The organism is Paenibacillus sp. GXUN7292, assembly GCF_050864975.1.
GTDB lineage: Bacteria > Bacillota > Bacilli > Paenibacillales > Paenibacillaceae > Pristimantibacillus.
The window spans coordinates 1-52074 of sequence record NZ_JBOZWO010000044.1 but is presented as its reverse complement, the minus strand read 5'-3'; the positions used below and the strand labels follow the sequence as shown (position 1 = coordinate 52074).

The following is a 52074-nucleotide window of genomic DNA, read 5'->3' as shown; positions in this document are numbered from 1 at the left end:
AAGTGATTTGCCCGACATAAGCGACATTGCTCCAACATCACCGGTCGTCCCCACTCTTTGGCCCTTATAATAGCCTCCCATTGCATGAGAGACATCCTCTATCACTTTAATATTATGTTTTTGGGCAATGGCCATAATCGCATCCATATCAGCCGGATGACCCAAGTAATGTACAACAACGATTGCTTTGGTGCGCTCTGTAATACGATGCTCGAGATCATTCGGGTCAAGGCATAGCGTGGTTGGATCAATTTCGGCGAATACAACCGTCGCCCCTAAGGCATAGGCTGGCAATGCCGAAGCCCAGTAGGTGACGCTCGGACAAATAATTTCATCGCCCACTCCCACTTTACAGCCATACATGGCAGCCAATAAGGAGCTTGTGCCGTTATTAAAACCAAGAGCATACTGCATACCGAGCCACTGGGCAAATTCCTTCTCGAATTGCTTCGTAATGTCGGTTCCAGACATCGCTCCGCTGCGAATGACCGCCAAAGCTGCAATCTCATCCTCCTCTGTTATAATGGGCCACTTGAACATTTCCACATGTTCTTCTTTAATCGTTTTTGTACCACCTAGCAAAGCCAGCATTTTCTCCGCCTCCATTTATACATTTAGATAGCATTTTGCCCTTCGCCATACTATTTCAAGGGAACAAGTTTCAATGAATTACCTGCATATATCATGAAACTGGCTGGCCGCTCTGTGCTCTAAGCAGCATAACAACTGCTTCTGCTCTGGTAGCCATTTCATGTGCTGCAAACCGGTTCCCTTCCCGTCCCTGGATGAGATGAGCCTGAACCAAAGCCGCGATATAGCCTCTAGCCCAATTCGGAAATGCAGCATCGTCGGCAAATCCAGTTGTCGGACTGCCGGCCGCTGGGACTTTAATGGCACGGGCGATCATCGCTGCCATTTCAGCCCTTGTGATGGCGTTGGACGGTCGAAAACTGCCATCCTCATAACCAACAACAATTCCCAACCGACTTGCTGTGGAGACCGCCGAAACCGACCATGCGGGAATCTTTTGTTTATCTGTAAAGCTCAGCCTGACGGCTTCATTGGGCCAAGCCGATGCCCTCGATAATAAAACTACAAACTGTGCTCTATTTATTGCCTGATCTGGCCGCATCAGCCCGTCTTCATATCCTTTGAGCCAGTTCAACTCAAGTGCTTTGCTCAGCGCTTCCTCGGCCCAATGTCCTCGAATATCCAGAAATCGGCTTTGTTCATATCCCGTCTGACTCCCATCTCGCACTTCCTTCTCTTCCTGCACATCTGCGGGCTCCGTCGGATCAGATGAAGTTTCAGACTGAGGCGGCTGTGCAGGCTCCACCGGAACCCCTGGTTCCTCAGTTGGCTGACCCAACGCCTCCGCCCAGTCGTATAACGCTACAGCGGTCAGCCGATCCTTCTTGGCCGGCGCCGATTCCCCTGGTTGAAGCACTTGCATCAGCACTGGCAATCTCGCTTGCTTTGTATCGCTCAGATGGAGCGACAATTTCTGCGAAGGTGTGTGTGAACTCTGATCAGGTGTAATCGGATTCGTTATTTGATCCGATGGGTTTGGCGAACCTGGAAACGGTTTGGCATCCTGCACAACGAACTCGGCGCCGTTTACCGCTTCGGCCAGCCCTACCCACAGCCGTTTACCATTTTTCTGTAAGATGGCAGATTGTTTGTCTGACGCTATCTCAGCCGTCACTTCTCCATTCAGATGCATAAACCACCAGATCTCTCCCGGCTCATCCAGCATGATTTCGTCTTGCACAAGCACTTGTTTTCGATCGTTCAGGAGTGCAATTCCTCGCTTCACATCAACCGCATCATGCAAACTGTAGGCCGTGCTCAAATCCATGATGCCGTATGCCAGATCCGATCTAGATTCAAATTCAGTCAGGGCTGTCGATGCCAAGGGATTCTGGTCGGGGACAGACTGCCATGGGTCATTTGTCGTTTTAGGATTGATAACTAGTGTGTTATGACCCTCGGCACGATTAATATAATATTGCCAACGATATCCGTTCGGACCGTTGTTATAATAATAAGTCCAATCATCGCGACCCATTCCCATATCCTCTGCCCAGCGCTCCCCCGCCGCCTCAACAATGAAAGAACCTAGATCCAAGTCGGCATGAGATCCATTATTGTCGCCCGCCTTGAATGCTACGAATATAGCTTCAGGATCCTCCCAACTGCTTCGCATTGAAGCAACTTGGGAATCTGAAAATAATCGATCGAGCGGCACCTGGCCTAAGATCGATGGTGTCATGTGTTCAGGCTGATACCAAAGCGATGAAAGTGGATATACACCCCAGGTATTAGCTGCTATATCTGTGTATAACGCTTGATACTGCGTGAATTCCGGCTTGTCATAATGCCGCGCCAACCAGAACATCTGATAAAAGTCTGACGTCCCGCTGTAGCTGTCCGAAAAATTATACATTCGTTGTGTCGGGCCTGTCATATAAATTGGGAAGTTGCCTGTATCGGCCATACCTGCGATCTCAGTCAGGTTATGATAACCCTCGCCCAGCGCCGTATCTAGAGCTGCCAATGCCCGAACCAGCATATTCCACATGTAGCTCCAGTACGAAATACCTTCATACCAACCACCATCCGGCGTTGTTTTAGCCAGTGCGACAGGAAGCGAGTTTAACGCATAGGCAAGCACTTCATCCGCTAGTGCCGGAGCGTGTTCGCCCACGGCAAGAGCCGCCATGATCACACCACTGTTGCCTACGACGTTCCAGTTATCGACTCTACCTGGCCATTCAGCTTGGAGATAAGGCGATGCTGTTTCATAACGATAGATGGTTCGAGCTGGCAGTAAACCCTTCGTAATGATCGCATCTCGAATCACCATTCGCTGCTCCTCCGTCCAGGCCTGATAAAACCAGTCATACCCGACTGCTGCACTGATTAGATAGGCTGCATGGTTCAGGAAGTAATCGGGTGACCATCCAGCTTTCGCAGCCAGACTGGCAAGCTCTTCATATCCCCGCTCTGCATAGACCTGATCTTCTGTTACTTGATACATAAATGCCAGTAGTTCAATCCGCTTAATATTCAAAGGATCATATACTTCGTCTTCCAGGATATTCTGAGCTTGCCCTTCCACATCTTCATACCATAACTGCAGATGCGCATCCGTCAACAGATTGGTGTTGAATTCAGTCAATAGTTCATCGGTAACCATCAAGCGTGGATGCTGGCTCGATAGACGATTCAGCCAATCTGGATTGCCTGCGTCTACGCTCACTTCAAGCGTATACTGGGCTGATAAAGAGCCATAATGGGCTGAGATCACTGTTTCACCAGCACTTTTCGCCGTAATCATTCCCGTATAAGGTTCGATCTCCGCTACTGCATTATCACTACTTTGAAAGGTCACCCCGCCGGCTGCATAGGCCATAGTTTTGTCGCCGTACAGAAAAGCAGCACCCTGTTTGATACGATCTCCCACTGCAATGGCGCCAAGATGATCAAGCTCTAATTGAACGGGCAACTTGGTCAATCCCTCCACTTCTTCAGAACTTAGCACCCTGCGATAAATCTGCAGTTCATCAAGGCTAATATTTAACTGATCCATGTAATTCACCATTGTGCCTGCACCTGACGCACCAACCTTGAACGAATATTGTGAATCCACACTGCCGTGCCGTTCGGACAGATCCACAGATTTATTCTCTAGTTTGGCACCATCGAAATAAAAATGAGCGAAGCCATCCCGATCATGCGTAACCGCAGCATGATGCCAGAACCCATCATTTACCTGCCCCATATACACATCCGTAAACTTTTCGTTTCCCTCTGTCGTCAATTGCCACCTCAATTGACCATTTACATCTAGGAAAAGCTGAAGTCCCGTATCATCCATCGCCAGTTTATTGGATATGACCGCCGGCCACCTATCCAACTCGCCAGCCTTGATCCAGAAGACGATTGTAAAATCAACGTCCTCGCCAAATCCCAGCTCCGAACCAAGATCGATATAGGCCGTGCGCACATCACCATCCAGAAATCGATTGGCGAATGCAACCGCTTGACCAGATACACCCTCTGTCTCGTATGTTAAATTTCCTCCTGCGAGAACAGGCGTCAGCCCGCTGCTGCCTGAATTCGTTAGATCGCCTTCAAATGACATTCGGATAACAGGTTCAGTCGATTCTTCCTCTCCTGCCCATGCAATTCCTGACGGGAGATAAAAACTAATTGCCAGAAGCAAAGACATCCAAATCGAGATCATTCGTTTTCCTGAATTCATCGTGATATAGCGCCCCTTCCGTCCTAATGAATGGATTATTTCAATTTGCAACGTTGCAAAATCCGACGAAAATTATCTCCAAATAGCTGACGCTTATCTTCCAGTGATAGGTTGGCATAGGCCAACCATCCCAGTTGCGGTCGTGGATCACGCATAGGCGAATCCGTGCCGAACAGGATTTTGCGAGCGCCTACCTGTTCGGTCAAATATTCGATTACGCCCAGTGGGACTGATGTATAGGTTAATTGCAAGGTTACATTGTCATGACGCAGAGCTACCTCGGCGTACAAATCTGCAATCTCAAAACTCCGTCCCGCATGATCCATGAAAATCTGGACTTGCGGGTAACAAGTAGCCAACTCATCAATCCATTCGACATACTGCTGGTCGGCGATCAACGCAGGGTCTACCAGCGCGTATAAGTGCCGTTCATTAGCAAGTTCCCACCAAGGCTTGTATACGGGGTCCGTATACGCTGTATGCGACAAATAATAATAAGGCTTCATACCTGTAAACTGCTTTTCCAAGTGCCACTTGCGTGCTTCTGCGGCTACATCCCGCGTATAATTCGGATCTATCACCGCGTAGCAGTTGACCTCTTGCGGAAAGCGGCTGCGGGCTTGTTCGGCTATCATATTGCCAGCTGCAGCATCACCACCGTTGATGCCTGCCCAAGGAGCGATCGACATAGAGCGGATCCCCAGCCTTCGATACATCGCCATCATCGCATCGATATCCCCGCCAAGCATCGGCAGCCCGCTCCCCGTACGCCCGCCATCTTCAATCAGATGTGTATGTGAATCAAGTACATTCACTGCATCGATCGCAATCCCCTTGGCCGCTTGGAATGTGATGGCATCGGCCTGGAAGACCGCTGTCGGCGGCTTGATTCCTAGCAACTTGCTCAAGTTCTCGCCAGCGATCAGTTGCTTGGCACGGTAGGGGATATCGGCATAGTCAATCATCGCTCGAGCTGCACCCGGACTTTTATACGGCATGCCGCTTCCATAAAATATACGTTCAGCGCCATAACGCTGATAGAGAGTTTCTATGATTCGATTGCTCTGCAGACCGGACAGATCAATCCCTAACCGCGGATAAGCATCCATCAGCGGAAATAGCCGGCGTTCTTGTCCCCAATAGCATCCTAGCAGAAGCACCGACAGATGGGGATGCCGGTCTAAGATCCCGTCAAGTTGAGCAAACGAAATCTCATCGGATTGAATAAACAAAGGAATCTGTGCACGTTCCAGCTCTGTCAGTAAAGCGCCGACCGTCCGGTTGTCCAGTTCAAACTGATGCGTGCGCGGAAACATCGTGACCGCACGGATATCATGTTCCCGCAGCGCTTCCATTAACTCGGCTGGCGATGCAAAATCCGTCGCATGATCCGGCAAGACCGCCCAGCAGCCGAATAGCCGCGGGCTTTTGCCGAGTTCCGCAGCCAATCGCCTGTTTCCATAGTCAGGCGCATGCGTTCGAGAAAGTCCATGATGGACAATCGCGCCGGCGATGCCGCAGCGTTCCATCTCGCTGACAACATCCTCTGTTCGCCATACTTGACGATGATGCTTATAGCCGTATTGACCAACACAAGCATTGCAATCGAAATAGGTTAAGAGGTCCGTTTCAAGTAAATGGTTGCTCATTCTTTAATCGCTCCTATCATAACGCCTTTGACAAAATAACGCTGCAGAAATGGATACAGAAGCAGGATCGGTCCCGTTGCCACAATAATCGTGGCATACTTGATGGTTTCCCCTACCATCGCTCGATTGTTGGCGGAGATGCCGCTCATCATCTGTTCTGTATTGTTGTTAATTAATATTTCTCTCAGTACAAGCTGCAAGGGGTATAACTCTCGGCTACGCAAGAAAATCGCGGCGCTAAACCAGGAATTCCAATGGGCTACGCCGTAGAACAAAATCATCACAGCGACAACTGGCATCGACAACGGCAAGACGATGCGGAGCAGGATGGTCCAATCATGGGCTCCGTCCAAGCGAGCCGACTCTTCCAAGCTGACAGGTATGGCCTGGAACGAAGTTCGCATAATGATAAAGTTAAACGTACTCATTGCATTCGGAATGATTAATGCCCATAGGCTATCGATCATCCCCAGTTCCGATACAACAATATAAAATGGAATCAAGCCTCCGCTGAAAAACATAGTAAACACGATATAAAACGTGATCGCGTTCTTCAGCATCAGATTCGGTCTTGACAAGGCATAGGCAGCCAGTGAAGTCAGTACCAAATTAAGCGCGGTGCCCGCCAGCACTATAACTAACGTGTTGACATATCCGCTTTTGATGACCGGATTCTTAAACACGGATTTGTAAGCTTCCAGATGGAAGCCTTCTGGCCACCAAATCAGCCCCCGCTGAGCGGTCACCCAAAGAGGGTCGCTTAGCGATGAAACCAATACATACCAAAAGGGATACAGTGTGACTAACATCAGTAACGTTAGTGCTAGATAATTAAATAGATCGAACGTTTTTCCACTCCATGAAACTTGACGCATCCGCTCCTCCCCCTTACCACAGTTTAGTTCCTGACAATCGCTTGCTGGCAGAATTAGCGGCTATCAGCAGGGCGAAATTGATTACAGAATTGAACATGCCGATAGCGGCGCTATAACTAAAGCTGGCTTGCAGCAAGCCCTTACGGTACACATATGTCCCAATCACATCAGCTGTCTCATAAGTTGATGTGTTGTACAACAACAGTATCTTCTCCGTATTGGTTGCCATCAGATTGCCGATCTGCAAGATCAACAAAATAATAATGGTCGGCATAATACCTGGAAGCGTGATATGCCAGACTTGTTTCCAGCGATTGGCTCCATCTACTTTGGCCGCCTCATACAAAGATGGATCGATTGCAGACATCGCTGCCAGATAAATAATCGAGCCCCAGCCGACTGTCTGCCAAATCCCCGAACTTATAAATATGGTACGAAAGGAACTAGCCTCCAATAGATAGGCGCGACTCTCCATACCGAACAGATTGCCTAGGACATTATTAATCAGACCATCTCGTGCCAGAAAATCTACAATCAGTCCGGCAACCACAACCAATGACACAAAGTACGGCAAGTAAGTAATCGTCTGAACGATCCGCTTAAACGCTATGCTTCGCAATTCATTCAATAATAACGCCAGGATAATCGGTGCGGTAAAGCCAAAAACCAGATCGTATGAGCTAAGCAACAGGGTGTTCTTCAAGAGTCGCCAAAAATAAAAGCTCGAGAAAAAATCGTAGAAGTGAGCAAGCCCTATCCACTCACTTTTAGCTATGCCGGTCATCGGTGAATAATTTTTGAATGCAATCTGGAGGCCAAGCATCGGAGCATAATGAAAGATCGCATAATAGAGCACTACCGGCACAAGCATCATATAAACATAGCGATGCAAGCGGATATCCCGAACTAGTCGAGCTCGGTACGTATCCCGCCTCGTTGTCATCCATTTATGGGTTTGTTCTACCGAACCCTTCAAGGAAATACCCCCTTTTAATCCATTATATGGGTTTACATTGTTAGAACGAGTCTCTATAGAGCTGAACTGCAAGCGTCAGCTCTATAGTTTTCGTGAATCGCAGATGATTACTTCAGATATCGGTTATACGCTTCTTGCTGAATTTGAATCGCTTCTTTGATGTCCATACTCTCCAAGGTCTTGATATAATCCTCAAACTTGTCGAGCGCTTCGACGCCCATAATGAATTTGTTCGTCATTTCTTGACGATAAGTTTCCAGGTCAGCCATAATAGCACTAAATCGGGTTTGCTCCTCAATCGTCATATACAGAGTTGGCATTAATTTGCTAAAATCTGCCTTGGACCACTGCGCCTGAGCTTCTTTCTGTTCCGCTAACGTCATGTATTGCTCATATCCATCGGCATTGAACTCGAATGGACCTTGGGTGCCCATTACTGTATACTCCGCCAATGCCTCAGAAATGCTCAGCCCTCTCGGGTTGTTCATGATCAGATCTGTAAAGGCCGGTTTTCCATCTACGATCGTGTAGCTTTCTCCTTCAATCCCAAAATTGTACAAGAGATGTCCTTCTTCTCCATACGCATAGTCCAGCCACTTCACAATTTTCTCGGGATCTTTGGCAGTCGCCGAGATCGCTGCACCTTGCCCGTAGAAAATAGGATCATGATTAGCAAGTGAGGTCCCTCCTTGGCTCAGCGAAGGGAATGGCGTCCCTGATAGTTTAAAACTTGTACCTTTATCCGCCATCAGATTCGTATACCGTCCCAAGTTGCCTCCCAACCAGCCGACAAATGCTCCCACCTGATCGCCCGTTACTTTTGCGTCCATCAGTTGGCCATCGACCGTCACATAATCCTGATCAATCAGACCATTCTTATACCAGCGATTCATGACCGTTAAGAAGTCCTTATAAGCCGACTCAAAAGGACCGTACTTGATCGTATCTTGATCTTTAAAAAAACCAGAAGTAATGCCGAATGCTCCCATAAATGCATAGCTGTACTCCGTATTCACGATATTGTACAATAGCGGGATCTCATCGGCCTTGCCATTTTCATTGGGATCTTCATCGCGAAAAGCTGTTAAGACATGTTCCCATTCATCAATCGTAGTTGGAACATCCAGTTTTAACTTATCCAACCAATCCTGTCGAATGATCGGACCATTAAAGACTGTTAATCGCGGATCGTCGCCAATCAGTGGAAACACATACATATTGCCTTCAGCGCTCATCACAGCTTTCTTAATATACGGACGCTCTTCGTATAATTTCGATAAATTCGGCGCATGCTCTTCAATCAACTCATTCAAACGCAAAATTTTGTTCTCCGTGATCGCTTTATCCGGATAATGATTGATCCAGTCATAAAAAATAACATCTGGCATTTTACCGGATACCATCATCAGATTAAATTGATCTAGTTCCTGGCCTGTTGGCGGATGCTCGAATTTCACCTTTGTGCCTGTGATTCGTTCCATCTCTTTATACATCGCCATCTCACTATTGTTCATTAATGTAGTGGAACCTTTCGTCACCCAATAGGTAAACGCTTCCGGGTATCCAATCGTCGACGCATTCTGTTCGCCTGTCGACGTAGGATCAACTGATGGTGCTGCCGAGTTGCCAGGCGAAGAATCTGTTTGGCTGCAAGCAGCCAGGGCCGCGACTACCACTGTCGCCAACAGCGTCACGGTAATCTTTCTCTTTTTTTGCATAACTAGTACCTCCCTTGTATAATTTGTAATTTGATTTTGCAGCCTGAATATACAAAGTAGCCAGGCAACGGTTCAACTATACTTCCGCTAGCCTGGCAAAGACAGAATCTTTATTATGGATGCACAGTCCGATCTATATAATTCGGACTATACAATTTAAATCTCACCTATACAATCTATGGATTTGGCTCGTTTTCAGCCATATCGCGATACTTGCCGGGCGTTACGCCCTCCATTTTTTTAAACAACCTAATAAATCCGACTTCATTCGCATAACCAATCTTCTGAGCAATCTCAGAGACGGTCAACGTGGTCGTCAGCAATAATGTTTTCGCCTTACGCACTCGAAGCCGGCTAATAAAATCTGTTACATTTTGGCCGCTGTATTTTTTGAAGAAGGTAGATAAATATTGCGGCGTTAACTGAAAATGCTCCGACATGGAAGTAAGACTTAAATTGCTATCCTGAACATGTTGTTCGATATACACTGTCATACTGTTATATAACTGATGTCGTCGATCGGTTTTTGCTTCCAGCACAACCTTGCATACCTTCTGATACATCTGCTTCGTGTGAACAAGCATGTCCTCTGCAGTAGAGCACTCCGCTAATTGCCGCAATGAATCCGCGGTTAACTCAGCTCGCTCGGATTCGCTTAGCGTCAGTCCCTTGACGATCTTCATCAAAGTCCCCATTAAATCATAGAACAACAATTTCCCCATATCTGGAGATAAAGCTCCTGCGGCCATATTCACTTGATATATATCGTCAAGCAGTTGGTCTGCAGCAGCATCATCTCCACTCCGAGCCAGATTAATCATCTGCGCTTCCTGCTCGGGAGGATAATGATAATATAGGGTCTGAAGCTGGGCAACGTCCCGATAGTAGATGATTACATCTTGTCCATAGATCAGATGATAGTCTAAAGCCTCCAGCGCTTCCTGATAGCATGCAGGAAGAGCATCCAGTCCCTGATGAATATCGCTCACACCGATCGTAATCTGCATCCGAAAGCGTTCATTGGCAGCTTGCTTCAACTCACGAATGAATGAATCCAATCGCTGCACGACATCTTCTAAAGGCTCTTCGCAGTTAATTAGCAGCGCTAAGCGATTCCGCCCCAGCTCTATCGTATATCCATCATCCGAAAGCAGATGACTGCTTAGATTAGATAGTACGAATCTAACCAGTGTCCATTCCTTCTCCGTATCTTCTGTTACAAACTGTCGGCAATCATCGATATGTACAATTATTACCGCATAGCAGTCATGTTCGAATCGAACATCCATAAATGACAAGGATTCATCGTCTATCGTATTCAGGGTGACTTGACCCGCCAATAACCGGGATAGAAAGTTAGACTTAAATGCAGGGATATGTTGGGATAAGGTGCGGCTCAACCTGCTGTTTTCCTCAAACGAACGAACAATCGATTTGCGAATAATATCAAGTTCATTGACTCCCTCTTGCTTGATCTGATCGTCTGAATGCCTAATCGAGCGAACCATCTCTCGCAAGGGACTGTAATAGCGATAGGCCAATACATATGAGCCGAAAGCGCCAGCTACTAGACATAACAGCAGAAGCAACATAGCGCGTTCTTTAATAATATGGACATCAGCCAGTAATGACTCCTTGTCCACCACCGAGATATAGGCCCATCCCTTCTGATCCGTCGTATAGGAAAGCATCCTCGCTTCCCCGCTAATGATTTCTTCTCTTGATCCGCTTCCGTTAGGCAAGTCGATCATGAAGTCCATTTCCCATTGATCACTTGGGGCCGTGGAGAAGAGTACCTGCTGATGTTCATTAACAATATAGATGTCCCCATCGTCGATCTGCTGAGCTTGTTTGGACAAGCTGCGCAACTCCTGATCGTGTATGAAGGCCACAAAGTAGCCCTTGGGCTGAGTCCCTTCACCCGGTGGAAGCGATTGCACATACGCTAACACTCGCTTCGTGCCATCCCGATTCGCAACCGATACATTGGGATAATACTGCCGAAAGCGCGTTCCTGAGAATAAATCAGCACGAATTGTTTCGGCATTCTTACCGTCATAGATCATCAACTCATTAAAAAATGTATCCGCATCCACTTTTCCGGTTGTCGTTAACACACTATCCGTATTTTTCAGATAAACAAATACATCCCAGACAAATAGGTTCAGATTCTGAACCGTACCCAATTCCTGAATTACACTTAAAAAATCCATCTGTCTGCTACCGTAATAATCATTTATACCTTCACCTAGCACCCATTGCACTCTAGGATTCATAGCAACTTGCAGCATGAGCTTATCCAGCTGGTTAAATTGGCTTTCCGCAGCAATCTTCACCTGCTCAAGCATGGCTAGATGCACCCGATTGGAATCACGAATCATATTTCCTTGGATTTGCTGAAACATAAATACACCGATGAGCATGGGCAACATGAAAATCGAAATATATGAACATAGCAAAGTAAGGAATAAACCGCTTCTAGGCATCGAATTGCGGAACAACTTCATGACATTAACCTCCGGCCGTAAAGTAGTTTCATCATATCTCAATTCCAATCAGTTGGACAAGCCACCTCGGGATCTATAGTCGGTAGATGTACAAACCGCCGTGGGCCTAGGCAAGACAAGAAATGTAAATAATTCATATTGTAAAGCATCCTCTTATTTATTACGATAAAAGCATGAGCCAATTCTAGAGACTCACTGCTGTTAAACAATAACCAAGGGGGTGAGGCTCGATGCCGTTTCACTTTCAGGCTGATCAATATCCGACAAGCGCTGGCTGCTACTTAATGAGAAATAAGGAAGGCGAGCTGCTTTATATAGGCAAAGCAAAAAACATTAGAAACCGGCTTCGTTCTTATTTCACCCGTCAGCACACAGAGCGCAAGTTAATACAACTGGTTGAGCAGGTTGCTTCTATAGATGTAATGCTCGTCAATAATGAAGCCGAAAGCTTGCTCCTCGAAAATAATCTCATTAAACAGCACAAGCCTCCCTTTAATCGCGCCTTGATACGAGAGGAAACCGGATATGCTTATTTGCAGCTGACAGAGGAGGAATTTCCACGTCTAGCTGTTTATTATAGAAATCGTGATGATTCATCTTCCAGACCGGCAGCCGCCAAAAAGTTCGGCCCATTCAAAAGCTCCCGTTACCGTGACGAGCTGGCCAGCTACATAACGGAACAATTCGGCCTGCGCTCCTGCGAAGCCATGCCAAAAAAAGTATGCTTGCTTTATCATATCCACCGCTGCAGCGGCATTTGTGAAGGGCTGGTCGGCAAGGAGCAATACCAGCAGCAGGCTGAAGAGGCTGCGCTGCTGCTTTCAAGGCCCACGGATGAAATTATTGCTTCCTTATATGAGCAAATACAAAAATGCTCCGATACGCTGCATTTCGAAAAAGCGCAAAAGCTGCTGCTGACGGCGCAAAGCCTGGAAGCAGCGGCGAAGGAGAAACAAATCGTCGAACGCCAAACGGATACTAGACAAGCTGTGCTCTATTTTGGCGAAAATGAAGTATGTATCCTTGCTATTCAGCATGGCTTGATAACCGGCATTCATATCGAACAGCTGCAAAAAGGGCCTAAAGACGGCACGGAGCTATCTGATGCTTTTATTGCTCAGTATGATGCCGAGCATTGTCCGGATGAAATCATCGTCAACCGGATTGGCAACCGTCAGCTGCTGCTTGATAAAATAAGACTGCTGCGCAAGCGGGAAGCGATCAAGCGCCAGCCTGCGCTTACCGTTCCCAAGCGGGGTGTTAAATTCGAACTGCTGCAGCTTGCAGAACGCAATTATTTTCATTATATAGAACAGCATCCTAGTAAGCTCACAGTCCTGGGCGATTCCTATAACAGCAACTCAGCTTACGAAAGTTGATAGTTAGTACCAAAGCGTACTGCAAAGAATGGAATATATGGAGCGGAGATAAGTGTTATCGTTGCAGGTTGCTGCGAAGTCGGACATGGAGGTCCGAATACCTGCAGGGCAGATCGTTCGATTCAATTTGACAGCATGACATGAAAGCTAAATGGGAAAACGAGATCTCTTGTTTTGTCTACCACAGCGAATGCCGAGAGACTACTAGGTTTTAAGGAGGAGTTTTAATGAATCGTGATAAGTTGAGTATATTATTAAGCATTATTGCTATCACTATCCCATTATTAACTGTTGTTTATATTGTACTAGAAATGAGTAAACCTCAAACTGGTGTGCCTAGAAATAATGGACTTGAAGCACCTCAATTTTTTCTTCTATTCATTGTGATAACATCAGGAATAATCAGTCTTATTTATTCCATAAAAAGGTATAAAGCAAATAAACAAAAGCTTTTTGTTTTTTTGGCCAGACAGGCAATTCACCTGTACGATAAGAGCTTAGACTCGCCCACGGAATGAACTGGGCGACTCCCCCGTCCAGCGCTTGAACTGCCTGCTGAAATGGGCAATATTGCGATAGCCCAGCTGCAGCGATATTTCCTCGATTGTCAGCTCTGGATCAAGCAGCAGCAGCTTGGCCTTCTTTAGCATTAAAGAGGACATATACTGCCTCGGCGACATGCCATACGATTTTGTAAACATGCGATTGATGGACGATGGGCTATAGCCTATTTCGGCGGCAATCGATTCGATTGTCTCCTTTGAGCCTTCCTCTCCGCCTTCTCCTGGGCCTTGCTCGACAGCCTGCTCCAGCATCGACGCGATCTGGGCAGCTGCTGAAGAGATCGAAGCAGATGACTTCCCTTTATTGATGCGCGGCAGCGAGCCGCTAAGTCCGGAAAATAATTCAAATAAAGCCGATAAAATGCTCATTCTTGTCTCGACCTGTACGACTGCCTCTTGCGAGGTTAAGGATATGAGCTTATCAAGAGCTGGACGAATGGTGCCTGTAAGCTTGCTGCTTGACGGATAAAAGCAGTCTGGATTGCGGTTAAGCAGCTCTCGAAAAGACCGCTCATCAACATCAAAGTGCAGACAATAATAGGTCATTTCCGCTTCGCCCACCGCTCGGCTCTCATGCTTGTCGCCAGGACGCAGCAGCAGTAAATCTCCCGGATTTTGTAAATATACTTTTCCATTCACCGTCATTTGCTGCTGCCCTGACAATACAAGATTAACTTCAAACAGAGGATGGCGATGCAGAGGATAGCTCCATTCCTGGCCAACCGTTCTCCAATGCGCGGCAAATACACGAAACGTCGAATCGATGTCCGGCAGCATGGATTCTGCGAATATGCGTTTTGGGCCTTGCTCCAGCACACTTTCTCCCCCTCCTGCTTGATTTGGGTAAATAACGACATGCTATGGATATAGGATCTGTCATGAGCCATTGTTACAATATAATTATCATACCACACAACCATTTCTTGTATGTGCACAAGATGGGTAATCAGCAGAAATGAAATTTTATGTTTTATAAAATTACCCACATTTTCTCATACTACTATTTTCAAAGAAAAGGAGCTTCGATATGGCTACAATTCAAAATCCGATTTTGACAGGCTTTAATCCTGATCCGAGCATTTGCCGTGTAGGGGAAGATTATTACATTGCAGTATCGACCTTTGAATGGTTTCCTGGCGTAGGTATTTACCATTCCAAGGATTTAAAAAACTGGCGACTCGTATCTAGGCCGCTTAACCGCTTGAGTCAGCTCAACATGACAGGCAATCCTGATTCTGGCGGCATTTGGGCGCCTCAGCTTTCCTATTCAGAGGGCATGTTCTGGCTTATTTATACGGATGTAAAAGTTGTTGAAGGACGCTGGAAGGACTGCCATAATTACCTCGCAACCTGTGCGACAATTGACGGTGAGTGGTCTGAGCCTACTTATTTGAACGGCTCCGGCTTTGATCCTTCCTTATTCCATGATGACGATGGGAAAAAGTATTTGGTCAATATGGTATGGGATCAGCGTGAAGGCAACCACAGCTTCTATGGCATCGTATTGCAGGAGTTTGACGCCGCTGCTGGCAAGCTTGTTGGCAAGCAGGACATTATTTTCAAAGGCACAGATATTATGCTGACGGAAGCTCCGCATCTATACAAGCTTAACGGCTATTATTATTTGCTGACGGCTGAAGGCGGCACGAAATATGATCATTGCGCTACATTTGCCCGCTCCAAGGATTTGCGCGGACCATATGAAGTACATCCCGACAATCCGCTTATTTCATCGTTTGCGCATCCGCGCAACCCGCTGCAAAAGGCAGGACATGCGTCCATCGTTCATACGCATACCGATGAGTGGTTCCTCGTGCATCTGACGGGCAGACCTTTATCGATTGAGGGTCAGCCTTTGCTTGATCCACGCGGTTATTGCCCGCTCGGACGGGAAACTGCTATTCAGCGCCTGGAGTGGAAAAACGATTGGCCTTACGTAGTCGGCGGCAATCAGCCTTCGCTGACAATAGAAGGACCTGCTATACCTGAAACGGTATGGGAACCCGACTATCCGGAGAAGGATGACTTCGATAGCGAGCAGTTGAACCTGCATTTTCAAAACCTGCGCATTCCGCTTGGCGAGCATATTGTATCGCTCAAGGATCGCCCTGGCCATTTGCGCCTGTACGGCAAGGAATCGCTAACGTCGAAATTTACACAAGCATTCGTAGCAAGACGCTGGCAGCATTTCAACTTTACAGCAGAAACGAAGGTCGCGTTCCAGCCGACAACGTTCCAGCAATCCGCTGGGCTTGTGAACTACTACAACACACAGAACTGGACCGCCTGCCATATTTCGTGGAATGAAGAGAAAGGCAGAATATTAGAGCTTGTCGCAGCAGATAACTTCTCTTTCGCGCAGCCGCTGCAGGGCAAAGAAATTGAATTGCCGAACAGTGCAGAATATGTATACTTGCGCGTCGATGTCGATTACGATGTATATCATTATTCTTACTCATTGGACGGCAGCAGCTGGACTCGCATCGAAATTCCATTCCCGTCCTATAAGCTGTCCGATGATTATATTAAAGGCGGCGGCTTCTTTACAGGCGCTTTCGTCGGCATGCAGTGCCAGGATACGTCAGGCCAAAGCGCGCCAGCAGACTTTGATTATTTTATCTATAAAGAGAAATAGGCTTTACTTTTCTATATTCAAAAAGCCTCCTTTTCACGGAGGCTTTTACTTATACGATCGTGCAGAATAATGCTACTGTTCGGAAATTTTAACGAAGCAGGAGGGTGTCGATTAATTATAGGTAACTAATGGAAAAAAGAAAGGGGAACGAAGAGCAAGATTGGGAATGGAGAAGCGGCAGCGTCCGCCTTTGTAGGCCAACTTTATCCTATACAGGGGTTCGTTAGATTTTTTCAACTGTCTGATATATTGCATTTAGTTAAGACAATGACCCCCTCTTCTGACGAGTACGATCAAAGTTGCATACATTCACTTTTTCTTGCCCATAAAGTAAAACATCCACATAAATAAATAATATAAAACTACAGCAAAATATGACACATTAGAGTTTGTAAATCGATCCATGTACCATAAAAAAAGAAATAAAATAACTGCTCCTAGATGGCCCATAATCAGTTTGTTTTTTATCCTTTTTCTCACAAATAGGGCTAGTAGGATCGCTAACAAGGCGACTGCAACTGTAATAAGATATGTTTCTAAAGATGTACTTAATAATGGAATGCCTGCTAATGCAATTACAACAATGATAGCGACGATGATCCCCTTTTGATTCTTCATCAGTTGGTTCACCTCCATTTACTTCCATCCTTGATGGTAACATACCTCTCACTATAGTAATAGACCTCTATAGCTAATATCACCAATTTGACGAAGCTTAATGGTTAGAATACGCTTAATAAAACTTGTATTTAAGGAAACTCTGCAATAAATACGAAAAACCCTCGCTTGTCCTTCAAAAGGAAACAAACGAGGGTAAAGTTGCACGTTCTGACTAAGGAGGTACCACTTCTCGGTCAATATAACAGACCTAAAGCAGTAAGCGGGAAGTCGTCGATTCGTTGTAGTAGTTAAATAACCGAGCAAAAGTCGTCATGCCATCTCTTTAGAATTCAAACGGAACTGAGAGGCTCTATTTAGCAATAAAAAGGTGTTTTAAAACTGTAACGGAACTGTGGAGCGCTTTAGGTGATCTTTCCCTCGTTTAGGTAGTGATTTTGGGTAAATACGGTTTCTCAGTTCCTTTAGATTTTAGAATAAGCTGATTTCCATACAATAGCGTGTCTCAGTTCCGTTAGCATTTTTCAATGGCCTGGATTTTGCAGGATTGACCTTACCCCTTCACCGAGCCCGCCGCTATTCCTTCTACGATACGGTCGCTCAGGAACAGGAAAGCAACTAGAATAGGAAAAATACTAATCATAAGCGTAGCGCCGATCGCACCCCAGTCCGTAGAATACTGGCCGATAAAGTTTTGCACGCCTACTGTCAATGTCTTATACACATCTGAGCTAATAAAGGTATTGACGAAAATAAATTCATTCCAGTTATAAATGATATTAATAATAGCGGTCGTAGCCAGAACGGAGCTGGTCATCGGAAATACGATTTGAGCAAACATGCGATTGACCGAGCAGCCGTCAATTACAGCAGCTTCTTCTACTTCGCGAGGAAGAGCGATGTAAAAGCCCAGCAATATCATAATGGTAATCGGCATATTAAACGCGACATATGAGATGATGAGCGTCAAAGGATGGTCAGTCAGACCTGCCTTATTAAACATGTTGAACAATGGAATGAGGGTGGAGTGGACAGGGATCATCATCGCAACCATGAACAATCCTAGCACAAACGAGCTGCCCTTCCACTTCATACGCGTTACCGCGTAAGTAACGAGACTTGCCAATACAACTGTAATTACAGTAGCTGCTACCGTTATCCACACACTATTTAAAAAGTAAATATTAATGTTGCCGACATCCCATACTTTGGCATAGTTTTCCCAGCGCGGGTTCATCGGCAAGGAAAGCGGCGGCATGTTGAAAACTTCCTGATTGTTTTTAAGCGAGAAAAACAAAAGCCATACTAAAGGAAATAATTGCAGGACCGCGACAACCAGAAGTACGGCGTACAGCAGTAGCATACCTATTTTGCCAAGAGCACTTTTACCGCTCTTTTCATTGACCTGCAGCCGGCCAGCGGTTCCAGTTACCATGAAGCGTCCCTCCTTATGAGTATTGAATCGTATCCTTGGATGCTGTAAATTTGCGTATGAGCCATGTAGCTACGAGACAGATCACAAGCAGGAAGAAGCCGATCGCGCTGCCGTAGCCGAAATCATAAGAACGGAATGCCGTATGGTACATATAGGACGCCATTACTTCACTAGCCCCGTTAGGACCGCCGTCCGTCATGACATAAATCAAGTCAAAATATTTCAATGAACCGACTACTGCCAAAACGATCGTAACCTTGGCTACTTCCATAACAAGCGGAAGCTTGATCTTCCAAGCAATTTGCCATGCACTCGCGCCGTCAATTTTGGCTGCTTCTTCTAAGGATGCCGGAATGTTCTTAAGTGCTGCATAATAAATCAAAATATAGAAGCCCGCATATTGCCACAGAATAGGCACAAACAGCGCAAACATGACAAGCTTTGGCTCTGCCAGCCATGCGGGAGGATTTGCGAAACCAATAGATTCAAGAATATTGTTAACGATTCCGTTGGTCGGATGATAAATTTTAAGCCATAATTGTGCAATGGCTACCGACGAGAGGAGCATTGGGATCAAATAAATTTTGCGAAACAGATTGGCGCCTTTTATTTTCGAAGCAAGCACCATTGCAATAGCTAAGTAAATAACAAGACTTAATGTTGAAAATAATGCGAGCAAAAAGGAATGCCAAGCGCTGCTCCAAAATTTGGCGTCCACGATCAGTTCTTTATAATTATCGAGCCCTAGAAAATTCATCGCTCCAATGCCGTTCCAGCTATGCAAGCCGTAGTAGCCGGTTAAGACGATTGGAATATAGACAACAGCCAATATGAGAAGCAAAGCCGGCAGTACATACAACGCTATTACTTTTTTATTGGACATTACTTTATCCACTTGCGAGCACTCCTTTCCGTACCTCATAAGAAGAAAACTTAAGCATCTTTTTTAAAAGCGGAGCCTTACCTATAAGCGTATAGATAAGGCTCCATCATGCACCGTTTGATTCGGGCGCGCTAAAGTTTAGTTTCCTTTTTTAATCGCTGTATCATGATTTGTCGAGAATGCTTCCGGTGCAACTTCTTTGCCGAACAGCGCTTGAATGTTGTTCAAATGGGTTTCTGCTGCATTAGCTTTCATTTGAACGTCGGCAAACAAGGTAATGCTGCTGGCTTGATTCATCTCATTGAACAAATCAATATATAGCTGAGGCAGCTCTAGAGTAGAAGTGTCCACTTTCGTTGCAGGAATGACACCTGCACCTGTAACAGCCTGCTCTCCCCATTTTTTAACGAAGTATTCTACAAACGTTTTTGCTTCATCTTTTACTTTGGAGTTTTCACCTACGAACAAGCCAACTCCCGGTCCGCCCACCCAGCTATTGATATCGCCTTTTCCGCCTTCAACCGTAGGGAATTTAAAAAATCCAACGCTATCGCGGAATTCTTTTGGAATATCTTCATTGGTTGTAAAGTTAGGAAGCTCCCAAGTTCCCATCATAAACATGGCGGCTTTGCCGTTTAGAAACTCGGACTTCGCTTCTTCATTGGACAAGCCATTAAAGCCTTTCACGAATGCCTTGCTGTCAACAAGTGTTTGAATATCTCCAGCTGCCTTGACAAGACCTTCATCCATAAAGGAGCCCGCGCCGCTAATCGCATCTGCCAATGCTTTTTGGCCTGCAATACGGTCAGCCATATACATATACCACAACGATCCTGTCCAGCGGTCTTTGTTGCCTAGCGTGATAGGTGCAACGCCATTATCGGACAGCGTTTTCACAATCGCTTGAAACTGCTCATAGGTTTGAGGAACTTCAAGATTGTATTTAGCAAAAATTTCTTTGTTATAGTAAATAGGCGCGATATTGAACTCAAGCGGTAATGCATAAGTTTTACCGTCGATCGCGTAAGCTTCGGTTGTGCCTGCAACGAATTTGCCGTTAAGCTCTCCGCTTAGCAAGTCGTCAACCGGCGAGAACAAATTGCCCTCTACATATGGCTGCAAAAATCCAGCTGCCCAAGTTACCCCTACATCCGGAAGCTCGTTGGATGAAGAAAGCACTTTTAATTTATTTTTGTACTGCTCGTTATCAAGCACTTCCTGTTTGATCTTAATGTTCGTATGTTCAGCTTCAAAATCTTTTATAATTTGATTTACAATTTTGTTTTGTCCTGCGGATACACCCTCAGGCCATAAGTGCATAAACTTAACCGTCACCGTGTTGTTATCTGCTTTTCCGCCATTTTCACTGGATTTGCTGCCGCATGCGGATACTACAAGAGCCAGGCATAAAGCAAGCGCTAACGTCACCATTGTCTTTTTTTTGAACACGTTTACAACCCCATTTCATTTGAAGTTAAGAAGCATTGCACTGCATATTTACAGTTTATCAATATGCCCGGCATGCCATAAGGTAATAGGGATTGGGTATAATTCCACTAATTTTGGTTTCGCTTTCATTTACAGCTTATTCGATGCTGGCGGAGGAATCCTTATTGCTTTGGCGATATTGTGAAGGACTCAAATTCTCATGCGAGCGGAATACCTTGACGAAATACTTCGCTGTCTGATAGCCGACCTGTCCGGCAATATCCGCAATGGATAACTGTGTATTGGTCAGCAGCTCCTTCGCTCTTTGAATGCGTCGCCTGGTTAAATAATCACTGAAGGTCAATCCTGTCTGCTCTTTAAATAAAACACTGAAGTAACTTGCGTTTGTATGAATATGCTCGGCTACCTCCCGCATTGTGATGGCTTCGCCAAGATGGCTGTCCACAAATTGCAGCGCTTCGCGCACCTGCGCGCTGTACGTCTTTTCCTCCTGAACAGTCTCCATTAGTTTGACATCTACTAGCTTCTCCATACGCACAATCCGGTTCATTTCCTGCTCGCGCTGCAATCCCTTCTCTACGGCTTCTACTAGCTTGACCTTGTCGAGCGGCTTTAATAAATATTCGACAACGCCAAATTGCAGCGCCCTCTGTGCATAATCAAATTCTGGATGGCCGGATATAATAATAACGACTGGAGGATGAGCAAGGCTGCCAAGCTTCTCCACCAATTCCAGTCCGCCGATTTCAGGCATTCTTATATCTGTTATGAGCAAATTGGCTTGATTGGAGTCCAGCCATTCCAGCGCCTCTACCCCGCTTTCCGCAAGCACGATATTATATTTGCCCGCTGACCAGGCCTCTAATGTTTTGCGAACCCCTTCTCTTGTACGCGGCTCGTCATCTACAACTAAAATGGTTTTCATTGCTCCCGTTCCCCCAAACGATTTATTGGAATTTCAAATGATACGGTCGTGCCTTCACCCGACTTGCTTGCTATAACTAAACCTGCAGTTTCTGCTGGAAAGCTTAGCTGCAGCCGTTTCTGCACATTGGCTATGCCGATTCCGTTTTCTCCCCTTGTTTTGCTAGCACCCTTCACGATTTCATCCAGCTGCTTAAGCTGCTCGTCCGACATGCCCGGACCGTCATCCTTGACTGCAATATAAATAAACCCTCCCCTAGCCGATCGTCGGACCGTAAGTCTTACTATGCCCTGACCACGTCTTTTCTCAACGCCATGCAATATCGCATTTTCAACGAGCGGCTGAATAAGCAGCTTCGGAATCGCTGTTTGCCGACATGCTGCATCCACATCAATATGCCACGTTAAGCGGTCGAGCATTCTCATTTTCATAATTTTCAAATAGCGCTCTGCATGATCCAGCTCATCCCCGATCGTAACCCATTCTTCCTCATCTGTCCGATTAATGACGTAGCGGAATATACCGGACATCGCGACTACAATTTCAGCCAGCTCCTCCTCGCCCTTCTCATCCAGCGACCAATAAAACGCTTCTAGCGTATTGAATAAAAAGTGAGGATTAATTTGCGCCTGCAGCGCTTTGAGCTCGGTTCGGCTTTGTGTAATTTCCTTCTCGTACACCACTTCAATCAGCTCGTTCAAATGAACAACTAATTGATTATACGTATTATTAAGCTCGTTAATTTCCATCGTCTGCGTAGTAACGGTGCTTGGCTGCAGCGTCCCCATTTTAGAGCTTCTCATCGCCCTGATCAAATTCAATATTGGCCTTGTAATCATCGTTGATAAAATAAAGGTCATAATTAAAAACAGCAAGCCTCCAATCAAGCCCGCAACGATGATGGCCGTTCGCAGTACAGAAATGCCTTCCACTGCATAATCCGAAGGTGTCAAAATAACGAGTGTCCAGCCCGTTGTAGCCGCTTCCTGGCGTATAGGTATATACGTTTTGCCTTCGACTTGAATCGTTTGCTGCTCCTGATCGAACATTTCAGCTGCATCAACCTTAGCTACAAAATCTGAAGCAATCATATGCCCGCCGCTGTCGAACAACGCCATCAGCTCTCTCGTTCCGCTCTCACCGGCTTTCGCATCAATAAACTCAAAATAGCTTTTGTCTATGCGCACCGTTAAATACCCGCCATGAGAAAAAGAACGATCCATCAGCCTTATGCTTCTGGCTGCTATAACCACATCCGAATTGTAAGGATCGATTCCGAACCATACAAGCCGACCTTTTTCCCGTTCAACTTGTTCCATCCATTCTTGCGGCATCCGGCTCGTCAAAGGAATTGTATCGAGCGGAAGCAGGCCCTGATAATCCCGTGTATATAAATCAATGGAGCGAATGCCTGTTGCAAACGCCTCGAATTTGCGAACCTCCTGCTGCAGAGCTTGGCGCTGCTGAAAGGTGGTTTGCATACCGTCCATGGACTGAGAAAGCAGCCACTGGGTGGAAGCATTCGTCGCGATTTGAGCCATTAAAGTGTCCATTTGCTTCAGCAGCGCATCGAGCTTGCCGGTAGCCTGGACAGCCGTTTGCTGAATATGCTTTTCCGCATTGCTGCGCAGCACGGCAGATACCTGATCAAAAATGACAACGCCAACCGTAGCAAGGACGATAAACATAACCGTTAAAAATCCTAAAAAAATCTGATTGCGCAATGTGTTCAGTTTTCCCAGCTTGAGCATATGATCCCCCCTTTTGCTGTGCAGAGTCACATTTATAGGTTATTGGATAGCTTTGTTCAATTAGCTATACTATACACAATTCATTTAAAAAAAAGAAAGCACCGCTATCCGCGATGCGAATATCGATGCTTCCAAACTAAGAATCTGCGACCTTAGTAAGCTCGAAGAAAAATGAAATCTGAATGCATTGAAAAACGCTAACGGAACTGAGGAGACTGTCGATTCATTGCGGGCAACTATTGATAAGCAATGAGAAAGGGGAAACGGAGAGCAAGAATGGGAATGGAGAAGCGGCAGCGTCCGCCTTTGTAGGCTGATTTTTTCCTTTACAGGGGTTATTTATTCATAAAAATCAGACTACAACAGCGGTCGGAATCCCAATCTTGATCGCAGTGATACCCCTTTCTATTGCTTGTTGCAACTATCCACAATGAATCGACAGTCTCCTAAGACACGCTATTGTACGGAAATCAGCTTATTCTAAAATCTAAAGGAACTGAGAAACCTTATTTACTCAAATTCACTACTTGAACGGGGAAAAGATTACCTATAGCGCTCCACAGTTCCGTTACAGTTTTAAAACACCTTTTTATTGCTAAATAGAGCCTCTCAGTTCCGTTACAATTCTAAACAGAAGGCATTACAACTTATGCTCGGTTATTTATCTACATTTAACTACTACAACGAATCGACGGCTTACCGCTTTAGGTCGCAAAAATAAAAAGATCGTCTCGCTTAACAATAAGTAAAAATCGGAGACCTTGATCAACAAGGAGCTCCGATATAAGTATAAAATATATTATTATTTCAATAAAGGACGTTCAATTTCAATACGGTCAAGCTTCAAGTTAACGGCGTTGGCAATCGTATCGCCTACCGGGCATTTGCTTTCCAGGAAGGCTACAAACTCTTCTACCTTATCCTGCGGCGAATCCGTCTTGATACGGAACACATAACGGATATCGGAGTAGCCAGGGCGAACCTCGCTGCGATTGAAGAAGCCGTCCAAATCAAGATCACCTTCAACATCTACTTGGAAATCTTCAAGATTAACGCCGAACTTTGGCGCATATACGCGGGCAACGATAGATTGGCAGGCGCCTAGAGAAGCAAGCAGCACCTCTACAGGATTCATTCCTGTATCCGTTCCTCCCAATGATTTTGGCTCATCAATAATTAATTCAAATTGACGTGCCTTTGTAACAACACGAACTCCCTCTTGCAAATGCGCTGTCGCTTTAAACGTTTGAACTGCTGCCATTTAAACCACTCCTATCCGTTTTTCAATCATATATTATTGTCTATATACCTAAATGAGAATGACCATAATTCGCACTATATTATAATTCAAAGCTTTCCACTTGAATTAGTTAGTATTATATCATCGCCTATTTTAACTGTCAAACAATTTTATTTCCTAAGCACTACCATTTTGAATTACAATTATTGGGGATGCACGAATAATAGGAGGGATCGAATGGAACATAAATGGCTGGAGTGGAGCAAGCAATTGCAGGCAATTGCTCAAAGCGGATTAACCTACTGCAAAGATCCGTATGACAAAGAGAGATATGAACAGCTGCGCGATATTAGCGTTGACATACTTGCCAGCTATACAGGAATAAGCCACGAAAAAATTAAACTTACTTTCGCAAGTGATACAGGATACGCTACTCCAAAGGTTGATGTAAGAGCTGTTATTTTTCATAAGGATCAAATCCTGCTCGTACGCGAAAAATCCGACAATGCATGGGCATTGCCGGGCGGCTGGGCTGATATCGGCTACTCTCCTGCCGAGGTGGCGATGAAGGAGGTTCAGGAAGAAGCCGGCTTACTGGTCGAGCCAATAAAGCTGCTTGCTGTTCTGGATAAAAAATGCCATCAACACCCGCCTGATCCGTTCCATGTCTATAAAATATTTATTCACTGCGCCATAATAGGCGGCGAGCTGACTGGCGGGCTGGAAACAAGCGAGGTCGCATTTTTCTCCGAGCATAGCTTGCCCGAGCTTTCTCAATCGCGCAACACAAAGTCGCAGATTATTTCAATGTTTGAATATCTAAAGGACCCCAATAAAGCAGTTTTATTTGATTGATCAAGGAGGTAAAAAGCAGCTACTCCGTATGGCGCTCGCTGCTTTCCTGCTGCTCGTCATTTTCCACATAATGGCGCAGCATATTCATCTTGTTCTCCCAGAATCGTTCGTAGTAGGAGAGCCAGCGCTTCAGCTCAAGCAGCGGCTCATGGCTTGTCTTATACCTTGTTTCCCGGCCGAACTTTGTTTCCTGAAGCAACCCGGCATCTGTTAATATGCGCAAGTGCTTGGATACAGCTGTCCGAGTCATAGAGAAATGGCCGCTTATCGTATTGACGGCCATCTCTTGCTCAGAGAGCATTTGAATTAATTTACGTCTTGTAGGATCGGCAATCGCTTGAAAAACATCAGGCTTTTTGGAGGGAGCGTTCATTACTGCCCTTCCTCCACCATGCCGCCGAGCTTTTTCATTAGACCTATCCAGCCCTGGCTCATATTGCCGCGAATTTGCGTATGCGATTGGCCAAACTCTGTCACCTTCGCTTCATCCCATCCACCGTGAATAAGGATGCACTCCGTTTCCTGCTCATTGACTGCCCGCAGCTCAAATGTAAGTGTCCAATCCTTGCCCCAATGGAATGAAAGACGATGCGGCGGCTCGACTTCAGTTACCGTACATGGCGAATGGCCGAACGGACCTGCATCAAGATGAAAGCTGTGGCCGACAATCGGCTTGAAGTCATTTGGCATAAACCATGCCGCAAGGCCTTCTGCAGTTGCTACAGCTGACCAAACCTTTTGAATTGGCGCGCGAAATACATTTATTTGACGAATTTCATGAAAATTGCTTTGATCGTTGCTCATAATTGCCCTCCGATGTTAGTTAGATTGTTAGTTCGACTAAAACCTTCCGAAATAATGAAACCAAAAGGTTTCATTTTCCCATTATATTACATCTACTGCCATGGAGTCAATTCTGTAAAGGCAGAATCTGCGCTCCCGTTCCAATCTTGCTCTTCGCCGTACTTTCTTCACCAAAGTGTGCATCTCCCAGCACGGTACCGCGAAGAATCGGCAACATCAACACTGTAACGGTTGTGGGAAGCGCTATTTCGCGAAAAAAGAGGGTTTTGAAATTTTAACGGTTGCGAAAGGCGCTATATATGAACTTTTGCCCTATTTATGACGGGATTTAGGCAAATAAGGCCTCTTATAACCGTCAGAATTAAAAATGAGCAAATTTCCACACTTTAGCGCTACCTGCAACCGTTAGCTTTTGAAAAAATAAATGGTGAAGGATACTCTGATGATGGAGACTCATGGTTACTGCCGAGGTATATCAGAGCAATTTAGCATAAGAAGGCACAACTGTCTGTAGATCGTTTGGTCGCAGAACTGGACCTTCTGAATAAGTATTTACCATTTATTTTAGGTAATATTAAAACTTTTGGTAATGATTAAACGTCATAATAATAAAGTACCTTCTTTTCACATCCCGTTAATCCTATGGAACTCACTAATATAATAATTAAAATCTCATTTCAATTTCTCCCTTTAATTTGCACTTTTCAATAAACAAAATTCGCATTTCCTAATGCTTCCTCTCTGAGTAACAATACACAATATATCTATATAGACGTGTATTGGAAAAAATAGTTATTCCGCATCTGATACCCAGCCCTCTCGTTCACCATGGCTAAATTTTGCTTAAGAAAAAATTTGTACACTTCTTTTCAGGTCCGCGCATAATTATCCCATTGCTCATTATTGGAATTGATGTATAATCATCTCTAGTGTTCTAGCAGATACATAATTTGAGTGATGGAGAGAGCAGAAATGAATAAAGCGTGGCTAAGCTATTGTGGACTTATTTTAGTTGCGGTTTCGTGGGGCGTTAATTTTGGAGTATCGCGCCTGGCGATGGAATCCTTCCATCCGATCGTATTCACCTTGCTGCGGTTCGGTCTTGCCGTTCCTTTTTTCTTTATTTTGTTAAAATGGAAGGAAGGGAGCATCGGCATACCTTGGCGGCTTGTGCCAAAAATCGCGCTTGTCGGCTTGCTGGGCGTAACCGCGCTTGAAATTATCGTTATGTATGCAATCAAGTTTACAACGCTTGCCAATGCTTCGCTGCTTAACGTGGCGCCATGGCCCATCTTTGCGGCCTTGTTGTCTCCCCTATTTATAAAAGAAGCAATTACGCCAAAGCTTATTATTGGCGGAGCTATTTGTCTATTCGGAGTCAGCTTTGTCATACTAGGCGGCGAGGAGGGCTTCAGTCTATCTTCTGACCTTATGATCGGGAATGCGATGGCATTATCCATTAGTATAATAGGACCGCTGTTCAACTTAAGCTCCATGTCGCTTATGCGACAATTTTCTGCTCTAAGAGTAAGCACTTGGACGATCTTCTTCGGCGCGATCTTTATTGTTCCATTTACAATAGGCAGATGGGGTGAAACGGAATGGGGCCGGCTGCAATTTGAACAGTACGGCATCATTTTCTACAATGTGCTGATTTGTACCGTTCTGGCCTTCATTGTCTGGAATGCTTCGATGTACAGAGTAGGCGCGACGCGCTCTAACTTTTTCCGCTATGCCGTTCCTGCCAGCGCCGTTATTACAGGGTATTTTATGTTCGATGAAAGCATCGCCATGATGCAAATTGCTGGCGCAGCGCTTATGGCTGTAGGATTGATATGGATAACGATTGACCGTAAAAAGGAACGCGTTACACCGACCTTGTCCAAAAACGTATAGTTTCTCGATAAATGCAAGGACGCTGCCCAAGATCCGCTGAAAAAAACATTGTTGCGAATTATAAAAGCCTGCATATAAGCCGATGTATCGGTTTAAAATGCAGGCTTTTTCAATTAAACTTATACAACTTGTCCGCTGCGCAATGCACGCATAAAGCTTACATATTGCGGGAAGACAATCTCAGGCTCAGCCAGGTCTGGCAGCCATTTTTTCTCCCATTCCAGCGCGTAATAGCCATCATAACCGTTTTGTGTGAGCAGCCGATAGATTTGTTCAAGAGGAACATCCCCTTCTCCCGTCAAGCAATAACGGAAGCCTAACGTTGTATCCGGCGCTGGCAAGGAGTCCTTCACATGTGCATATTCAATCCACTTGCCAAGCACTTCCCATGTGCGCTGAGGATCCTCTTGCACCATACGGTATGGGTGATGCACATCCCATAGAATACCGACCTGCTGCGGATTGACCTGCTCCATAATTTTGACGAGCTCATCGCATGAAATCCAGGCGTCATGCGTTTCAATAAGCAGCTTTACGCCATGAGGGCTTGCAATATCAGCCATTTGCTGAAGCTGACGGACTGCAATTTGCACCGCTTGCTCACGATCCATTTCGAATCGGCCGCCAAATACACGAATATACTTCGCTCCAAAATACTCACATAGCTTTGCATATTCTTCAACTTCCTTGCAATTTTTATCAAAATTTTGCTCCGATACTAGCTGGACAGAGCTGGAAAAGCATGAGACCGCAAGGCCTGCCGCCGATATTTTCTGCTTCGTCTGCTCTAAATTCGTTGTAAATTCAGGCAGCTTGAACACATCTAGCTCGTCGCCAAGTCCGCGAAAATCAATCGCATCGAACCCATACTGTGCTGCACGTTCAATAATTTCGTCTATCGTCCATTTCGGACAGCCTAGCGTTGTAAAGGATAGCTTCATCATGTTCACTCCTTTTAAAACAATTATTTCGACATAATGATGGCATTTCCTCCAAAGAAATGAAGGAGTACAATTGTTAAAAACTTATAATTCTTATATATTAAAAAATAATAGATAGATTAGGAGGTCGGCAAGCGTGAAATCCGGGAAGTTAATTAGCAGCTCTGTAAAAAAGCATAAATGGCTGTCCATTCTATTTGTTATCAGTGTTTTCATCGAGATAGGATATGCCTCTTTTTCAACGCTAAGCTTGAAATATATTGTCGACGACGCCTTTACCGATAAAGACTGGCAAGTATTTATATTTATACTGTCCCTGCTTCTAATTGGCGGCTTACTCAGCATTGCCGCTGGCGCCTTCGGTGATTATTCCATCGGAAAAGTAAGCGGCATCGCTATCCGAAATTTGCGAGAACGCTTATTCCAGCATATTCAAAAGCAAACAGCTCCCTTCTTCTCCCGATTTCGAGTAGGCGATCTCGTATCCCGCTTCTCAAGCGATATGGATGCAATAGATCGCGTTATAAGTACGACCAGCCCTTTTCTCATAAAAGAAGCATTAGCACTAGTCCTTGGGCTTGGCCTCTTGCTTTCGCTTGAATGGCGGCTGACGCTTGTCATGCTGCTTGGGTCATCGCTCATGTTTATCGGCCCGAAGCTGCTGCAAGGAAAAGCAGAACAGGCCTCCGAGAGCTACAAGCAATCGGAAGAACAGTTTTCCAACACCATTGATGAAATGATCAAAGGCCACTCCACTATTAAAAACTTAAATTTAGGAGCGTCCTTTCAGCAGCAGGCTGAGGGCCAGATCAGCGGCATTTACCGCTCCGGCCTTAGACTTCACCTTATACATACCTGGATGACCAGACTGCCGCTTATTTCGCTGCTGCTGCTTAACGGCATTATGATCGGCTTTGGCGGCTACCTCATCTTTCAAGATGCATTAACGATTGGAAGCTTTATGGCCTTTTTCACTTTATTTATGAGCGTTGGCCAATCTGCAACAAATCTTAGCGTGCTTCTTCCCGAAATGATAGATTCCGCCGTCAGCTTCAAACGTGTCAATGAGCTGTTGGAGCAGGACACGAAGCTGCCTCAATCGGCTCATCCCATTAAGCTTGAGCCTGTGCTGCCGCAAGTTCACCTGCAGCAGGTTTCCTTTGGCTATGAAAGCAATGCTGCGCTGCTGAAGCAAATCGAGCTTACGATTGCGCCTGGCAGCTATATTGCTTTCGTCGGTCCCAGCGGCTCCGGAAAAAGCACCGCCTTGAAGCTGCTTGCCCGCTTCTATGATCCGATACAGGGCTCGATCACTTTCAACGGCGTCGATTTGCGTGAAGCAGAGGATGCCTCCTTGCGCGAGATGATGACGATGGTTACGCAGGACACCTTCCTGTTCAACACGACAATAGCAGAAAACCTGCAAATCGCTGCTGCTGACAATAGTCAAGAAGCGCTGGTGGACGCTGCGTCACAAGCACAAATTCACTCTACGATTGCGAACTGGCCTATGGGTTATAATACCGTCATCCAGCATGATGGCGCATCGCTGTCCGGCGGCGAACGCCAGCGTCTAGCGATTGCCAGAGCGCTTCTGCGCAAGCCCAAGCTGCTGCTGCTGGATGAAGTGACCGCTGCGCTTGACCCGATTAATGAAAGTGAAATCAACCAGATGATTGCTTCGCTTAAAGGCAAGCATACGATCGTTTCCGTCACCCATCGCCTGGCCTCTACCAGAGATGCTGATTATATTTATGTATTCCAAGATGGGCATATCGCCGAGCAAGGAAGCTTTGCGGATTTGATTGACGGGCAGGGATTATTTCATTCTCTATGGGAAAAGCAGCATGGCTTCAAGCTTTCCGAGGATGGACAGCTGGCTGCGGTAGAAGCGGAGCGGCTTGCTATGCTGCCATTCTTTGCAGGCATTGAGCTGCCAGCTCTGCAGCAGCTGTCCTCCCTTTTTACAACTGTAACCTGCCAGCCTGATGAAGTAGTGATTCGCGAAGGCGAACAGGGCAATACCTTTTATTTAATTGCGCATGGCCGCTTTGAAATTTTAAAGCAGCAAGCCGATCTATCCAATAAACGAGTTGCAATGCTGCAGGATGGCGATTACTTCGGTGAAATTGCCCTAATCCGCAATATCCCGCGCACAGCCACAGTCAAATCTATAGGCCATGGCATATTATTGGCAATTAGAAGAGAATCCTTCGGGCGATTAGTAGAGCAGCACCCGCAATTGCTGGATTCACTGGAGCATACCCTGCTGCAGAGGATGAAAGAAGCAACTACACAATAAGGCTCTGAATTAGTTTAACAGGGAGGCAGGCAATGTTTATTTCAATTTGTAATGACGATCACAATCTGGCAAAGGCTGCATTGTTTATAATAGAGCATAAGCATATGATTCATCCCGCCTATACGACGACAGATATGGTGGCCCTAATATACGGTTACGTTACAAATGGGCATATCATCACAGTAAAGGACGGAAACGGCGATATTATTGGCGTCACCGCCTTTTTCATCGGCACGGAGGATGAACAATTTTGCAATAAGCAAATTGCCTATGTAGACATCGCAGTATGCAAAAAAGAATATAAGCTGAGCCGAATGTTTATGCGCGGCCTGAGCTTCTTGATCCACATATTGGCTAAAGAGTATCCAACAGTAGAACAGGTGCAATTTGCCGCACTTATTGACAATGAGTATTTATGCAAGCTTTACAGCAAACTTACTACAAGTCATTTCGACCGCCCGGGGACGATTGGAGAAGAGCGCGTTTTTTCAGCACCTATTTCTCATTTTCAATCTTTTCTTGCAAAATTCTCTTTGTTATAATGTTTCTACCAGTAGTAACTGTCAAGGATAAACGGCTTTGGACAGGCGCGTTTACCGATGAAATATGAGACAGTATAAAACTTTTATATTGAAAAGGAGGAAACAAATATGGTACCTCAACCACCATCGTTGAAAGGAACAAAGAGTGGAGTTAAAATTGAAAAAATTGTAATGGCAAACGATGCTTTGCGCGTTGTTAAGCCATAATTATGCCATTCATTATTCATCCTGCCAGATTTGAAAAGAATCATGATGCTTATTTACGCTTCTTATTGCAGCATCATGACAAGCTGGGCCTGCCATATCCTTTCGGCATGAAGCTGAGCCTAATCAGCAGCCCGCTCATCCTTGGCCAAGTATTGCTGGTCTTCGAGGAAGATCCCTATGAGCTGGTTGGCGCCTTCGGCATTGTCCATGGCACGAGCGAACAGGAATATGCTGACCCCCAAATATGCCAGATTGAGGTCTGTTATTTGGCAGCAGCCAGCCGTAAAACCCGGCTATTTTCAAAATGTTTATCCTCGCTTATTGATCTGATTCAAAACAAACACCCAGATACGACCACCCTTTCGTTTTGGATTTCGCAAGAGCAATATGAAAATGATCGTTTAATCGCCAAATGCCGGAATTGGTCCGGTGCGACAGAACGTTTTGGCAACGGCGTCGTGCAAATCAGACTGCCTTTTGATTCTGTCTCAAGCTATATTAGCCGCCTGAACAATTGATCATGAATTGATCATGCTAAGCGGCTAGCGCAGCAATAAAAAGCACGCATTCCCCCTATTAGGCGCTGCGTGCTTTTTATTATTTTACCGGCCGCGAGATGGTCACACATTCCGCTATTTGCCTTAAAGCAGCCATTTTTTCATTTTCGCGGACACACATTCCTCTATTCGGCTCTCAATAGTGCTTTTTCTGCGATTTATGGACCAATAACGGAACGCCTGTCACTTTGCCACCTCAAAACTGCGATTTGGGACGTAATAACGGAACGACTGACCAACTGGGAAATTCCCAGCATCCCGCGTATTAATTCTTACCGGTCACAATGCCTATTTTCCCGTCCTCTACAACCACGTCATACTTTTTCACTCTTGTCTTGTCGCTAAACAAGGATTTGCCGGTACGAAGGTCGAATTCCCAGCCATGCCATGGGCATCGTATAATTTCTCCTGTTCTTCCATAGTCATATTCGTATACGCCCGAGGGCAGGTTCGTACCCGTGACATGCCCGGAGCACATCGGCGCTCCCTGGTGAGGACAGTAATTCAAAATAGCTGCATAGCCATCCTCAAGCCGATACACGCCAATCTGCTTTCCTTCGACTTCAATAACGGCATGCCCGCCCCTTGGAATGTCACCTTCCTTTAGCACATAATGCACCGCCATAGCCATCCTCCTTCTACCTGCGCATTATGACAGTTTATATAGCTGCTTTGCGTTTTCGTAAAAGATCTTTTTGCGAGCCTCCGGACTAAGCTTCCGCAATATTTGAGTAGGCGAGTCAAAATCCCAATGCGGATAATCACTCGAATACAACAGCATATTTTCGGCATCGATCATATTGAACAAATCGACTAAATGCTGCGGATTGTCAGGCTCTTCAATCGGCTGGGTCGATAAATAACAATGCTCTCGAATATACTGGCTCGGCAGTTTTTTCAGCCATGGCACCGTTGCGCGCAGCGCCTTGTAGTTTTTATCAAGCCGCCACATCAGGGCAGGCAGCCAGGCTACTCCCCCTTCTACCAGCACCACTTTAAGATTCGGAAATTTAACGAATACTCCTTCGCATACCATACTGACCAAGTGCACCATAAACATTTGTGACAAACAAGTATGCCATTCTATATAACGCGAGGGATAGCCTGCAGCGGTAGGAGCAGTCGAGCTGCCGCCGCCTTCTGCTCCTGGATGAATCGCTAACGGCAAGCCGTTGCGCTGTGCCGCTTCATAAATCGGATGGTAATGACGCTGCCCCAGCGGCGAGCGCGCCGCGCTTGAAATCATCACCTCAACAATATCGGGATGACCGCCAATCCGGTCAATTTCGCGCGCCGCGAGCAGCGGGTCCTGCGTCGCCACAACCATGGCGCCTTTGAACGCCTTGTGCTTGCCCAGCCACTCCGCTATTAAATAATCGTTGTAGGCTGAGCAGATGGCAGCCGCATAGTCGGGGTCGTGTGTGCTGGATATGTTGTACACGACGCCGGTAAGCACAGCATAGTCCAGGTTATACCCTTCAATTAACTGCTTGATCATAAAATCAGCGTCCGAGCCTGCTTTGCCTCCTCCAGGCGGGATCGAGTCCTTCTTCATGACGCCGATAGGCGAGTAATAGCCGGAACCGGCGTAGCCGATGCCCGAAGACGCTACGCGGGAGCGCCACGGCTCGGGCAAGTAAGGAATCAGCGCGGCGTCATCCTGTTCATTATGGACATCGACATCAATGATTTTGAAATCGTCCATGCTGTTATATCCTCCGCTTTTTTTTATTTATTTTCCGCCGTAAGTTCTCGTGTAAGCTTCGTTGTACATATTCAGCAAATCATCAGAACCGAGCTTTTTCGCCTGGTCGATGAATTGATTATAGTTCTCGTCATTAATTGGTGTTTTGCCTGTAACGAACTCGGTTATTTTTTGCTCCAAAAACTTGTTAAGGTTGTTAAGCTTCGATTTTTCCAGCTCCAGCTCTTCTTCTGTTTTTACAATTTGCTTAGGAGAAGGAATAATATATTGTTCGTAGCTGGCATTAATCTCCTTGCTCTTATCGCTCAGCCCGCGCTCCCACACCTCTCTGGATATCGCATTGTCAAGCGTAACCATATCGTACCAAACGCCCCAATCCTTACGCAGAATCGCAAACGGCGATGTGCCGAATTCAGGATTGTACACTGGCTTGCCATCCTCCAACGTATAGGTCTTGCCTTCAATCCCTAGTGATAAATAGTTCCGCCCTTCCTCGCTCAACAGGTAATCGAGAAACTGAACGGCCCGCTCCTTATCCTTTACCTTGGCGGAAATGGCTCTTCCCGTCGTTCCTACGATCGGTCTGGAGAACTGATAGTTTTTAATGCCGTCAGCCGCGAAGAGCGGCGTAGCATCCAAATCATATTCGCTGATGCCAGCATTGCGGGCCTTGGAGATAAGCATCTCCATATCCGCTTTCCAGAAGTAAGTTACAAGCGACTTGCCCGTCAATATCCGCTCTTCCCACTGCGCCTGCGTCAGCAAGGAGAACTCAGGATCAAGCAGCTTTTCGGCATACAGCTTATTCAAAAACACAAGCATATCTTTATAGCCGGCATGGTAAGGCGCAAATTCATAACGGTCAGATGTTGGATCAATATTATAGAAGCCATGAATGCCTGTAAAAATTCTGCCGAAGGTCGTATACAAGCCGGTATCGCCCACTATAGCGTTAGATATCAACGGATAAGTGCCCGGTTCTTTTTCCTTTAATGCCTTTAAATAGTTATAAAATTCATCTACAGTAGTCGGCGGCTGCAGATTGTACTTATCAATTAAATCCTTTCTGCCATACCATATAAAATTGAAGCCCTTTCCTTCCGCATCGCCCTCGAGCTGAGGCACCGTATACAGCCCGCCATCCGAGCCTGTCGCAAGCGCTTTTGCCTCTGGATATTTATCATAGAAGGCTTTCAGATTTGGCGCTTTGTCCAAATATTTTTCTAAATTTAAAAATACCTTATCAGGCCCATGCTCCCTGCCATCCTGTGTAGGAACATGTATAAAATCTGTCGTGGAATTCGTCGCCATCATAATTTGCCGCTTCTCTTCCAGCCCTTCCTGGCTGACAATCTGGAATTGAATTTTCACGCCTGTTTTCTTCTCGATTTCTTTGAAAATCTCCCAATCATCCCGCACTTTCCCTTCAACCCTGTCATAGACGAGCCACGAGAAAGTGACTGGTTTGTCAGGACTTAACTTGCCATCGCCGCCCTTTGTGCCAGAGCAAGCCGTCAGGACCAAAGAGACAAGCATAATCGCAGCTAAAGCTGTAGTGAACCAGGATCGCTTCATAGCCTAACCTCCCTCTTCATTTGAACTTCATATGAATATTCCCATCACTTATCTACGCTATCGCTCCGATTAAAGTGAGGGTTTCTGATGTATCTTCCTAAGCTATCTCAGGTTGCTTAACATCAGTGGAGTTGACACGTTGATGGTCTGGTTACCATCCAACCCCTCTATCCCATTCGTTCCTTTGGCGGAGACGTTTGGGAATACTTTTCGCATAATATTGGCTGCACCGTTCACATCGGCATGAATCAAGCCTTGCGCGCTCTTATACAGCCCGCGGCACATCCGTTTGCCCGAGAAGCTCCATGTTCCCTCTTCGTCATATCCCGGCAACGGGTCTTGATCCAAAAAGCTGGCTTTTGACGTATAGGCTTCTTCGGTCAGGATGACCGTCAATCCCTGTTCAGCCGCCTTATATTGGATCATGTGGATGAGCATCTGATGGGGAATATGACAGAAGGCTTGATTATTGCGCCGTCCCATCCTAGCTGCTTGTTTCCAGCCATCGTTATGCCCAATGACAATAGTACCTACCTGCTCTTCTACAGCGAATTGGACGATATGATAACTCGCTTTATGAAAGTAGTCCTTGATTCGGCGATAGCGCTTCAGATGCAGCCGTTCCAAGCGTCTGGATGTATGTCTACCTTCTCGCGGCTGCTTACCGTGACGAAGAATACCGGTATAATACGCTTTCATTTTGTTGAAATATTGATTGATCGCTTTCACCCTCTTGCCCTTCACCACCACCGGCTTGGTTCCAGTTGTCGTGACGATGGTTGCAAGATTGTCGACACCAAGATCAATCGCGAGCACATATTCTGATGTGACTTCCTTTTGTTCGACCCGATGCTCAAAGACCATTTCGACTACGTATTGTCCATGGCTTGGGACAACACGCACTTGCTTCAGTTTGCCGCCCGTGCAACCCAGCTTGCCGATGTTCAATTGCTGCTTGGTTCCGGGAAGTTTGAGAAACTTCTGTTTTTTGATGACACAATCCTGATTGGAGAACACCACCTCCTTCATCTTTCTTCGAGCGTATCCTGGAATACGAGGCTTCCCGCTATACTTCTCCGGGCGCTTACGATAGTCCTTGACACTTGCAAAGAAGGCTTTCCAATTGTTGAAGACGACCTTCATCATTCCCTGACTGCTCTGCGCCGGAAGGGATCGATAATCAGCTTGATCCATCACTTTGAACAAAGCATCCAAAAAGTTATAATCAATAAAGGGATTCTCTGACGTTGGCAGCTCGAACGGATAGGAATGATTCTTTTCACTCCGCCGTTCATTCATGACGTCAATATGCGCTGTCAATGTATCCAACACTTGCTGCTGCAACGGTTGCAGGGAATCTTTCCGCCCAAAAGCGGTAAATATCTGTCGGATGTAAAAGTTAGTCGTATTATATAAGTTCTTAGCATTCTGACATGCTTGATCAAAGTAGGGAAACAAACGATGGCCCGGCTTGATCCACACCTGCAAGGTTCTGTACTTGAACGTTAAATCTGGCATGACTTCCCCCCCTTTCGCAATACAATACGAGAACATGCGTTCTCACATAAATTATATCGCTAATGAGTTTGGAAGGGAAGAATTTCTTGTGGGAAGATTCAGGAAGCCACCAATTCACCTCGTCACTTGTAGAAGTGGGATTCCTCTCGGCGAGCAATGATAGATCAAGTTGATTCATAACTATTTAACTAATGTCGATTTATTGTAGAGAAGGATAGAAAGGGTGAGCGGAGAGCGAGATTGGAACTGGAGAAGCGGCAGCGTCCGCCTTTGTAGGCCAATTTTAACCTTTAAGGGTTTATATAATACAAAAAATCGGCGTACAACAGCGGTCGGAAGTCCAAACTTGATCGCAGCGTCTTTCCTTTTCTTTTGCTTCACGAATCGTAGTCCACAACAAATCGACACTTACTACCCCTTGATCCCGCCAATCATCGTTCCCTGCACAAAATATTTTTGAACGAACGGATACATGCATAGAATAGGCAGCGTTCCGATAATAATCATGGCGTATTTCAGTGTCTCCAGATGAGTCATATCCCCTTCACCCTGCACATTCTGTCCGGCTATTAAAATATTGCGCAGCATAATTTGCAGAGGATACATATCGCGATCGCTTAAATAGATAAGAGCGTTAAAAAATGCATTCCATTGATTGACGACTGTAAATAAGCTGATCGTTGCAAATACAGGCAAGGACAGCGGCACAACGATACGCATCAGTATTTGCATCGGGCCGCAGCCGTCTATCGCTGCCGCATCCTCCAGCTCGGCTGGCAGCGCCTCGAAAAACGTTCGCATAATAAACAAATGCCAGGTGCTGATCAGCGTAGGCAGCACAATCGCCCATATTGTATTCAGCATGCCTAGTTTTTGCACGACTAGAAAGGTTGGAATCATCCCGCCGCTGAACAGCAATGTAAAAGCAGCCAGCATCAATATTAGTCTGCGGCCGGGCAGCCAGCGCTTCGCCAGCGGATAAGCCATAGCAGAGGTTGCCGCAAGCGTAAACACCATATGAACGAACGCATAACGAATCGTATTCCAGTAGCTGATCCACAGCTCCGATCTTTTAACAAGCTGCTCATAGGCAATCCATGTAATATCCTTCGGAAAAAGAAGTACAGCACCGCTGGCAACAAGGGCGTTATTGCTGATGGAGGCAGAGAATACGTAAACCAGCGGATACATCATGACGACTACCAGCACCAGCATGAACAAAATATTGCCAACATCAAACAGCCGCGAGGCGAATGTTTCCTGCTTTCTCATCTCACACCTCCATTACCATAGGCTTGTTTCCGAATATTTGCGTACAATCCGATTGGCAGTTACGACCAAAATAAACCCAATTGCCGACTGGAATAGTCCTACCGCTGTCGCAAAGCTGAAATCAGCATCCAAAATACCGCGTCTATACACAAAAGTATTAATAACGTCAGAAGTCTCATAGTTCATCGTGTTGTACAGAAGCAATATTTTTTCAAAGCTCGCCTCCATAAAATTGCCCAGTGTAAGCACGAACAAAATGATCATGACTGGCATCATACCGACAAAGGTAATATGCCGCATCTGCTGAAACCGGTTAGCGCCATCCATCTTCGCCGCTTCATACAGCTGCGGGTCGATGCCGGCTATTGCAGCCAAATAAAGAATCGTTCCCCAACCGACCTTCTGCCATATTTCCGAGCCTACATACAGCGTCCGGAACCATTCGGGCAAACCGAGAAACATAATCGGTTCGATGCCGAACCATTGTACGAGCAAATGATTGATAACGCCTGTTGTGGGGGATAGAAAAGTGACCATAATACCGGCAATAACAACAGTAGAAAGAAAATGGGGCAAGTAGCTGATGTTTTGCACAAAACGCCTAAACCATTTCCCTCTTAGTTCATGGAATAAAATGGCTAGAATAATCGGCGCAGGGAAATGAAAGATCAAATCGTACACGTTTAACATGATGGTATTGCGTATAAGCTTCCACGCATCTGGCGTTACATAGAAAAACTCAATATAATGCTTTAGGCCAATAAACCTGCTGCCCAAAATGCCGCGGCCTACGGAATAATCCTGAAAAGCGATAATGATGCCATACATCGGAACATATTTAAAAATGATGTAATACAAAATACCGGGCAGCATGAGCAAATATAGCGTCCTGTGCTTTTTCAGCACGTAACCCATTCGTCCCAGGCGCGTCATTCCTTTTCACCTCCGCCGTGTAAGCCCTTACAAATTTGTTGTAGCTCAAACTATATATGGATTGCAGACCGCCGTAAAGCATGGTTATTTGTATAAAGGCGCTTCATTTGCCACGCAGGAAAATGGCACTTCAGCGCCATGCAGCAAGAAAATAATGAGACTTTCGGAAAATAAATGCCCTTTAATCAGGCATATGAATCGAGCGATATTTGGCGGGTGTAATGCCTTCGTACTTGCGAAATGCGCGTATTAAAGAATTACGCCCCCAATAGCCTACCTGTTCCGCGATGTCATCCATTTTCAGATCCGTGTCGAGCAGCAGCTGTTTAGCACGGTTCAGCCTTATTTTCGCAATATACTCTACATACTTCTCTCCAACCTCTTCTTTGAACTTGCGGCTGAAATGACCCGTCGACATTTTCATTTGCTCTGCAAAGTGTTCAATGGACAGCTCTTGGTCAATATGCTGCTCGATATACAGCAATATTTCTGCAAACTGCCCGCCTTTACTGCTCTGTGGCTTGCTGAACAACTGCCGGTGAATTTCAGTAAAGCTGCTGCGCAGCTCCTCCCAGGTCATACAGCGATTGATTCTGTCAAACAAATTGTAGTAATAAGGGACGTTCCAGTCATGACGCTCCAATTCTAATGCGCGAATCCAGGTATGCAGCACATCCGTGCATAAATATTTAATTTGTACAGCGGTTGCATCCCGCTTCTCCCCGTCCTCCAGCAATTTCAATACAAATTGCAGCAGCTCATCCAACTGCCCCACTTTATACTGATTCATCATTTGAGCTACTTCCTGGCTCGATAAAAAAGCCTCGGCTTGCTGCGTTTCTTTCGATTCAGAAAAATCATTCGCGCATATTTCAACCGTTTGCTTAAGGCCGCGATAAATGAGTTGGTCTACTGCATTTTCGTAGGAGCGATGAAGGGAATCCAGCTGTTTAACCGGTTTGCCAACCCCGATAGTAGCCTTGCAATAATCTTTGCCATGCTGCAGCAGAAGCGCTTGTATACGCTCTGCCACACGTAATGCCTCACTTTTGAGAGCAGCCGAATCATAATCTGAAAATGAGTGTTCCTGCTCATTTGACGCTGCTAAAGCATCAGACTTGTGATGCAGCACACAGGCAAGAACGTCCGGCTTGGTCAGGCAAAACCATAGATGGCCGGTACCCGCGTCAGCAATTTTATCCTTCAGTTCAGCTAACCAGAACATTTTGGAGGTTTCGGAGATGGACGCATACGGAACAGCATTAAAGTGCAAGGCAATAGCAATCACCGTTCTTGGCGTATGCTTATTGTAAGCAAAACCAATCTCTCTGGCATAATAGTCTATTGACAGCTCATCTCTATATTGGCCAAGCAGCAGCTGCGTAACAAATTGCTCCTGCATAAAAGGCTGCATTCCTGAAACCAATTGGTATAGCTCTTTATTTTTCACCATAATAGACTGTGAATAGCGCTTGATCATATCCAGCTCATTGCCCTCACGATTAGCTCCCGGTGCCGGCATGTGATGCAGCTTCAGCTCATCATTGATTTCACGGATAGGCCGATACAGGCGTTTGCTCAGCTGATTAGAAACAAAACCGCCGATAATAAGAAAAAAAATAAAGAACAGCCAGCTCGCCCCCTGTACGATACGGACAGGCTTCATAAGTGCTTTCAAATCTACCAGGCTGATATAATGCCAGGATTCACTAAAAACAGATTTCATCCAGGATTGCCCCATCTGTCCATCCACAATAAAACGACTGCTTCCATCAATGCTCCCTGCTCTGATCCGCCTGGTCAGCTCCTCCTGCACCTGTGGGGACAAACCTGCATCGGCTATTATTTTGCCTGCAGCATTCATAATCGCCGTCCCCGTAACCCACTTCTCATCGATTGTAATTTGCTTGCGCAGCTTGTCGGAGCGAAGCGCTACAAGCAAATATACATCTGGATCGTTGCTGTTAAACGGATAGCTTACTGCCGTTGTAAGAGCTGCAGTCTCGAGAAAGTCCATCATTTTCTTCCCATAAAGCTCTGCCTCCAGCATTCTTCGGCTTTGCTTGCTAATTTGCAGCCGTTCGTCGTAATAATAGGCTTTGGATGTATAGGTTTCAGCGGCGACAATCAAATCCTTACCGGCAAAATAATAGTAGGCATGATCGACCATTTCATTCGATTCCAGCTGCTGCAGCTGATCGCGCAAGGAATGAAGCAGTTCCATTCGGCGTTCAGAGTGTTCCTCCGATTGGTCTGGGAGGAGCAGCAAGCTTTTCAAATTCGATGTGCTCAGCAAATGGATCATGCTCGTTTGTAATTGGTGCAGAGCCGTGTCCGTCTGCTCGGAGAAACGATTCATAATAACTGTGTTGTAGCGCTCGGCATCATTCTCGATCATTTGCACGACGAACAGATGAATGAGCAAGCTGGCTGCAAGGAGAGGAATAAGAATAAGCATGAAATAGTTGGCGAAAAGCTTCCAATAGAGGGTACGCTGCAACCTTCTTTCCCTCCTTCTACATATTATTTTTACTAGTATATTTCTGTTTCTCCATAAAAGTATGGATCTGGTCGAACTGCTGATTCGTAGGGAATAGGGTAACAAGCAACCGAAAGGATTAGCACTGTGCGCAAGTTTGGCTTCCGACCGCTGTTGCCATATTACAATCATTCACAAGAAATGTATGGTGCTTTATGTCGATTCGTTGAAATTTTATTTCATCAGAGGTGTAATTGGAAGAAATTTTCATTATTTGAGGATAGACGGCTTCCGACGTCCTTTAGACAAGCGCATTAACCGTTGAAATATAGGAACGGGTATAAGGAGAAAATTTGAACTTTCCAACACTTTTCGCAAATTTAGAAAACATTTACCTAGCAATAAGCGTCTAAAAAGCAATATGATCGCTGATTATTGGGAAGGGAACTTTTAGTTAAAGGAGCACTGAAGATGAAATCGCTAGAAAAAGAATTCTTGTTTGATGCAATAATCCTCTCCTTAATTCTAAGCTTAGTGTATAGTTTCTTAGTTACAACCATGGATAACTCCCTGGTTTCTAATTCTTATACTTCAGATCTTGGTTTTGCTGTTTTCTCCTTATTTTTTTTAAGTCTATATATATTTCATACTTTAGTTAGTTCTTTAAAGTACGTTATAGCCAAAATAATAAAAAATTCTTTTTTGGCTAGACTCCTATCCTTTAATTTATTTGGACTTTTATTAATTGGAGCAATTTGTTTCCTCATTAAAGATACAACAAGTATACTTTTAATTATTTCACTAGTTTTTTTCAATATATCCTCATATGTAAACAAAATCACAAACTGATGATGAGCAATATCTATTACAACTAAAAGAAGAAGTGGACGTTGTCCCACTTCTTCCTTTAGTTAATATGTTCGCAAGTATGCAACTAGATCTCCCAGTTAATCAATCTAAAGTGAAGCACAGAAGCGTTTCTTTTTGTAACGAATCCTAGAAGCGCTATATCGTATAAAATGTACCTTTTGAAATTGTAACGCATCGTAAAGGCGCTATCTGTGAACAAATGGTCATTTAAGCTGCGTTTTACAGCTAATAAGCACGTCAGGATTCGTTACATTTTTAAAACGAGCTTTTTCGGTATAATAGCGCTGCTAGGATTCGTTAGAGCTTTCAACAACCTGAACAAAATGCATTCAGCTTCGTTCCTTCATTATACTGACCCTATTCGTCTACCGGAACTCTACTCGTAAGCTTCTCCAAATGACGAACCGTCGGTGTCAGGTTGGCGAAGAAGTAAGCTTCGCGCAATCTGCGTGAAGGATGGCTGCTGAATGTGTAGCCTGCGCTTCCTTGATGCAGCATGCAAGCCTGCACTGCGTTCAAGGTTAAATACACTGTGGCAAGCCTAACCTTAAGAAGGTCTGGCCATAACGCCTGAATATCCGGCGCTGCCGCAAGGCGCAGCGTCTCCGCGCGCAAACGCTCCAGCTCTCTCTCCAATTGCTCCGCCTGTACAGGCAAGTATGAGTTGCAACCGCACTGTTTATCCTTGGCTTGCCGGATGGCATGCAGGGATGCGGCAATAACGCCAAGTCCGAGCGGGATTTGGTACAAAACAAAGGTCGGCCGCACGATTTGTACGTAATCATCAGCCTGGTCAGACAACACCCAGTCGTCAGGTACGAGCACATCACGAAATTGGCAAGCATAAGTGGCGCTGCCGTTAAGTCCGAGAAAGCCTGTTTGCTCGATCATTTTAAGTCCTGCCGAATGGCAAGGCACAACAGTCATAATTCGCTTATTATCATCGGCTGCAGCAATTACCGCAAACCAGTGGTTTTCACCGAGATTCGATACCATCGGCAAATTACCGGATAACAAGTAGCCATTTTCCACTCGCTTAGCTTTAAGATAAAGCTGGTCAATCCCCGCATAAAACTTCATTGGGTTAGACAGACCGGTTCCGCCAAGGAGTTCACCATTTTCGAGCCGATGCAGCAATTGCCCCTTCAGCTTCTCATTCTCACTATGCCTTACATAAGTTAGCAGCGCCTGATGGCACCACAAATTAAAGCCTGTTGTCATACAGGTTGCGGATGTTTCCTCCAACAGCTTTACGGAGTTAACACGAACGTCCGCCTGCTCCTTGCCAGCAGAACTCAAATACCCTTCTCGTCCTAGCGCAGTCAAGTAATCAGCAGGGTAATAAGCGTCTACATCAATCCGTTTTACATACGGCTTTAAATTTTGTTTAACGATTTCTCCCAGCCCGCGAAATGACTCAGCATTCATGGTCGGCATCGCTCTATTCCTTAGGCAAAATTTCTGTAATGGCGTCAATTGGCGCTTTTACCGCTTCACGGGCGCGCTTTACAGCAGCCTCGTCCGGTGCGTTGTAGAAGCATAGACATTTCGTCATATCCTCGCAAACATACGTGCGGGAGAAGGATACTTCAGGAACCTCTGCATAATGTACGGAATTATTTCTTTTTCTCTCCAAATATTGCTCCATCGTCAAATGCTCCGGCAAGTTCCACTCTACCAAATAGTTCAGCCCTTCATCATAAGCGCCAACTTCCTCCTGCTGCTTGCCAATCAAGCGAACTTCCTTTAATAGCAAAATAGAAACTTGCGCGTCTTCAAGACTTGCACGAATATCAGACTCACTGCCCTCGAAAATAAAGAATGCTCGATCAAATCCTTTGGAAACTTGAACCTCCAGCAGCTTTACATCTTTTGCAGCAACCGTCTCACGAAGGCTGGCAACTAGCGCATTAAATTCATTAACCTCGTTTACTTTTCCCTCAAAGCTGGACTCGATTAGAAATAATGACATTGAAATCAATCTCCTTTTTAATGTAGTGGCTTGCGATTGTTAACTTTTAATACTTAGTGTAAAATTTAAACCATATAGGTGGAACAAAAGATTAGACTAAAAAACGAAGAAAAGGGATCGTTCTGGAGAAACGAAAGTGCTCGCCTTTGTAGTCGGATTTCCCCATTACATCATAGAATCAAAAAATCTGAGTACAACAGCGATCGGAAGAATGATTCCTTTCGTAGCGTATATCTAGTCAATATATAAGTTCCACGTACATAGTAGGAGGACCGCAATGAAAACCAGATACGACTTGCCCTGCAATATCGCTCAAACACTTAATCTGATCGGCGACCGATGGACGCTGCTGATCATTCATGAGTTATTGATTGGGCATCATACCTTCAGCGAAATTAAAAGTAATTTAAAGGGACTATCCTCCAAGCTGCTTTCCGAACGGCTGAAATATTTGGAGGATGCTGGAATGCTTACCGTCTCCCTCTACTCCTCTCATCCGCCGCGCTACGACTATAAGCTGACTGAGAGCGGTCAAAGCTTGGAAACTGTCTTTCATGCGCTGCTCCTTTGGGGGCAACAGCATTTGCCAAAATGCTATAAAAAGCTTGTGCATCAAGAATGCGGTCATGAGGTTCGTCTCGTATGCTACTGTGATGAATGCCAAAAAGTAACCGAAAACGTTAAAGCAGTAGAAATTGACCGCTCAGAGGACGCTGTAGCCAAAGTCTAGCTTTGGGCTGACAGCGTCTTTTACAATGTTATTTGGGAATAATGCCCCACTGCTTCTCCATCCATCGCTCGAAGAGGCGGACGCACTGGTCAAGCAGCAGGCCGCATATTCCAATAAACAGTATGCCTGCAAGCACCAAGTCAAGGCGTATCATGTTGCGGCTGTCTACGATTAGAAAGCCTAGTCCGGATTGTGCTCCGACCATTTCGCCAGATACGAGGAAAATCCACGCTGTGCCCACTGCAATATGAAGCCCATTGGCGATGGTAGGAAATGCCGCCGGAAAAATAACTTTAGTCAGCAGCGATGTCCGGCTAAGCTCCAAATTTTGCGCCAGCTTGATGTAGATGGGATTCACCTTTTTAACACCAGAAACTGTCGATAGCAATACAGGAAAAAATGCTGCCAGAAATATAATGACGATAGCAGGCGCATTGCCAATTCCAAACCACAATACAATGAACGGCGACCAGGCAATTGGCGACACCGGACGAAGCGTTTGGACGATAGGGTCTACAATATTCCACAGTACCTTCATTCTTCCAAGCAGAATGCCGAGCACAATACCAACAATAGACGCTGAGACATAGCCGGTTACAAAGCGGAATAGGCTAACTCTGAAATGCTCGAATATCGTTCCGGTGTTTATAAGTTCTACAATTGCATTACCCACATCTGCTGGAGAAGGGAGCAGCGATCGTTCGTACAGCTCCAAAGATACGACTAATTGCCACAAAGAAAGCAAAATCGTCAAAGCGATAAGCACATAACCTGTTTTCTTTAAAGCACGCATGGACTACAGCACCTTTTCAATAAGTGAATTGTCTACAAACTCCTCGAACGTAGGCGGCTGCTCGGAAAGCTCCATCTCAATCATATATTGGCGAAGCACCTCATAGGAGGCTTCATCCAGCTTCAGCTCATCGTACTTGATCCACTGCAAAGACAGTTCCAGTACATTGTCATCCACATTCATATATTTTTTCAAAATTTGCTTGGCCTGCTGATCCTTCTGCTCGGCTACCTTTCCCGCAGCTACATATTTCTCGACCAGCTCCTGCGCAATATTCGGCTCATCCTTAATCAGCGCCCCGCGCAAAACGAATGCGCAGTCTACTGATTCCGGCCATAGCTCCTCGGATTGGAACAGTACCTTGCCTTTATCAATGACAACCGCTTTGGCGCCAAACGGCTCCGCTACGACATATCCTGAAATTCTGCCTTCAGCTAAAGCAACAGGCATCTCAGCAGGAGGCAATTGAACGGCTTCAACATCGGTATACTGCAAGCCTGCTCCCTTCAGCATCTGATAAAGCAGCACGTTATGCGTTGAATATTTGTGCGGAATGGCAAACGGCTTGCCCTTCAAGTCCTGCACACTATTAATATCCGGCGCGGCGACGATGACATTGCCATCCTTATGGCCAAGCGCAACTGCTTTAAGGTCGACGCCTTGCTCCTTGGCTCTCATCGCGAGCTCGATCAGAACAGACGCCCCATCGATTTTCCCCGTATTGAGCGCGTCCATTAAATCTGGCCAGGAACCAAACTTCACTAGCTTTAGTTCAAAATTGTCATAGCCTCCATCTGCAAGCCCAAGCTCTTCCTCAATATAAAGCGGTGCGGCATGCGTGATTGGCAAGTAGCCGATCTGCACTATACGCTTCTTCTCATTACCAGGCTTTGCTTCCTTGCCATTACCGGCCGAGCTGCAAGCAGATAGTACGAGTAAAACTGCTATAATAGCCATTACATGAAAATTCTTAAAATGTACGAATGATTTCAAAGCCGATTCCTCCTGCTATATGGTGAATTCTTCCTCTGACTGAAGCCCCGACAAGCGGAACTGCGTTAATATTTGCTTGCGGTAATATTGAAAATCCGCATGGCCGCGATCGAGCGGCCTGGCAGCTTCAATCCGTATTTCGTCACTGATTCTACCAGGAGAAGGCTGCATGATTAGCACGCGATTCGATAAATAAACAGCTTCGTCAATATCATGAGTAACGAGAACGACTGTAACCTTCTCTTGCTGCTGAATACGCAGCAATTCATCCTGAAGCGCATATCGTGTAAATGTATCCAATGCGGCGAACGGTTCATCCATCAGCAGCAGCTTGGGCTTCATAGCGAGTGCTCTAGCCAGCGCTGTGCGCTGCTTCATCCCGCCGGACAATTGACTGGGAAAAGCGGACGCTTTATCCTCTAGGCCCACCAATCTAATATAAGTAAGCGCACGTTCCTGCACTTCCTTCTTGGGTAGCCTCAGCGCTTCTAGCCCAATCTCTACATTGGCCAATACTGAACGCCAAGGCAGCAGACCATATTCTTGAAACAGCATAACGCAATGGCGGCCCGGACGCTTAACTACATCGCCGGTTATCCGCACTTCGCCACTGTCACTGCCTTCAAATCCGCCAATAACATTAAGCAGCGTACTTTTGCCACAACCGCTTTGTCCAAGTAATGAAACAATTTCCCCTTCCTCAATGTCGAAGGAAATATCATGCAGCACTTGTTCTTGCTTATCGCCCTGCGCGAAGCTTTTATACAATCGATCAGCTTTAACAGCCGGCACAGTACTCAAATCAATTGTCCCTCCTCACCGAATCACACTAAACCCATATATCCAATTAAACAAATAGGAATTAAGTAGATAATAATATACTTTGTTAAAAAAAACAACCAACAATTTCTAAGTTATGTAAAAGGATTTTGTAAAGGAATTACAAAAAGAGCCTCACATTTTAATGATTTAACTCAGGATCGCAATATACAAAAACTGTAAAAAGAGAGGTATACCAGTGCATGGATTGTGATTTCGTTACAGCTCCTGTATAATACCCGTTATATTCAAATATATGATTATTTGATTATTCACACTAGAATAAACGGCTTCCGCCGCCCTTTGGACGAGCACGTTTACCGATGAAGTCACTCAAATGATCTAACGAATCGTGAGAGCGCTATTTCGTCTATAAAGAGCCTTTTTGAAATCTAACGAATATATATAATCTTATTTGCCCCTAACAAAAAAGATTGGAAAGTTCACACATAGCGCAACTGATCTTCGTTAGATTTTTAAACGAGCTGATTTTCGCCAAATAGAGCATTTAATCTTCGTTAGATTCAAGTCGTTGTAATGACCTGTAGAAACTTATACCTTCTATTATCTTAAAAAAAGGAGTGGGTGCGAATGCCAGACTCTAGGAGTAATGACACATCACAACAAGTTTCGTCATCCTCTCACGAATCGACTACGTCTTTCATGCTGGTAAGCAGACAAACCGTCATAACAGTAGGAATTCATGCGTTACATGAGATCGGGTCCGATTCCATTTGTAACGTTTGTATCGCTAATGGAGGTTCCTGCTGTCAAGGGTGCGGACATCTTGTCAACGGTATAGGCTGCCAAAAACGAAATACAAGTTGTACGGCATGGTTATGCGGGTTTTTAAAGTTCTTTTTGTATGAAACCGGCCTCCTACAAGAATGGAATGACTTTTGGGAGCAAGTCCCGGGGCAAGATTACCGTGAGGACTTTACGCCAGAGGTTTTTTATGTGACAAAATCATTACACCTTCCGGATCTTCGGAATTTGAGTAAGGCTCTTGCTGCCGATCTTCATGAGTTGGCTAAATCACATATTGCAATCGGGTTCATCATAACTCTACGTGAAAAAATAGATAAATATATTGATCAACTCGACGAATGTCAACATAATCGAAAAAAGACAAGCGAATTAAAACGAAATATAAAAATGCTATCAAGTCCTTTCCATCGTTTTCAAAAAGAACTGCATGAATATCGACAAAAGTTTCCGATTTGATAGCGATTTTAATAGGGATGATGGCTCGATCCTCCCTTGCTTTCAAGAAATCTTTCAGCACTTTGCAATCTATATGGAAGAATGCAAATGAAAAGTGCCTCATCCTAAATGGATTGGCACTTGGGAAAGGTTTTATTTAGATGTAATCTGGTATAAGGTCAGCCAAGCTCTTATTCATTCATTCAAGCACTGATTTCCCTTGCAGAAATCTTTTCATTAAATCATTTGAAATCAGCAATGCTTCATTTCGGTTATTAGCAGGTGCTGCAATCATACCCGTCCACTCTTGCGGACTATCCTTATGTATAATCAAAATTGTTATTTTACTCATAGCGTTATTGGCAAATATAATTTTGATCTCACTTTCTGGTATTTGTTTATTCTTTTCAAGAGATTTAAACAGGTAACGTCCTTCTCCCCTTTTATTAAATGAAAGTTGAATATCTTTCAGATCACCTAACACTATGCCTTCTGAAATTATTTCTATCGAGCCAGCAGAACGACTCGCCTCCTGCTTAACTCCGCCTCATTACAACTGAGCTAATTTGATAAACAATCCACGTTACAATAGCGATAAGCACAGCATCGAATATGACATTAAACATGAACAAATGCTTGCCAAGATCTGCCTGCCCATCGCCCAGAATCGGGATCAGAAAGCTGAACAGCCCTGTCAGCCCAATTAAAATAAATAGCTCACAAGCAACTCGGTGACGCATGTCTATCCTTCTCAGCCATTCAATTACAGCGATTATAAAATATACAGCGAACACAGTTAGCACAAACCACAGCTTATTAGGCACATTCTGCTTTTTAAATTCGCTCCAAGCGCTGTATTTAAAGGAAATCGCTCCTGGCTGTTTCCCTTCGCTCTTCTCAAAGCTGCCCAAATAATAAGGCCGGATCATCATGCCATTTTCCGCAGCATACTCCATTTTAGAAATCAGCCTGCCGGGGTGCGTCAAATAAAATTTTAATACACTCATATGAGAAATGCGGTCATAAAAGTCCGCAGTCATAGAAGGTGCGTCCTGCTTGATTGCTGTGCCGCCCTGAAAATAATTCGTATTCGCCAGTACAGACAGATGCTGCGGCAAGCCGAGCTTTTTCAAATCTCCCTCTACATCTGGAGAGTCCTTCAAAATTCCGAAAAATACGGTTTGATATAAGTTAATATTTTTAAAATCCTTCGGCGCTGCAACGTACATGGCAATTGAACCGAGTAACGTAACAGCAGACAGTATATATGCTAGCTTACGCCAGCCCTTATCCGAACGAAGCATCGCATAGCGTAATCCAAGCAGAGCAAAGCCAACACCAATCGGGGCGTTCTGCGTCTTGGAGCCAACGAGAAACAGGATCGATATGAAAAATAAAACGAGCAGTGTTTTACTTGGGTGCTCTTTTCTTGCCAGAAGCAAGCCGAGTCCAGCAGTGAGCAGCAAAAAGATGAGTGAAACCGGCTCACCAAATAAGGAGTTAAAATACGCTGTATAGCCGATATCAAAAAACACAAACAGCAATAGTGCCGCAAGCACAATACTCGTTAAGCGGGAACGCGATTTGCTCCCAGCGATAATGGTGTAGCCCGCCGTAAGCAGCAGCACGCCAAACATCGCGCCCAGCACCCGGATATCAAACATAGAGCCATTGAAGATCATGCCAACAAAACGTGCAAGGCCAACTAATAGTATATGCGAGGACATATAGAAGCCTCTGAAGAACGAATCATAGGAAAAGTGGATGTGCGAAAAGCTGAAAAAGCGATCCTCATACGGCTCGTCCAAAACGCCATAATTAAGCCCCATCGTACCCATAATTCGCAAAAAGTCGCCGTTATCCGCTACACCAACAAAGGGCTTCATGAATAGCAGGCTAATTAGAATTGCGGCTCCCGCAATCACAAAAATAACTTCAATTTTACTGCTTAGCTTTCGTAAAATATGCATAGCTTTTGTACCTCTTTCGTAAGGAACTACAACCTTCATAAAAATAAACGGCTACTTGTTCAAGTTTTCATTATATGGAGCCGTACTGTTAATTTGCAAGTTTTCGCTCGGCCCTGTACCATATTTTAGCAGAAAAATTGAATTCGATCTATTTTATAATTGTATTTAGGAACAAAATCACCTATCGGTGACTTAACTTGCCATCTTCGTGTGTAAAAAACAAGCGAAGCTTCCGATATCTATTTAGCCGCCTATCTTCTTTGTGGTG

The 52074-nt window shown here is 45.3% G+C and carries 41 protein-coding genes; 9 read left to right on the top strand and 32 right to left on the bottom strand.

Annotated elements, in window-relative coordinates; all coding sequences use genetic code 11:
• The 7 genes from ACRRU2_RS24585 to ACRRU2_RS24555 all read right to left on the bottom strand — a co-directional run.
• Positions 1–591 (bottom strand): DegT/DnrJ/EryC1/StrS family aminotransferase (locus ACRRU2_RS24585; protein WP_432505760.1); only part of this gene is annotated, 591 nt, incomplete at its 3' end.
• Positions 592–682: 91 nt separating this feature from the next.
• The gene (locus ACRRU2_RS24580) at positions 683–4267 is read right to left on the bottom strand and encodes an S-layer homology domain-containing protein (RefSeq protein ID WP_432505758.1); all 3585 of its coding nucleotides are present in this window, start codon (positions 4265–4267) and stop codon (positions 683–685) included.
• 35 nt (positions 4268–4302) lie between these two features.
• The gene (locus ACRRU2_RS24575) at positions 4303–5916 is read right to left on the bottom strand and encodes an amidohydrolase family protein (RefSeq protein ID WP_432505756.1); all 1614 of its coding nucleotides are present in this window, start codon (positions 5914–5916) and stop codon (positions 4303–4305) included.
• On the bottom strand, positions 5913–6791 hold the full coding sequence (locus ACRRU2_RS24570) for a carbohydrate ABC transporter permease (protein WP_432505754.1): 879 nt from the start codon (positions 6789–6791) through the stop codon (positions 5913–5915). Before ACRRU2_RS24570 ends, ACRRU2_RS24575 begins: the two co-directional genes overlap by 4 nt.
• 13 nt (positions 6792–6804) lie before the next feature.
• Positions 6805–7734, bottom strand: coding sequence for an ABC transporter permease (locus ACRRU2_RS24565; RefSeq protein WP_432505764.1), 930 nt, complete (start codon positions 7732–7734; stop codon positions 6805–6807).
• Between the two features lie 140 nt (positions 7735–7874).
• The gene (locus tag ACRRU2_RS24560; RefSeq protein ID WP_432505752.1) at positions 7875–9485 is read right to left on the bottom strand and encodes an extracellular solute-binding protein; all 1611 of its coding nucleotides are present in this window, start codon (positions 9483–9485) and stop codon (positions 7875–7877) included.
• 176 nt (positions 9486–9661) lie between these two features.
• Positions 9662–11992, bottom strand: a complete 2331-nt coding sequence (locus ACRRU2_RS24555) for a helix-turn-helix domain-containing protein (RefSeq protein WP_331701249.1) — start codon at positions 11990–11992, stop codon at positions 9662–9664.
• 230 nt (positions 11993–12222) lie between these two features.
• Between ACRRU2_RS24555 and ACRRU2_RS24550 the strand changes: the two genes are divergently transcribed.
• Positions 12223–13371, top strand: a complete 1149-nt coding sequence (locus ACRRU2_RS24550) for a GIY-YIG nuclease family protein (RefSeq protein ID WP_432505749.1) — start codon at positions 12223–12225, stop codon at positions 13369–13371.
• 227 nt (positions 13372–13598) lie between these two features.
• Positions 13599–13889: a hypothetical protein gene (locus tag ACRRU2_RS24545; protein ID WP_432505747.1), complete on the top strand. Its 291-nt coding sequence runs from the start codon at positions 13599–13601 to the stop codon at positions 13887–13889.
• Here the strand turns inward: ACRRU2_RS24545 and ACRRU2_RS24540 are convergent.
• Positions 13869–14750 carry an AraC family transcriptional regulator gene (locus ACRRU2_RS24540; protein ID WP_331701252.1) on the bottom strand — a complete coding sequence of 294 codons (882 nt, stop codon included), beginning with the start codon at positions 14748–14750 and terminating at the stop codon, positions 13869–13871. The two genes, ACRRU2_RS24545 and ACRRU2_RS24540, sit on opposite strands and share 21 nt — an antisense overlap.
• 211 nt (positions 14751–14961) lie before the next feature.
• Between ACRRU2_RS24540 and ACRRU2_RS24535 the strand changes: the two genes are divergently transcribed.
• On the top strand, positions 14962–16569 hold the full coding sequence (locus tag ACRRU2_RS24535; RefSeq protein WP_432505745.1) for a glycoside hydrolase family 43 protein: 1608 nt from the start codon (positions 14962–14964) through the stop codon (positions 16567–16569).
• A 309-nt stretch (positions 16570–16878) separates the two neighbouring features.
• Here the strand turns inward: ACRRU2_RS24535 and ACRRU2_RS24530 are convergent, their stop codons facing one another.
• The 7 genes from ACRRU2_RS24530 to ACRRU2_RS24500 form a co-directional block, all read right to left on the bottom strand.
• Complete coding sequence (locus tag ACRRU2_RS24530) at positions 16879–17205, bottom strand: hypothetical protein (protein WP_432505743.1); 327 nt, start codon at positions 17203–17205, stop codon at positions 16879–16881.
• A gap of 535 nt (positions 17206–17740) precedes the next feature.
• Positions 17741–18622: a carbohydrate ABC transporter permease gene (locus ACRRU2_RS24525; RefSeq protein WP_432505741.1), complete on the bottom strand. Its 882-nt coding sequence runs from the start codon at positions 18620–18622 to the stop codon at positions 17741–17743.
• 13 nt (positions 18623–18635) lie between these two features.
• Positions 18636–19517, bottom strand: a complete 882-nt coding sequence (locus ACRRU2_RS24520) for a carbohydrate ABC transporter permease (protein ID WP_432505739.1) — start codon at positions 19515–19517, stop codon at positions 18636–18638.
• Positions 19518–19643: 126 nt separating this feature from the next.
• On the bottom strand, positions 19644–20954 hold the full coding sequence (locus ACRRU2_RS24515) for an extracellular solute-binding protein (RefSeq protein ID WP_432505737.1): 1311 nt from the start codon (positions 20952–20954) through the stop codon (positions 19644–19646).
• Between the two features lie 136 nt (positions 20955–21090).
• A complete protein-coding gene (locus tag ACRRU2_RS24510; RefSeq protein ID WP_432505735.1) occupies positions 21091–21879 on the bottom strand; it encodes a response regulator transcription factor in 789 nt (262 codons plus the stop codon).
• The gene (locus ACRRU2_RS24505) at positions 21876–23630 is read right to left on the bottom strand and encodes a cache domain-containing sensor histidine kinase (RefSeq protein WP_432505733.1); all 1755 of its coding nucleotides are present in this window, start codon (positions 23628–23630) and stop codon (positions 21876–21878) included. Before ACRRU2_RS24505 ends, ACRRU2_RS24510 begins: the two co-directional genes overlap by 4 nt.
• A gap of 802 nt (positions 23631–24432) precedes the next feature.
• Positions 24433–24891 carry an OsmC family protein gene (locus ACRRU2_RS24500; protein WP_331701261.1) on the bottom strand — a complete coding sequence of 153 codons (459 nt, stop codon included), beginning with the start codon at positions 24889–24891 and terminating at the stop codon, positions 24433–24435.
• A gap of 216 nt (positions 24892–25107) precedes the next feature.
• Between ACRRU2_RS24500 and ACRRU2_RS24495 the strand changes: the two genes are divergently transcribed.
• Entirely contained in the window at positions 25108–25725 is a 618-nt protein-coding gene (locus ACRRU2_RS24495; protein WP_432505730.1) for an NUDIX hydrolase, read from the top strand.
• Positions 25726–25744: 19 nt separating this feature from the next.
• Here ACRRU2_RS24495 and ACRRU2_RS24490 read toward each other — a convergent pair whose 3' ends face one another.
• Positions 25745–26098 (bottom strand): ArsR/SmtB family transcription factor, encoded by a 354-nt coding sequence (locus ACRRU2_RS24490; RefSeq protein WP_432505728.1) that lies wholly within the window; start codon positions 26096–26098, stop codon positions 25745–25747.
• Positions 26098–26529 (bottom strand): SRPBCC family protein, encoded by a 432-nt coding sequence (locus ACRRU2_RS24485; RefSeq protein WP_432505726.1) that lies wholly within the window; start codon positions 26527–26529, stop codon positions 26098–26100. Before ACRRU2_RS24485 ends, ACRRU2_RS24490 begins: the two co-directional genes overlap by 1 nt.
• Before the next feature lie 972 nt (positions 26530–27501).
• Between ACRRU2_RS24485 and ACRRU2_RS24480 the strand changes: the two genes are divergently transcribed.
• A complete protein-coding gene (locus ACRRU2_RS24480; RefSeq protein ID WP_432505724.1) occupies positions 27502–28425 on the top strand; it encodes a DMT family transporter in 924 nt (307 codons plus the stop codon).
• 119 nt (positions 28426–28544) lie between these two features.
• Here ACRRU2_RS24480 and ACRRU2_RS24475 read toward each other — a convergent pair whose 3' ends face one another.
• Positions 28545–29369 (bottom strand): sugar phosphate isomerase/epimerase family protein, encoded by an 825-nt coding sequence (locus tag ACRRU2_RS24475; protein WP_432505722.1) that lies wholly within the window; start codon positions 29367–29369, stop codon positions 28545–28547.
• Between the two features lie 133 nt (positions 29370–29502).
• Here ACRRU2_RS24475 and ACRRU2_RS24470 point away from each other — a divergent pair, with 133 nt between their 5' ends.
• The 3 genes from ACRRU2_RS24470 (at position 29503) to ACRRU2_RS24460 (ending at position 32935) form a co-directional block, all read left to right on the top strand.
• Positions 29503–31668, top strand: coding sequence for an ABC transporter transmembrane domain-containing protein (locus tag ACRRU2_RS24470; RefSeq protein WP_432505720.1), 2166 nt, complete (start codon positions 29503–29505; stop codon positions 31666–31668).
• A 32-nt stretch (positions 31669–31700) separates the two neighbouring features.
• Positions 31701–32210, top strand: a complete 510-nt coding sequence (locus ACRRU2_RS24465) for a hypothetical protein (protein WP_432505718.1) — start codon at positions 31701–31703, stop codon at positions 32208–32210.
• A 209-nt stretch (positions 32211–32419) separates the two neighbouring features.
• Positions 32420–32935: a hypothetical protein gene (locus ACRRU2_RS24460; RefSeq protein ID WP_432505716.1), complete on the top strand. Its 516-nt coding sequence runs from the start codon at positions 32420–32422 to the stop codon at positions 32933–32935.
• A 304-nt stretch (positions 32936–33239) separates the two neighbouring features.
• On the opposite strand, the gene ACRRU2_RS24455 is transcribed toward ACRRU2_RS24460, so the two are convergent.
• From ACRRU2_RS24455 to ACRRU2_RS24415, 9 genes are all read right to left on the bottom strand, one after another.
• Entirely contained in the window at positions 33240–33599 is a 360-nt protein-coding gene (locus ACRRU2_RS24455) for a Rieske (2Fe-2S) protein (RefSeq protein ID WP_331701270.1), read from the bottom strand.
• 24 nt (positions 33600–33623) lie between these two features.
• A complete protein-coding gene (locus ACRRU2_RS24450; protein ID WP_432505714.1) occupies positions 33624–34679 on the bottom strand; it encodes an amidohydrolase family protein in 1056 nt (351 codons plus the stop codon).
• 27 nt (positions 34680–34706) lie between these two features.
• Positions 34707–36254, bottom strand: coding sequence for an extracellular solute-binding protein (locus ACRRU2_RS24445; protein WP_331701272.1), 1548 nt, complete (start codon positions 36252–36254; stop codon positions 34707–34709).
• Between the two features lie 102 nt (positions 36255–36356).
• A complete protein-coding gene (locus ACRRU2_RS24440; RefSeq protein ID WP_432505712.1) occupies positions 36357–37772 on the bottom strand; it encodes an RNA-guided endonuclease InsQ/TnpB family protein in 1416 nt (471 codons plus the stop codon).
• Positions 37773–38183: 411 nt separating this feature from the next.
• Positions 38184–39044: a carbohydrate ABC transporter permease gene (locus tag ACRRU2_RS24435; protein WP_331701273.1), complete on the bottom strand. Its 861-nt coding sequence runs from the start codon at positions 39042–39044 to the stop codon at positions 38184–38186.
• Between the two features lie 12 nt (positions 39045–39056).
• Positions 39057–39977, bottom strand: coding sequence for an ABC transporter permease (locus tag ACRRU2_RS24430; RefSeq protein ID WP_331701274.1), 921 nt, complete (start codon positions 39975–39977; stop codon positions 39057–39059).
• Between the two features lie 181 nt (positions 39978–40158).
• Entirely contained in the window at positions 40159–42477 is a 2319-nt protein-coding gene (locus tag ACRRU2_RS24425) for a helix-turn-helix domain-containing protein (RefSeq protein WP_432505709.1), read from the bottom strand.
• A 1206-nt stretch (positions 42478–43683) separates the two neighbouring features.
• The gene (locus ACRRU2_RS24420; protein WP_432505707.1) at positions 43684–44763 is read right to left on the bottom strand and encodes an acyl-CoA dehydrogenase; all 1080 of its coding nucleotides are present in this window, start codon (positions 44761–44763) and stop codon (positions 43684–43686) included.
• 4 nt (positions 44764–44767) lie between these two features.
• Positions 44768–45298 carry a DUF4242 domain-containing protein gene (locus ACRRU2_RS24415; RefSeq protein WP_432505705.1) on the bottom strand — a complete coding sequence of 177 codons (531 nt, stop codon included), beginning with the start codon at positions 45296–45298 and terminating at the stop codon, positions 44768–44770.
• Positions 45299–45575: 277 nt separating this feature from the next.
• Between ACRRU2_RS24415 and ACRRU2_RS24410 the strand changes: the two genes are divergently transcribed.
• Positions 45576–46028, top strand: coding sequence for a winged helix-turn-helix transcriptional regulator (locus ACRRU2_RS24410; RefSeq protein ID WP_331702721.1), 453 nt, complete (start codon positions 45576–45578; stop codon positions 46026–46028).
• A gap of 28 nt (positions 46029–46056) precedes the next feature.
• Here the strand turns inward: ACRRU2_RS24410 and ACRRU2_RS24405 are convergent, their stop codons facing one another.
• The 5 genes from ACRRU2_RS24405 to ACRRU2_RS24385 form a co-directional block, all read right to left on the bottom strand.
• The gene (locus ACRRU2_RS24405) at positions 46057–46821 is read right to left on the bottom strand and encodes an ABC transporter permease (RefSeq protein ID WP_331702720.1); all 765 of its coding nucleotides are present in this window, start codon (positions 46819–46821) and stop codon (positions 46057–46059) included.
• Positions 46822–46824: 3 nt separating this feature from the next.
• A complete protein-coding gene (locus ACRRU2_RS24400) occupies positions 46825–47778 on the bottom strand; it encodes an ABC transporter substrate-binding protein (protein ID WP_432505762.1) in 954 nt (317 codons plus the stop codon).
• A 51-nt stretch (positions 47779–47829) separates the two neighbouring features.
• Positions 47830–48615 (bottom strand): ABC transporter ATP-binding protein, encoded by a 786-nt coding sequence (locus ACRRU2_RS24395; RefSeq protein ID WP_331702718.1) that lies wholly within the window; start codon positions 48613–48615, stop codon positions 47830–47832.
• A 1420-nt stretch (positions 48616–50035) separates the two neighbouring features.
• The gene (locus tag ACRRU2_RS24390; RefSeq protein WP_432505702.1) at positions 50036–50320 is read right to left on the bottom strand and encodes a hypothetical protein; all 285 of its coding nucleotides are present in this window, start codon (positions 50318–50320) and stop codon (positions 50036–50038) included.
• Positions 50321–50372: 52 nt separating this feature from the next.
• Positions 50373–51806 carry a hypothetical protein gene (locus tag ACRRU2_RS24385; RefSeq protein WP_432505700.1) on the bottom strand — a complete coding sequence of 478 codons (1434 nt, stop codon included), beginning with the start codon at positions 51804–51806 and terminating at the stop codon, positions 50373–50375.
• Between the last annotated feature and the right edge of the window lie 268 nt (positions 51807–52074).

Coding starts and splice junctions, on each gene's coding strand:
- ACRRU2_RS24580 (WP_432505758.1), bottom strand. CDS start 4,267: ATGAATTCAGGAAAACGAATGATCTCGATTTGGATGTCTTTGCTTCTG.
- ACRRU2_RS24575 (WP_432505756.1), bottom strand. CDS start 5,916: ATGAGCAACCATTTACTTGAAACGGACCTCTTAACCTATTTCGATTGC.
- ACRRU2_RS24570 (WP_432505754.1), bottom strand. CDS start 6,791: ATGCGTCAAGTTTCATGGAGTGGAAAAACGTTCGATCTATTTAATTAT.
- ACRRU2_RS24565 (WP_432505764.1), bottom strand. CDS start 7,734: ATGACAACGAGGCGGGATACGTACCGAGCTCGACTAGTTCGGGATATC.
- ACRRU2_RS24560 (WP_432505752.1), bottom strand. CDS start 9,485: ATGCAAAAAAAGAGAAAGATTACCGTGACGCTGTTGGCGACAGTGGTA.
- ACRRU2_RS24555 (WP_331701249.1), bottom strand. CDS start 11,992: ATGAAGTTGTTCCGCAATTCGATGCCTAGAAGCGGTTTATTCCTTACT.
- ACRRU2_RS24550 (WP_432505749.1), top strand. CDS start 12,223: ATGCCGTTTCACTTTCAGGCTGATCAATATCCGACAAGCGCTGGCTGC.
- ACRRU2_RS24545 (WP_432505747.1), top strand. CDS start 13,599: ATGAATCGTGATAAGTTGAGTATATTATTAAGCATTATTGCTATCACT.
- ACRRU2_RS24535 (WP_432505745.1), top strand. CDS start 14,962: ATGGCTACAATTCAAAATCCGATTTTGACAGGCTTTAATCCTGATCCG.
- ACRRU2_RS24530 (WP_432505743.1), bottom strand. CDS start 17,205: ATGGAGGTGAACCAACTGATGAAGAATCAAAAGGGGATCATCGTCGCT.
- ACRRU2_RS24525 (WP_432505741.1), bottom strand. CDS start 18,622: ATGGTAACTGGAACCGCTGGCCGGCTGCAGGTCAATGAAAAGAGCGGT.
- ACRRU2_RS24510 (WP_432505735.1), bottom strand. CDS start 21,879: ATGAAAACCATTTTAGTTGTAGATGACGAGCCGCGTACAAGAGAAGGG.
- ACRRU2_RS24505 (WP_432505733.1), bottom strand. CDS start 23,630: ATGCTCAAGCTGGGAAAACTGAACACATTGCGCAATCAGATTTTTTTA.
- ACRRU2_RS24500 (WP_331701261.1), bottom strand. CDS start 24,891: ATGGCAGCAGTTCAAACGTTTAAAGCGACAGCGCATTTGCAAGAGGGA.
- ACRRU2_RS24495 (WP_432505730.1), top strand. CDS start 25,108: ATGGAACATAAATGGCTGGAGTGGAGCAAGCAATTGCAGGCAATTGCT.
- ACRRU2_RS24490 (WP_432505728.1), bottom strand. CDS start 26,098: ATGAACGCTCCCTCCAAAAAGCCTGATGTTTTTCAAGCGATTGCCGAT.
- ACRRU2_RS24485 (WP_432505726.1), bottom strand. CDS start 26,529: ATGAGCAACGATCAAAGCAATTTTCATGAAATTCGTCAAATAAATGTA.
- ACRRU2_RS24480 (WP_432505724.1), top strand. CDS start 27,502: ATGAATAAAGCGTGGCTAAGCTATTGTGGACTTATTTTAGTTGCGGTT.
- ACRRU2_RS24475 (WP_432505722.1), bottom strand. CDS start 29,369: ATGATGAAGCTATCCTTTACAACGCTAGGCTGTCCGAAATGGACGATA.
- ACRRU2_RS24465 (WP_432505718.1), top strand. CDS start 31,701: ATGTTTATTTCAATTTGTAATGACGATCACAATCTGGCAAAGGCTGCA.
- ACRRU2_RS24460 (WP_432505716.1), top strand. CDS start 32,420: ATGCCATTCATTATTCATCCTGCCAGATTTGAAAAGAATCATGATGCT.
- ACRRU2_RS24455 (WP_331701270.1), bottom strand. CDS start 33,599: ATGGCGGTGCATTATGTGCTAAAGGAAGGTGACATTCCAAGGGGCGGG.
- ACRRU2_RS24450 (WP_432505714.1), bottom strand. CDS start 34,679: ATGGACGATTTCAAAATCATTGATGTCGATGTCCATAATGAACAGGAT.
- ACRRU2_RS24445 (WP_331701272.1), bottom strand. CDS start 36,254: ATGAAGCGATCCTGGTTCACTACAGCTTTAGCTGCGATTATGCTTGTC.
- ACRRU2_RS24440 (WP_432505712.1), bottom strand. CDS start 37,772: ATGCCAGATTTAACGTTCAAGTACAGAACCTTGCAGGTGTGGATCAAG.
- ACRRU2_RS24435 (WP_331701273.1), bottom strand. CDS start 39,044: ATGAGAAAGCAGGAAACATTCGCCTCGCGGCTGTTTGATGTTGGCAAT.
- ACRRU2_RS24430 (WP_331701274.1), bottom strand. CDS start 39,977: ATGACGCGCCTGGGACGAATGGGTTACGTGCTGAAAAAGCACAGGACG.
- ACRRU2_RS24420 (WP_432505707.1), bottom strand. CDS start 44,763: ATGCCGACCATGAATGCTGAGTCATTTCGCGGGCTGGGAGAAATCGTT.
- ACRRU2_RS24415 (WP_432505705.1), bottom strand. CDS start 45,298: ATGTCATTATTTCTAATCGAGTCCAGCTTTGAGGGAAAAGTAAACGAG.
- ACRRU2_RS24410 (WP_331702721.1), top strand. CDS start 45,576: ATGAAAACCAGATACGACTTGCCCTGCAATATCGCTCAAACACTTAAT.
- ACRRU2_RS24405 (WP_331702720.1), bottom strand. CDS start 46,821: ATGCGTGCTTTAAAGAAAACAGGTTATGTGCTTATCGCTTTGACGATT.
- ACRRU2_RS24400 (WP_432505762.1), bottom strand. CDS start 47,778: ATGGCTATTATAGCAGTTTTACTCGTACTATCTGCTTGCAGCTCGGCC.
- ACRRU2_RS24385 (WP_432505700.1), bottom strand. CDS start 51,806: ATGCATATTTTACGAAAGCTAAGCAGTAAAATTGAAGTTATTTTTGTG.